The sequence below is a fragment of the Rosettibacter primus genome, assembly GCF_036860675.1.
Lineage (GTDB): Bacteria > Bacteroidota > Ignavibacteria > Ignavibacteriales > Melioribacteraceae > Rosettibacter > Rosettibacter primus.
Genome location: NZ_JAYKGK010000016.1, coordinates 1 through 43570 on the forward strand (window position 1 = coordinate 1; position 43570 = coordinate 43570).

A 43570-nucleotide genomic window follows, 5' to 3' on the forward strand; every position below is an offset into this window, starting at 1 on the left:
CAACTAATAAGAATCCTGCATATCAAGCAGGATTTTTTGTTTCTAAATTTACATTAAAAGCCTTTTAATCATTAGGGTCGGTGTCCCTCCAAAGGCGAGTAAATTCGAGCCCGCCCGCGCTCACTTAATAAAGCCTTGTAAGACTATAACTTACAAGGCTTTTAAGTTTTTAGAATCTATCCTTTTGGAAAAAGCAATTTCACTAAAGTAGAAACTCCTATAGCAATATTAAAAGCATTAACCACAGTGAGTTTGAATTCATCAATGCTTTGTATCAAATATAAATACCAATTTTATCCGTGATGTTGTGAATAATAATGTACCCAAACCGTTATAACCTGATACAAACTATTGATATATTCAAGCAAGAAATACATTTCAAATTTAATGATGAAGATGCACAATTTAATTTAGAGTAACAAATTATGTTTAAGGTGCGAAGAATCCAGTATAGAACAGTATACGATTTTTAAAAACAACAAGTTAGTAAACAAACTGCATAAATTTTACTTACCAATGATGGGAATTCATCTAAGAGGTAATAACTTAGCAGCGAAAAATTATTGGCATTCCATTTTTAGACTGTTGATAAAGTTGCGATTTCGTTAACGGTGCAAAAAATGAAACAATCGAAAATTTGAATTTTTTATTAAATTCTTTATTACTTTTCATAAAATCGATCATAAATATTAATTATATTATGTTTTGTTGAAGCTTTCTAATTAATTTTGAAATCAAATTTTCGCATTTATCACATAAAATTTTAAAATAAGAAAAAGAAAAATGTTGTTCTTATACTAATCGAATTAGGAACCCTTAGAATAAATTAAATTACAGGTGAAACAACAGAAATAATTATAGAAAAATTTATAATATAAAGTAAATGAAAATGATAAAATTTTTGACTAGAGGTGATGAGATTACAATTCAAATTAGTTTCATTAGCAAGAAGAAATGATAAAGTTTATAAATTAAATTCACAAACTAGAAAGGGGAATCGTGGAAATATTTTTCTTACTGTTCTTTGGACTTTTACTTCTGTTTATTGGTGGTGAACTTCTTGTAAGAGGTTCTTCTTCGTTAGCATTGGGTTTAGGATTAACTCCTTTAGTAGTTGGACTAACTGTAGTTGCATTTGGAACTAGTAGTCCTGAACTTGTTGTAAGTATACAAGCTGCATTAAAAGGCAATAGTGCTATATCTATTGGAAATGTAGTAGGTTCAAATATCGCAAATATTGCATTGATATTAGGACTATCTGCAATCATTAAACCAGTTATTGTTCAATCTTCTGCTGTTAAACGTGAAATACCATTTATGATTTTTGTAAGTTTAATTTTTACAATATTTGTAATTTCAGGACACATTTCCTTTATCTCTGGATTGACATTTATTTTACTTCTTATTCTTTATATAGTTATTTCAATTTATCTTTCTAAAAAGGATAATCAAAATGAATTAGCAGAAGCGGTTAAAATTAAATACTCAGTTTTCATTTCTGTTTTATTTGTAATATTTGGATTATTAGGTTTAGTTTTTGGTTCAGACTTATTTATACTGGGTTCCATCAAATTAGCAAGATTATTAGGTGCAAGTGAATTTATTATTGGATTAACTGTTGTTGCAGTTGGTACAAGTCTACCTGAACTTGTTACTTCAATAGTTGCTGCGATAAAGAATGAATCTGATATTTTGGTTGGTAATATAGTGGGTTCGAATATTTTTAATATCCTCGCTATTATTGGAATATCTGCGGTTATTACTTCAATTAATCTAAATCAGATTAATATTATTGACACCGCAGTTATGTTGTTTTTCAGCATTATAATTTTTCCAATGGGTTTCTTAAAGAAAAATATCTCAAGATTAGAGGGTTTTTTATTGTTTTTAGGATATATCTCTTATATTATTTACTTAGTTAAATTTAGTAATTAAAATCTGTTTAACTTTAGTTTTCAATATAGAACGATAAATATACTAAACAGCTAAACATATCAAAAAAATATGTTTATAAGTTTGTTCATTAAATAAAAAATAAATTTCCTTAAATTATGTTAAGTCCAAAATATCATTGAAAGAGGCATTCCTGAATATCTCCCAATACTTGATAAAATTTTTTACTAAATTTCGATTGAAATAGAAAACAAAAATTTGAACGCTTTAATTATTTGAGATTGATACGTGAATTTTGATGATACAAATAAACAGATTTACTTTTATAATATTGATTGGGAAAGAATCACTTCTCTTTTAGAAAATTCTATTGTTTCATTAAATCATTTTAGATTTATAATTCAGTTATTATGTGACTATTTAAGGGGTTGTCTTATGCATAATTTTATTTTGTTTGATAAGTATTTTTTTTCGACAACCCCCTCAATATTAAATCATTATTTCAATAAGTTCATCTTTCTTGTAAATTGATATTGACCTGCTGTCATTCGAGCAAAGTAAATTCCACTTGAAACTCTATTACCAGAATTATCCGTTCCGTTCCATTCTACTGTATATTTCCCCGGATTTAATATATCATAATCAATTAATCTTTTTACTTCTCTTCCCATCAAGTCATAAACTATAATTGAAACTTTTTCAGTTCTTGGAACAGAAAACTGAATTTTAGTAGATGGATTGAATGGATTAGGATAATTTTGCTCAAGATGAAAATCACTTGGAATTTCTCCGCTTACTTCAATTAATCCTGATACATTGTGAGGATCACCGTGACATGGTTCACAGTTCATTTGAGTCATTACATTATTAAATGCAGCTGTTCCATGACATCCCTGACATTGTGTAACATAAGGATGAGTAACATAAGTTGATTTAAATGTTTGAGCAAAGAAGGCATTCAATATTTCTGCTGTTTTAGCTGCAATATCACCAGAAAGTCGAGCACATCTTTCTTTTCTTTCTGTATCACTTACTTTCTTTTTTGCTATATTACACCACTGAGAAACAGAGGCATGGCAGAGAACACTACCACTTACACTTTGAGGCAACACATCGTTATATTTTTTGTCAATATATTTTCCATCAATAGCAGCTTGATTTGCTGCATTGGTAGGTAAAGCTTCTGAACATGCCCAGCCCCAAATTTCATTAATTAATTTTCCAGAATCAGCTTTAGATGTAACAAGACTAATTACAGCAGCAGCTCCATTTACAGCTCCACATAATGTTCCCCAACCATTTCCACCGCCTCTACCAAATAACATTACCTCGATTGGCATTGAATTCCATGGGTCACCTATTTTTTCTCTTAATGCTTCTACAAATGCACCAAAAACTCCAGATGCACAATCCTTATCACTCCAATATAAATGATGAGCTCTAATTCTAACATCTTCAGGATCTAAAGCTTGATAAGGCCAGGGCCAAGTGAAATCCTTAGGGCTTGCCAATATTTTGCCTCCAGCAAGAGCATTCAATCCAATTACTCCTGCCATTGCTCCAACTGCATACTTTGAAGTATTCGTTAAAAATTCTTTTCTTGTAATTTCTTTCGACATATTATTTTCTCCTATTTAGTTCTACTTTAGTCTTGATTTAATTTTACTTATAACGGAAGGAATTCTTTTATCTTCAGCATTTAAGTTGTAGGCTTTTTCAAAATATTGGACTGACTTTTCTCCATTACAGTATAGCCATAAAATTCCAAGTTCTAAAGACAAATCATATTCGCTTAAATATTCTGGTTTTTCATTCTCTATTTTTTTTACTAAATCAGGGCAGGGACAGTCTTCGGTTTCTGGATTTGTATTAATTATGAAATCAATGTCTTCTTTCACAAGTGAATAAAATAAATCCATGGCTTTTTCAAGTTCATTAACCTGAGTGTAACATATTATTAATTTCTTTTTAACACGCTTGTTATCTGGATATAATAATAAATAATTTTCCAGCTCTTCTTTTGCAGAAGGATAATCTCTTGTAAGAAAATGATAATTTCCTAACATAATGTTCATGCTATTTCAATAGCAAAATTATTGCCAGAGAATTAAAAATTTTGTCAGTTTACTATTTGAAATTTTTCTTTTTTTGCAGGAAAATTTTACATAAATATGGTGGGCAAATAAATCGTTGCATAAATTTGCAACAGTATTTTACAATTTATTTAATCACAAATAATTATCAGCATAAAATAATCTGTTGCAAATGCAACATTAATTTTGTCTAATTTTTTTCAGCCATCGCCATAATGTAGAACGGTTAACCCCTAAGATTTCTGCTACTTTTGATTTATTCCATTTATAGGTTTCAAGCAATCGGATTAATTCAGAAGTGCTAATTTTTTTGGTCTTTAATAATTTTTCCATGCAGATTTCATTTGAAGAAAAATTTCTTATTTGCTCAGGAAGACAGCACGGAGTCAGCAAATGTTCTTTTTTAGATCTTATTACAGCATATTCAATAGCATTTTCGAGTTCTCTTATATTCCCGGGCCAATTGTAACTCATTAAAATATCAAGAGCGGTTTTATCGATATCAAGAATATCTTTTTGATAAATCAAATTAAATTTTTTGATAAAATATTTTATGAGATAAGGAATATCTTCTTTCCGTTCTCTAAGTGGGGGCAGTTCAATTGGAATAACATTTAATCTGTAATAAAGGTCCTCACGAAATTTTCCTTCTGCAATTGCATCTTTAATTTTAACATTAGTAGCTGCAATAATTCGAACATCTACATGCCGTGTGATTGATTCTCCTAATCTTTCAAAGGTTCCATTTTGAATTACCCTTAATAATTGTGATTGGGTTTGAAGAGGCATTTCAGCAATTTCATCAAGAAAGATTGTACCTTTGTCTGCTAGTTCGAATCTACCAACACGGTCTTTGACTGCATCTGTAAATGCACCTTTTGTATGACCAAATAGTTCGCTTGCAAGTAATGTAGGAGGCAAAACTGCACAGTTAACTTTAATATATTTTTCATTTTTCCTTTTGCTTGTCATTTGAATTGCATCGGCAATCATCTCTTTGCCTGTTCCTGTCTCGCCCTGAATCAAAACATTTGCATCTGTATAAGCAATTTCATGAATTAAATTAAAGATATTTATCATTGAACGAGTGTTGCCAACGATACCATAAAAATGTTCATCACTTCTTGCGCTTTCTCTTTCATTTATATAAGTCGAAATATCTCTAAAAGAAATTACTCCACCCGATGGTTCTCCTTTTTCATTTTTTATTACTGAAGCACTTAACCTGACAAATTTAATTGTATTATCTTTTATTCTTAACTTTGTTCTTAAGTCAAATATATTTTCACCAAACTTTAAAGCTCTTGCAATAGGACAATTCCCATAACATAAATCTGATTGAAAAATATTTTTGCAGAATTTCCCAATTACTTCTTCACTCTTAAAACCCGTTATCTTTTCAGCAGATTTATTAAAAAAATTTATCTTAAAATTTTCATCTACTGTAAAAATTCCATCAGCTATCGAATTTAGTATATTGTTTTTTAAGTCTTCACTACTCATATCAATAATTCTTTTTGATTTTCACATATAAAAATAATAAAAAGATATTGATAGCCGAAATACGGGATAAAAAATTCTAAACGTTAAAGAATTACAAAGTCTATTTTAAGTCTGCTTTAGTTAAAAGAAAAATTTCAGAAAATATTCATAACGAAAAGGATGTGAGACTTAAAATCCCTCTCTTTTTAAGAGATTTAGGGAGATTTTTTACAATAAATGATATCATAGACAAGAAAGAAAAATTTAGAAATGTAAATTTTTTAAGCTTCTTCGTCACTCGCCATTGACGAGTTCCTCAGAATGACAGAATAAAAGTCATTCTGAATGAAGCGAAGCTGAATGAAGAATCTCTTTTGAAAAGTAAATTTATTTTTTAGTTTCTTCGTCGACAACCGTTGGTTGTTTTCTAAGAATGACAGAAAAGTAGAATTTTCATTCTTGCTGTTATTGCATTACAATGGAGGAATTAGACAATATTAATAATCAATGAATTCATGCCTGCCCATTAAGGCAGGTTTATACTGGAATCATTCATTGAATTTTTCTTAAGTTTCCATATATCAAAAGGTTTGAAGCTCCCCAAAAAATACTACCTAATTCTTAATTGTCTAAATAAATAAATCCTGATTTATAAAAACATATTCTTGCAATTTATCTTTTTTCTTTTCTTATTGTATTAATAATTCATGTGGAATTATTAATATGATAAAAGAATATTTCCAGTTCGAAAAATACAATACTGATTTCAAGACAGAAGTAATAGCAGGCTTAACAACATTTTTAGCATCAATGTATATTATTGTTGTTAATCCTTCTATACTATCATCCGCAGGAATGCCCTTTGAAGGGGTTCTTACAGCTACAATTTTAGTTAGTGCATTTAGCAGCATCATGATGGGGATTTATGCAAAGAATCCAATTTTAATTGCTCCAGGAATGGGAATAAACGCTTTCTTTGCTTACTCAATAGTTTTAGGAATGGGTATCAGGTGGGAAGTTGCACTTGGAACTGTATTTTGGTCAGGCATAATTTTTTTAGTTCTATCCATTTTGAATATAAGAACATTAATTCTAAAATCAATTCCAAAACAAATTAGATTTGGTATTTCAGCTGGCATAGGATTATTTATTACTTTTATTGGTTTTGTTAATGCTAAGTTTATTGTAAGTAATCCTGCTACAATTATTGGAATCGGTAAGTTAGATGCTGCAGTAATTACTTTTCTTATTGGTTTAATTATAACTTCTATTTTAGTGATAAAAAAAGTTAAAGGAGCTTTAATATTAGGAATTGTCATTACAACTTTTTTATCTATTCCGATAGGTAGAATTTATGGTGATGCTTTTGCAAGTTTTGGCACATCAACATTAATTTCTTGGAAAGGTTTATTTGCGAATCCTGATTTCAGTCTTATTTTCAAACTCGATTTGATTGAATCAATAAAATTTTCCTTGTTCCCTGTAATTTTTGCTTTTCTTTTTACAGATATGTTTGATTCAATTGCCACTTTCATTGGAGTAGCAGAAGCTGGAAATTTACTTGATGAAAATGGTGAACCACTAAGAATAAAAGAATCTCTAATTGTTGATGCATTCTCAACAACAATTTCTGGATTATTTGGAACAAGTTCAGGAACCAGTTACATTGAATCAGCCGCAGGCGTTGAAGAGGGAGGAAAAACTGGTTTGACGGCTGTGATAGCTGGTCTTTTGTTTTTACCTTTTATGTTTTTCTCACCGCTAATTTCAATAGTTCCACCAATTGCAACTGCACCTGCATTAATTCTTGTCGGTGTCTTTATGATGAAACCAATTACTAAAATTAACTGGAATAACTTTGATGATTCTATTCCTGCTTTTCTTGGAATGATATTAATTCCATTAACTAACTCAATAACTCAAGGAATTATATGGAGTTTTCTTTCTTGGACCTTAATAAAAATTTTTATCGGGAAAAAAGTAGAAGTGAGTTTAATGTTAATTATAATTGATTTGTTCGCAATCTTAGCATTGGTAGTATGAATTTAACAATAACTGAAAAAATTATACAGTTAAACTAATTAACACTCAGAAGCAAAAACCCTTTATCAATTTTAACAAATTTAAAATTTGTTTTTAATTTTTCTTCGCCGCTAATAAATGTTACTTCTGCAGTGTATATATCAATATTATTTTCTTTAGAAACTGTAACTTTTCCGGTTTCGTAATTTGAACTGATGTCTAAAAGTGCAGAAATTCTTTTACAAATTCTTTTCACCTGATTCAACTCCTCTTTATTAGAAGCATCGAAAGAGGTTTTATATTCTCTACTTTTATCTTCACCAGTGTATGCAATTATACTGGCAGCTTTTTCAAAAGATTTTTCTTTACTATAATTTAAAAGTTTTGTTAGTGTTTCTTTAATTATTTTCTCATCTGAGTTTTGTGCATAAACAGAAGAATAACTCAGAAGAATGGCCAAACCAAAAATTATAAATAAAAATTTTTTCATAGATTTCCTCTCAATAAATTAATGCATTGATTGAACATTATAAAATAATTAATGTTTCATTCAGAAAGTAAAATGTTTAATTTGTTCACCCTTCGCACCAATTTCTGTCATTGCTTCAATTCCGATATCAAGATGGACATCAGTATAAAGTTGTGTAATAAGTTTATCAGATTCTTCTGTTTTAATTCCTTCAGGAAACATTGGTAAATCAGAAACAAGCAATAAAGCTCCGCGAGCAATTTGATTTGCATAACCAACAATAAATAAGGTTGCGGTTTCCATATCAATGCCAATAACCCCAATTCTTTTTAGATATTGCTTAAAATTTTCATCCCATTCCCATAATCTTCTATTTGTTGTATAAACAACACCAGTGCGATATTCCATATTGCGTGCAACAATTTTATCGGAAACAAACTTATGAAGTTTGAATGATGGCAGTGCAGGAACTTCTGGAGGCAGGTAATCATTACTTGTTCCTTCTCCTCTTATTGCAGCAATTGGAAGAATAAAATTTCCAATTTCTGTAGATTGTTTCAAACCTCCGCATTTCCCTAAGAACAAAACACCCTTTGGATTTCTTGCAACAAGTAAGTCCATAATTGTTGCTGCATTTGCAGAACCAATTCCAAAATTCACTATTGTAAGACCATTATTGTTGGTAGCAGTTTGCATTGGTCTTCCTATTCCTTTAATATCACAATTGAATCTTTCAGCAAATTTAATTATGTAATTATAAAAATTTGTCAACAGCAGATAATCACCAAATTCATCTATTTTAGTTCCAGTATATCTTGGCAACCAGTTTTTTGCAATTTGAAGTTTAGTTTTCATAGTTGCTTTTACCCTTTTTAATTTTCTCGTCATAAAATTTTTCTATCAACATTACAAAATAAGAAAAAAGAATTCCAAGCAACGAACCAATTACTGCTCCACCCAAAATATCCGAAGGATAATGAACTCCAACATAAGGTCTTGAAAAAGCAATTAGAGAAGCCACACTTATTAAAATCCATTTAAATTTTGGAAATAGTTTACCGAAATAAATTGCAACTGCAAAATTATTAACTGCATGAGATGATGGAAATGAAAATGAACCGGTGCATCCAACAAGCAGATTAACGTCATTAAGCACATTGCAAGGTCTAATTCTTGCAAATAAATTTTTTATAAATACACTGCTTAACTGGTCTGAAACCACAATCAAGAATATTAGAATTAGAGCAGATATTTTTCCTCTTTTCCCGCCCTTTATTATGAGAATTAAATACAATATTAAATAAGTTATATACCAATTTTTTACATCAGTTATGAAAACAAAAAATTTATCGAACACTGGATTTGAAAGTGAATGATTAATAAAATAAAATATGCTAAGGTCTATTTGATAAAATAAATCGCTCATAAACTAAAATCACAACTTAAGATTTAGCTTTTCAATTTTTTGGTTGAATTTCATTTATTTATTAAATTGTTTGGAGAATAAAATATTTTATATCTGAAAGTTCAAAATAATTAAAAAAATTAAACAACATTGTAGTTAAACTTACTTAAAAAATTAAGAAAAAGTTCATTTTGAAATAAAATAAGTGGGTAAATCGATTACAACACGACCATCATCAAAAACTCTTGAGTTAAAAGTTCAGGAGTTTATAAAACAGGAAAACAAAAAACAATTACTGCCTCCTTTCAGGTCGTTAGCCACATTTACTGCTGCAGCGGGAATTGTTGCTCTAATATTTGAAGTCATCTACTTTGCAGAGCATAGCATTCAACATTACATTTCTCGCTTAACATCAGTTTTAATTGCTTTTATTCTGCTGGCATTATCAAACACAAAATTTGGGAAAAATCATCCTGCTGTCCTGGTTCACATTTTATTGCTTTCAATTGTTATTTCATTCGGAGTATTGATTTATCTCGAACCTCATACTCTTGTTTTCAATTCTCATATAATCAGCTTAATAATTTTTACTGCAGCATTATTCTTAAGCTGGGAAGTAAAAGATCAGATAATTGTAGCAATTTATTACAACTTAGTTTTTGTTACTTCAATATTGTTCAGCAATCCATCAATTACTTCGCTCCCAAACATGTTCGAATCAATTATTCTGGTCTTGATTATAAGTGTAATGGCAATTGTAGCAAGTTATATCAATTATAGATTAAGACACGAAGCACTTCTAAAAAGTTACGAGGTTGCATTATCAGAAAGAAAGTTCAGAAATATTTTTGAAAATTCAACGGAGGGAGTTTTTCAAATTCTTCCTACAGGCAAATTTACTGCTGTTAATCCAGCATTTGTAAAAATTCTCGGTTATTCTAGCGATGATGATGTTTACAAATTAAATTTCATTGATAATTTATTTAAAAGAAAAGCTGATTGGGACCTGCTCCATAAATTATTGGAAAAACAAGGAAGAGTTAGAAACTACAGAGTACAATTCCTAAAAAAAGATGGTTCTGAAATTACAGCTCGAATTAATATAAGAATTAGTTACGATGAAGAAGAAAATATTACTTACTACGAAGGAAGTCTACAGGACATAACTCAACAGGTTCAAGCAGAAAATGAAAGACAAAAAGCACTTGAAGCATTAAGACAGGAGAAACTCAAATCCGATTTAGCTGCTCAAAAAGCTCAGCAAGAAAGCAGTTATAAAACAAAATTTCTTGCAAATATGAGTCACGAAGTTAGAACACCAATGAATTCTGTTATGGGATTTTTAACTTTGATTGAAAATGATTTGTTCGAAAGTAAAGAAGAATTAAAAGCATTTGCCCGAGATGCAAGACTTGCCGCTGAATCACTCCTTGACATTATAAACAATATTCTTGATATATCCAAGATAGAAGCCGGGAAAATGGAACTTGATATTGAAGAATTTGATATTAGAGATGAAATTCATAAAGTCTATTCAATTATGGGGCAAACTGCCCGTCAGAAAGGAATTGAACTTGAAGAGGAAGTTGATTCAGAAATACCAGAAAAAATTTATGGAGACCCAACAAGATATAGACAAATTGTTTTGAATCTTGTAGGAAATGCAATAAAATTTACAGACGAAGGAAAAGTAAAAATTACTGTAAAACAAAAATCGAGGACAATCAATACAGTAGAAATTATAACTTCGGTGGAAGATACAGGGCATGGCATTCCTGCCGAAAAAATTCCAATGTTATTTGAACCTTATGTTCAGGTAAAAAGCAAAAAAGATAAAAAAGAAGGCTCAGGTTTAGGTCTGGTAATCGCAAAAGAATTTGTTAAGCTTATGGGTGGAGATATCAAAGTAGAAAGCAAAATTGGCATTGGAAGCAAATTTTATTTTAATGCATTTTTTAAACTCCAGCCAGTTGAAAAAACCGAAGGAAACATTCTGGAAATCCCTCAAAAATCTGAAAACGAGAAACAAGAAGTTGAAACAGTTGAAAAATTACAGGAAGAAAAGCAATTAAGAAAAAAATTACTGCTTGTTGAAGATAATCCAATAAGTCAAAATTTAGAATGTAAAATTTTACGGGAAGTTGGTTATGATGTAGAAGCTGTTTCAAATGGAAATGATGCTATCGATGCTGTAAAAACAGGCCAATTCGATTTAGTATTAATGGATATTGAAATGACTGATATGGATGGAATTACTGCTACAAAAAAAATCAGAGAAATTCCGGGAAGTATTGGTAAAATTCCAATTATTGCTGTTACCGCTCATTCAAGTATGAAAGACAGAGAAAAATGTCTTGCAGCTGGAATGAACGATTATATTGCCAAACCAATAAATATTCATTTTTTAAAACTTACAATTGACCAATGGCTTAACAGGCCATACAGGGACTAATTACATTTCATTTTTTATGACTAAGGTTTTCTCACTAATGTTAATTTGGTGGTATGAATTATCTCGTCATCTTTTTTTATATTTAAGAGCACAAAATGAAAGGAATCACAATGGATTTCTATCCGACTTTATTAACCTTACATATAATTTTTGCTGGAGGATGGATTATCAGTTTTATTTCTGATTTGTATTTGAAATCTAACATAACTAAGAATAAAGGCTTGGCATGCGAAAAAAATTTAATTAGACTTTATCTCAAACTATCAAACCTAACAGGAATGATAAGTGCTGCTGGAATTTTAATAACCGGTATTTTTCTTGTTTTAATAAATCCTGCTTATTCATTTTTTCAAATAACTTCAAATCATTGGCTAACAACCAAACAAATACTGATGCTAATTTTGCTTCTCATAATCTTTCTTTACATAATTCCTTCAGCAAAAAAATTAAAAACTGCATTAGGAGAAAATCTGAATAGCAATAATCCGATAAATGAAGAAGGATATAATTACCTTAAAAAAATTTTTAGATTAAACCATATTATAAATTTAATTGTGATAATAAATTTCTTACTTGCAATAACTCATAGATTTATGAATTAAATTATGAAGAAAATTTTAATCTTAGGTTCAACAGGCTCTATTGGTAAGAATGCTCTTGAAATTATAAGAAACTTCAAAAATGAATTTTTAGTTGCGGGTTTAACAGTTAATGATAACATCGATTTACTTGAAGAACAAATTAATGAATTTAATCCATCTTCTGTTGTTGTTAAAAACAAAGAAAAAGCAAGAGAACTCAAAAAACGCACTGGTAATAAATGCAGAATTATTGAAGGTGAAGAAGGTCTTCTACAAATAACAAAAGAGGAAGATTATGATATTCTTCTTTCGGCAATAGTTGGCATTGCAGGACTTAAACCAACAATTGAAGCAATTAAAAAGAACAAAAGAATCGCTCTTGCCAATAAAGAAACTCTTGTGGTTGCAGGAGAAATTATCATACAACTTTTGAATGAATATAATTCTGAAATAATTCCTGTAGATTCTGAACATAGTGCAATATTTCAATGTTTGAAGGGAGAAGAAAAGAAAGATATAAATAAAATTATTCTAACAGCTTCAGGTGGACCGTTTTTAAATAAAAGCAAGGAAGAATTTTGTAATGTTACAATCAAGGAAGCATTGAGTCATCCTAACTGGAAAATGGGGAATAAAATTACAATTGATTCAGCAACAATGATGAACAAAGGACTCGAAGTAATCGAAGCTTTCTGGTTATTTGGGCTTTCCAAAGATCAAATTGATGTTGCCATACATCCTCAGTCAATAATTCATTCAATGGTAGAATTTAAGGATGGTTCAATAAAAGCGCAGCTAAGTCTTCCCGATATGAAACTTCCTATCCTTTATGCCCTTTCTTATCCAAAAAGATTTAATTATTCTGATGTATTAACCGATATAAAAAAAATTGGTCAACTTATATTTTTTGAACCTGATTTTGATAAATTTGTATGCCTGAAGTTAGCATATGATGTAATTGAAGAAGGTGGAACGGCTCCCTGTATTCTGAATGCAGCAAATGAAGTAGCAGTTGAAAAATTTTTAACAGGAAAAATTAAATTTTCTCAGATTCCGGATTTAATAAAAGAAGCACTCGATGCAATAAATAATCACAGTCGAGCAACATTAGAAAATATTTTTGAAGTAGACATAAAAACAAGAGAGTTTTTAAATAAAAAATATAATTAAGAGAAAATCATAATGGATTATATAATTTACTTTATCATAACAATTGCAATACTTGTATTCATTCATGAATTTGGACATTTTGCTGCTGCAAAATTATCCAAAATGCGTGTTGATATTTTTGCTATAGGTTTTGGCAAGCGACTTTTAGGCTGGAATAAATTAAATGGATTTACTTTTGGTGATTTACCAGCTGATTGGGATGGACAGGGAAATACTGATTACAGAATCTGTCTATTTCCACTTGGTGGTTATGTTAAAATTGCCGGCATGATTGATGAAAGTCTTGATACTAAATTCATTCAAAGTGAACCGCAGCCATATGAATTCAGGTCAAAATCAACATTACAAAAGCTTTTTGTTATCAGTGCCGGCGTCATAATGAATTTAATCCTAACTCTTGCAATATTCTGGGGGATTAATTATTTCATTGGCAAACAGGTTTTTAAATCAACAACAATCAGTAAAATTGATAAGGGCAGCATTGCTGAGAAAGTTGGATTTCAATCTTATGACAAAATAATTTCAATAAATAATAAGTCAGTAAAAAACTGGGATGATGTAGTTGAAAATATTTTTACACCCGATAATCAAAATATCTATGTCAAAGTTCTGAGAAATAGTGATACTGTTACTTTCAATTTTTCAAGTAGGGCTGTAACAGAAAATTCACAAAATGGGTTCTTTATTTTTCCTTATCCTACTCAACCTTATATACAAGATGTAATGAAAAATTCTCCAGCAGAAGAAGCAGGAATAAAACCTGGCGATATTTTTATATCAATAGCAGGAATAAAAGTTCAGGACCGTGAGCAAGTTGTTCAAATCATTTCTTCAAACAAAGAAAAAAATTTAGAAATTGTAATCCTCAGAAATAATGATACATTAAAAACAGTTGTTAATCCTGGCATCGAAGGAAAAATTGGGATTGCCGTTAGTGACGCTTATACAGGAGAATTTGAGTATAAAACTTATGATGTACTTTCTGCATTCACACACAGCGTCGCAAATATTGGCAATTATACTGTTTTGACTTTTGGCATGCTTAAAAAAGTAATTACTGGAAAAATTCCATTTAATCAAGCATTTGGCGGACCGGTTAAAATTGCACAGTATGCAGCTAAATCAGCAGATTCAGGAACAATTTCATTTCTATATTTTCTTGCAATGCTCAGTTTAAGTCTTGCAATTATTAACATTCTTCCTTTCCCTGCACTTGATGGTGGACATTTTATTATAATATTTCTTGAAGGAATTTTCAGAAGAGAACTTCCACTAAAAGTTAAAATAGCAATTCAAAATGCGGGATTTATAATTTTACTTATACTGATGGCTTTCATCATTTATAACGATTTAATAAGTCTATGATTTATTTGTTCTTTTAATTCTACATTATTACTTCCACTCTTCTGAAAATTTAAGTCACATCCTTAATCCCAACATGCCAAAAGCATGACCCAGGCGGGATAATAAAAATTTTCAGAAGCAGGCAATAACCAATCTTTATGAACTTATGTTTAATCATTTTTTTATTTATTCATTAATAAAAAGGGAGGATAAATGAAAAGAATAATTCTTCTTTTGTTATTCATTTTTGTTATTAATCAATTTAGAATATACTCACAAGAAAAAGAATATAAATTAGATGATGTTGTTGTAACTGCTTACAGAACTCCTGTTGAATATTTTAATTTATCACGTATCGTTACAATCTTAACTCATGAGGATATAAAAAATCTTCCTGTTAATAATATTCAGGATTTACTTCAGTATATAAATGCGCTTGATTTAAAAGTGCGTGGTACAGAAGGAATTCAAGCAGATGCAGGAATAAGAGGAGGAACTTTTGAACAAACATTAATTATGATTGATGGAATCAAATTAATTGACCCTCAAACGGGTCATCACAATTTGAATTTACCAATTTCACTTGAAAATGTGGAGCGAATTGAAGTTTTAAAAGGACAAGGTTCCCGAACATTTGGGGCAAATGCTTTTGGAGGAGCAATTAATATTATTACTAAAAAATCAAAAGAAAAAACTTTTTCAATTTCAGCTCTCGGTGGTGAACATGGATTATACGACATCAATTTATTCTCTTCTTATCCGATAAGCATAACAGGAAACAATTTTACTTTTTCAAGAAAGAAATCAAATGGTTACAGAGAGAATACAAATTTTGATATTACATCATTTTCGATAGGACAGAACTTTACAATCAAAAAAAATCTGTTTAATCTTTTCTTTGGTTATGTTGATAAAAAATTTGGTGCATATAATTTTTATTCCGATAGATTTCCAAATCAATGGGAACAAACGACAACAAAAATTTTTAGCTCTTCTGCTGAAATTGGAAATGAAAAAATTAATGTTTCTCCCAAAATTTTCTGGCGCAGAAATGATGATGACTATATACTTGACAAAACACGTCCTGATTGGTACCACAATATTCATAAAACTTATTCGTATGGATTTGAAATCCAAGCATCAATTAAATCTTTACTGGGCACAACAAGTGTTGGCAGTGAATTAACAAAAGATGAAATTAAAAGTTCGAATCTTGGTTCTCATCAAAGAAGTAAAGGAGGATTTTTTCTCGAACATTTAATTGATTCTTACAAAAATTTTACAGCTTCAGCTGGAATATTCATTTATAATTATTCAACCATTGGTTGGAAAGTCTGGCACGGGGCAGATGTATCTTATAAAATTTCGAATATATCAAAAGTTTTTGCTTCTTTTGGCAAAGCATTTAGAATACCAACTTTTACAGAACTTTATTACACGAGTCCAGCTAACATGGGCAATCCGGATTTGAAACATGAAGAAACAACAAATTATGAAATTGGATTTTCATCTTTTCAGAAAATCTTTATGATTGATTTAAGCTTTTTTATCAAAGATGGAAAGAATATTATTGATTGGGGCAGAATTTCAAAAGATGAACCGTGGAAAGTAGAAAACATTGCTGAAGTAAAAACTTATGGAACAGAAATTAATTTACAAATTCTGCCTCAAAAAATTGATTACCGAATTCCAATAAAAAAAGCTGAGATTAGTTATACTTACTTAACCATGAATCGAACAACAGGTAAATACGAATCAAAATATTTATTGGATTATTTACAACATCAATTATTACTAAGTATCAATCATGAACTGCCATTTGGATTTGAGCAGAACTGGCATTTCAGATATGAAAAAAGAGTAAACTTTGATGCCTATTTAATTATCGATTCGCAAATCAGTACTCAATTAAGTAAGTTCCACATTTTTATTCGAGCAACAAATTTATTCAACAAAGAATATTCTGATTTTGCAGGTCTTCCGCTGCCTGGCAGATGGATAAGTGCTGGTATTAAATATCAACTTTTATAAAATAGGAACCTATGAAAAATAGATTTCTAATTGTCCGTCATTTTCTATAAAGTGGAAATCTTCTTAATAAATCAATGGATTGCCGTTTACACAGAAATGAAGCATTGAATTTCTCAGAAGTCTTAATAACAAAACGGGGTAAACAAATTTATTGTTTACCCCCTTTAATTCTAAATTTAATGAGTGAAAAAGTAATTTATTCCCGCACCAATACTCAAATTGTTTGAGCTTTTGCTTATGTTATTCATTAAAATAATTGAATAAGAAACAAAAGGTTCGAAGGCAATTTCCTTGCTCAAAAAATAATTTAATCCACCTGTGAAAAAAATTTCCGTGCTGTAATATTCTGTTTGAAAAACTTTAACATAATCAATACCTGCGCCGAGAAACGGAATAAATTTTTCAGCATTAAAATAATAACGGAAAAATGAACCAATTGAAAATTGTCTGCTGTATGATTTGCCAACAAAATCACTCGAAGTATATTTTGACTCAAAATATAAGAAACCCAACTTGCCGGAAATCATAATGTTATCTGTTATAAAATATCCCAATGATGGAGAAGCAGTTAATCTGAATTCTTCATTACTTGATTTTTCGTAATTATAATTCGCATAACTGATATTTAAAGTTCCTCCTAAAGTATATACATCTCTTTTGAGAGGATTCTGACAAAATAATGTTGTGGAAAATATAATTGAGATTATGAAACAAGATAATTTTGAAGTGCTCATGTTTTATTTCCCTCATATTATTGAATGAATGTTTTTATTATTATTGTAATAAAGTTATTTCTCCCTCGAACTCAATTGCAAATTATCAAATTCATAAATTTTTCCAAAGAATATTTTTAAATAACATTTATATAATGATTTATTTGTGGTTTCTGGTTTGGCAGATGTAAAATTGAAATAACATCAATTCTGCATGATTGGTCAAAAATATTCTTTTGATAAATATAAGCTTCTGCAGTTTTTCTAATTTGATTTTTTTTATTCTTCGTAATGGAATCTTCAGGATATCCATACTCAAGAGATTTTCTGTATTTAACTTCGATAAAAACAATCGTATCTCCATCTTTAGCTATTATGTCAATTTCACCATGGCCATATTGATAATTTCTCTCTAGGATTTGATAACCGAGTTCTGAAATAAATTTGCAGGCAAGTTCTTCTCCCTCTTTGCCCGTCTTTCTCTTGTTTTTCATTTTATAATATTCTTCAAAAATGATTTTCTATGAAGTGGTGTAATGCCAAAATTTTTTACAGCTTCAATATGTGACTTTGTTGGATAGCCTTTATTTCTTTCCCAAAAATATTCCGGGTATACAAGAGCCGCTTCTTTCATAATTCTATCTCTTGTAACCTTTGCTAAAATGGAAGCTGCAGCAATCGAAAATGATTTTGAATCTCCTTTTACAATTGTTCTTATCACACTATCATTTAATGAAAAAGATTTGTTGCCATCAATTAACACTAAATGAGGTTTGACTTCAAGTTTTTCTACAGCATACTTCATAGCTTTTAGAGATGCCTGCAATATATTTATTTCATCTATCTCATCATGATTAACACAAGCGACAGCATAACTTACACAATTCTGAATTATCCATTCATAAAGATTCTCTCTGATTTTTTCAGAAAGTTTTTTTGAATCATTTATCTGAGGATGAAAAACACTTTCATCAAAAATTACAGCAGCAGCAACAACAGGACCTGCTATAGGTCCTCTCCCTGCTTCGTCAACTCCAGCAATCAATTTTATTTTTTTTGTTAAAAATGAATTATCAAAAACTTTTAACGAATTATAATGCATTGATATTTGAACAAAATTAATTTCGAAAAGCAATTTAACATTTTTATAAAATGTTATGAAAAAATTCATTGAACGAAAAATCAGAATCCACTAATTAAACCAAAATGAATTTTACCTTGAGAAAAAGAATCCCCTTTTGCCAGAGCAAAACTTACACCTAATATTCCAATTCCTGTTTCTACATTTAATCCAAGTCCATAACCAATTTTAAATTTTTCTGAGAGATTCTCATTCGAATTATCATGTGAAATATAGCCAGTATCGAAAAATAAAAATGCATAAGTTTTATTAGTAAGAAGCAATCTGTATTCAATGTTTGTCCATAAAATTCGTGTTCCTGAAAATTGCTTTTCTTTATAACCTCGTAATGAACTTGTCCCTCCAAGTAAATACAAATCGCTGATTTCGATATCTGAGCCTTTCAATTCTCGTGCATGAACTTTTAATGCTGCAACTTGATTTGAGAGCAATTCTTTAAAAAATTCAAAATCAATTTCCAATCTTTGAAGATTTAGTTCTGACTTTGTTTTCTCTGTAAAAAATTCTTTTGGTCCATAAATTTTCTTAAATGTATACTTGTATGCATTACTAAATAAAATTCCTTTTCTTGTTGAGTAATAATCATCTCTTGTATCAATTTTAAAATTTACTCCTGTAGTTATTGATGAAGAATTAAACACAGTAAAAATTTTGTTTTTTCTTTCTATTGGAATTGTAGATTGAGAGTTAATCAAAATTGAAGCAGAAATTTCAGAAGTTGCTAAATATTCTAATATGCCTTCGTAATTTCTCTGAATGTATGTTGAATCCTGAATTCTTTGAAACATGCTTCCTGATAAATTAAAGGGGAAATTAAAAATCCACGGCTCAGAATATCTTAGTTCAAGTTCCTGTGTATTTCTATTTTCTCTTTGCCATCTTATCAAAGCAGCTCTTCCTGTCCCAAATAAATTTCTAAATCCAAGATTTATAAAACCTGTAAAATAGCCTTTTTCTTTTCCACCGGCAGGTACATAACCAATTATTCCATCAAAATTGTTTGTGACTTTTTCCTTTACAGATATTTTCAGAACTCCCTCATTTCTATTATTGATAAAATAAGCTGGAACTTCTATGTGCTCAAAAAAATTCAGCTTGTTTAATTTTCCAGGAATAGCATCAATTGTTTTTTGATTATATTCATCACCAATACTTAATCCAAGCTCTCTAAGTATTACTCTATCTTTAGTTTTATTATTGCCTGAAATATCGATGCGGTTTATTACTCCTTTAATTCCTTTATCAATATTTAAAAATATGTCAACATAATTTTTTTTTGATGATGAGTCAGAATAAAAATAAATTGAATTTATTTTTACAGATGCAAATGGATAGCCGTTGTTTTCATAATAATCAAGAACATTGCTAATCGCGTTTTCAAAAATTTCTTTTGAAAATATTTCTTGTGATAGTTGTGAAAATATTTTTGATAAATGAGATGAATCCTTAGTATCACTATTATATTTAATGTTTGATATAAAGATGGGGCCATTTTCTTTAATATTGATTAGTAAATTTATCTTTGTAGAATCAACTGGTTGCAATATTGTTTTTACATCAGCAAAAAAATAACCCCGTTCTTGAAGAGCTGATAAAATATTTTTTTTAATTGAATCATCAATGCCCTCATAAATTTTAGTTCCTTTTGAAATGCCTGCCCAGTCAAAGTAATTTTTTTCAGTATATATTTTGTTTCCATGAATTTCTATAGAATTTACAACTTGAGCAAAAATTATTTGACAAAAGAAAAAATAAAGAATAATCTGTGTTCTAATAATTTGGTGTGTCATCGATAATTTTCATTTTCTTGCCTACAGGTTCAACAATAATATCGGACAAATATTTTTCATATTCATGTTTAGCAACATTGCATGTTTCTAATTTAGTAGCATTAGCAATTCCAAGAGCAGTAGCAATTTTAACAAAATCATCAAAAACCTGAGAGTTTTCCAGCCCATAGGCTATTCCAGCTGTAAAAGCATCGCCGCTGCCAGTAGAATCCACAGGTTCTACTGAAGGAAAAGAAATTTTATAAATGAAATCGAATTTGGAGGCAAAAAAATAATTTGCACCATCAGTTAGAAAACTAAGTTTAATTCCTTTTGCATAAAGATTTTTTAAGTAATTAATTTTTTCTTCATCATTATGAAGTTTAATTGAAAGCGATTCTTCTACTTCAGAAATATTGTTATGAACAACAGTTGGTGAAACATTTAAGCAATCATTTAAATGCTTTCCATAAGTATCAAGGATTGAAATTTTATCATATTTATTTGCAAGTTCAATTCCAAAAGGGAATATAGAATTTGTTTCATCACACGGCGAGCTTCCGGAAAACACTACAATCGAACAATTTTGAATCATTCTCTCAAGTTTATTTTTAAATTCACCAGCTTCTTCTTTAGAAATTTTACTGTTAATCCCAAAAAATGTTGTTATTCTTTTTGTATCATTTTCAATAATAACATCAGCAATGCGGGTTTCTGATTTAGTCGACTGAATTGAAAAATTAATTTTTTCTTCTGTTAAAATTGACCTTAAAATCTTTCCATTATTTCCGCCTAAAAAAGTCAAAGCAGAATTTTGAATTCCAAGATAATTTAATTGCCTACTTACATTTATTCCTTTACCACCAGCAGCATATTTTTCATCAATGCATTTATTGTTTTTGCCTAATTCAACCGAATGAAAAACTAATCTTCTTTCAAGCAAAGGATTAAGTGTTACTGTAAGAATCATTTGGGATATAATTTAATTTTAACAAAAATTTTTTCAGGGCCTATAACCTGGCCAACGGCTATAGTCAGGATTTATTAATCTATAATCGCCAAATCCTGTTTGGTCAACAAAAATAAATGAGCGATTCAATTCGTAATAATCCCAGATTTCATATGGTCTTGAATTTGGTTCAAGTGGGTGACGTTCAACATAACTTGGCGGACCAAAGGTTATATAAATCATTCCCATATCCGAACGCCAACCATCGCGTCCCCAACCTTTAAAATTTTTATTTGCATATTCTACTCTTCTATAATACTCAATCAGAATAGGATTTTCATCCATCTTTGGATTTGGTTTTCTTTTATCCCAGAACGCAAGAAAGCGTTCTAATTTTTCTTCATATGTTTTCCCTTCTTTAATAAAACCTAATTCATTGGGACTTGCAATATAAATCATTTGTTCAATGGCTTTATCCAGGTCGTCTATTGATTTAGGTAACCCAGTAATTATTGAATACAATCTTTTTTCTGTAAAAGCGAGGTCGTTATTTTCATTGTCTTTCAAATTAATTGTGAGTTTATAATCACCTAATTTAAAGTTGGTATTTTCAAAAGTATAGAATATTGAATTAGTGCCTTTTCTAATTTTATATGATGCTGATTGTTCAATTGAGGAATTGTTTTTCAAGTCTTCGAGTATGTATTCAAGAATCACATCTCTTTCCTTATCCGAATAAACTTCAAAATAAATTGGTAAACTTTTAGTTCTATTAGTTACTGTTTTAGAAACATTCGGAACAATTTTTTCTCCTGATGTATCTTTAATAACATCAGTAACAAAAATAATATCACTCAAACCAAGAGAATCCGAAATTGGATTTATTTTAATTTTATAATCAAGTGAATAACTTTTACGCGAGTCAATATCTTCGAGTATGCATGTAAGAAAATATTCTCCGGGTACAAAATCGAAGGTTTTATAAGAAAGATTAAAATTGTTTTTTGAAATTGTATTTTCAAAGTCATCAGTGCTTACTTTTTCTTTCCAGATTCTTTCGAACAAAAGATTTTTTTTGTCTTTATCATAAAATACCAATGACAAATTATAGCTTGCATTAAAGTTATTGTTCTGTTTAATAAATTGTATGCTGGAATAAGGAACCTGAATAAATACATCCAGACGGGTTTTAGCTGGTGTTGAATCAATATAATTAGCAAAATCAACAAAGAAAGCTTGTTGTTTAAACTGGCTTACTCCACTTGAAGACTCAACTTGAGCATACAAACAGCCGCCAATTAAAAGCATATATAAAATTATTCTTTTCATTTTATAAATCCTTTCTTTCACTTTAATTTACCAAATAAATCATACTCGTTGCAATCATAAATTTCAGCACTATAAAATTTACCAACTTGAATGTGATTTTTATTTTTTTGTATATAAACTTCACCATCTACTTCAGGGGCATCTCTTTGAGTTCTTGCTATATAAAATTCGTTTTCTTTATCATCAATTATAACTTTTAATGCTCTGCCAATTAGTTCTCTATTTTTGTTTAATGAGATTTCTTTTTGAATTTCCATTAATATAGCCTTACGTTCTTCTTTTATTTCTGATGGAATAGTATCACCAAGTTTATAGCTTGCTGTGTTTTCTTCCATTGAATAAGTAAAAACTCCAAATCTTTCGAATTTTATATCTTGAACAAAATCACAAAGTTCCTCAAAATCTTTTTCTGTTTCCTCTGGGTAACCAACAATAAAAGTAGTTCGAAGAGTTAAATCAGGAATTTTGTTTCGCAGTTTATTAATTAATTCAATAGTTCTCTTCTTTGTTATTCCTCTTCTCATTGATTTTAGAACATTATCCGAAATATGCTGAAGGGGGAGGTCAATGTATTTGCATACTTTTGGATTTGATGAAATTGTTTCAATTAAATCTTCCGGGAAATGTGATGGATACGCATACATGATTCTAATCCATTCAATACCATCAATCAATGAAAGTTTATTAACTAATTCAGCAATATTTCTTTTACCGTATAAATCTTTTCCATAATCTGTGGTATCCTGCCCAATTAAAATTAATTCCTTCACGCCTTTCGAGGAAAGAAATTGAGCTTCTTTAACTAAATCTTCCATCTGTCTCGATTTGTGTTTGCCACGCATCAGCGGAATTGCACAAAAAGAACATGGATGATCGCAGCCTTCTGATATTTTTAAGTAAGCATAATGTTTTGGAGTTGTTAATAATCTTTCTCCAATTAATTCATATTTAAGATTTCCTCCAAATTCTCTCAATACACTTTCATAAGCTTCTGTTCCAAAGAATGAATCAACTTCTGGTATTTCATTTCTTAATTCCTTAGCATATCTTTCTGAAAGACAACCAATCACAACTACTTTTTTAATTTTACCTTCTTTTTTTAATTCTGCTGCTTCGAGTATTGTGTTTATTGATTCTTCTTTTGCTGCTTCAATAAAACCACAGGTATTTATTATTAATGCATCAGCTTCTTCTAAATTTTTTGTGAGTTCTATATGATTCAGTTTTAACTGATTCATCAATCTTTCAGAATCTACTGTATTTTTTGAACAGCCAAGTGTTATAACTGAAATTTTATTTCTCTTCTTCATAACCTTGATTCTTTGTTGCACAAAGATAAATAATTAATCTTGCTCGTAGAAACGAAAGGATAACAAAATAATAAAATTCATATACATTATTTCTTTCTCTATTTATTTAACATCTTCATTACTATATTTATGACAAGAAAATTTTATAATTGAGTTTATGAACTATCCAGAAATTAGTATAGGCATATTAAGCAATAAAGAAATTCGGTTTGATTTATATGGAGAATTTTTTGAGAATACCACAAATAAAGGATTAAGCGGAAATTTTTTAGCAACTCTAAATAACAATAAAATCATTTTAACTCAGAATTCGAGAGAAATTTTTTCTTCGGAAGAAATTATTCTTACTCCTAAAGATATAGAAGAAGAATCCTTTGTTCTCTACGATGTTATAATAGGCAAACAATTTCACTGGGAAAGAAAAGAAAAACAAAGATTTCGCGGAACTCTAAAAATAATAATAGATGAAAATAATTTAACTGCCATAAATATTATTCCTCTTGATGAATATCTTGTTAGTGTAATTTCTTCCGAAATGAGTGCAAATTGTTCTATTGAATTACTGAAAGCTCATGCTATAATTTCAAGAAGCTGGGTATTAGCACAGTTAGAAAAAACAAAAAATTTTTCTTCAATAAATGAAGTTATTACTGAAAATGAAATAATTCGATGGTATCACCGAAACGACCACACAAAATATGACTTCTGTGCCGATGACCACTGCCAGCGGTATCAAGGAATAACAAAAATACTAAACGAAAAAGCCTATGAAGCCGTAGATATGACACGGGGTTTAGTTTTAATGTATGACAACAAAATATGTGACACACGTTACTCAAAATGTTGTGGAGGAATTACTGAATCCTACGAAAATGTCTGGGAACCTGTAAGATATCATTATCTTGTTCCAGTTCTCGATTACAAATTTGAAGTCGAGGGACTCGATTACGATTTAACTAAAGAAGAAAATTTTGAACATTGGATAAAATCTTCTCCTCATGCTTTTTGCAATACTACAAACAAAAAAATTCTTTCTCAGATTCTAAATCAATTTGATATTCAAGAAAATATTTCTTCCGAACAAAATTATTACAGATGGAAAATTGAATATTCACAGGATGAAATTTCTGATATAATATTATCAAAAAGTGGAATAGATTTTGGCAATATTGTTGATTTAATTCCAATCGAAAGAGGTTATTCAGGAAGAATTATTAGATTAAAAATTATTGGAACAAAAAAAACTTTAACCATCGGGAAAGAACTCGAAATAAGAAAGACATTATCAAAAACTCATCTCTACAGTTCTGCATTCATTACTAAAAAAGAAAATATAATTGGCAATATTCCATCGAAATTTATTTTATATGGCTGTGGCTGGGGCCATGGCGTTGGATTATGTCAGATTGGTGCTGCTGTTATGGGAGAAATGGGTTATTTATTTGATGAAATTCTATCTCATTACTACAAAGGTGCTAAAATTCATAAGATTTATTAATGAAAATACTTAAGACATGTTTATCAAAAAGTTGGGGTGGTCTGGAAATGTTTGCTCTCCAGACAGTCAAAGAACTCTTAAAGAAACAAATTAATGCTGAACTGTTATGTTATCCAGATTCAAAAATTCATAAGGAAGCAGCTGCAGAAGGAATTATTACTCATACATCAAAATTCACAGGTTATTTTCATCCATATGTAACCATTAAAATTGCTTCTTTTCTAAAAAATAATAATTACAATATAATTCATTGTGGTGCTTCAAAAGATTTATGGTTAATTGTTCCTGCTTTGAAATTAGCAAATATCAATACTCCATTAATTCTTTCCAAACAGATGGGTTCATACATTATCAAAAAAGATATCTTTCATAAATTTATATACAGCAGGGTTACTTATGCTCTCGCAATAAGTAATGTTATTGCAAAAAATTTAGTTGATACTACTCCTCTCCCGGAAGAAAAGATTTTGCTACTTCATAATGCAATTGACACAAACAAATTTAATCCAGAAAAAGTCAACAGAATGAATGTAAGAAATGAATTTAAAATTAAAGATGATGAAATTTTGATAGGAATGATAGCAAGATTTAGTCCGGGCAAAGGTCACGAAGAATTTTTATTTGCAGCTAATGAACTGACTAAAAAATATGATAATATAAAATTTATGATTGTAGGCGAAGCAAGCAAAGGTGAAGAAGAGTACGAAAAAGAAATTAAAAGACTTTCCCACAATCTCGGTTTAACAGATAAGATTATTTTTACAGGTTTCAGAAAAGATACTCCAGAAGTTTTAGCAGCAATGGATATATTTGTTTTTCCTTCTCATGCAGAAGCATTTGGCATTGCTCTCGCAGAAGCATTGAGTATGGGGAAACCATCTATCTGTTCAAATTCAGATGGAGTTTTAGACATTGCCGTTGATGGAATTACTTCGCTACTTTTTGAAAAACAAAACTGGAAAAATCTATCAGAAAAAATTGAGAAATTAATTCTTAATCCAGATCTAAGAGATAAACTTGGAACCGCTGCAAGAAAAAGAGCAGTTGAGTTTTTTGATTTAAATGTATTCTCCGATAAACTCATAAGTATTTATGAAAAGGTTATTAAAGAAAGGAGATAAAAATTTAGAGCATGACATTTCTTAATCCAGCAATACTATTTGGACTGATTGCAACTTCAGTTCCAATTATACTTCACTTTTTGAACCTAAGAAAATTAAAAAAAGTAGAATTCAGCACATTATTTTTTTTAAAGCAGCTTCAAAAATCGAAAATAAGAAGAATCAAAATTAAGCAGTGGCTGTTGCTTTTACTTAGAGTTATGATTATCACTTTTATTGTTTTTGCCTTTGCCCGGCCAACAATTAAAAATACTTCATTCACCAATAAGTCTTCCAACACAACTGCAGTAATTTTAATTGATAATACATTTAGCATGTCTGTTGTTACTGGTTCGGGTTCATATTTTAATAAATGTAAACAAATAGCCAAAAATTTAATTAACTATTTCAATTCAAAAGATGAGATTGCTGTTCTTTCTCTTGTTAATAATAATGAAGAAATTAAACCTTATTCTAATTTTGATTTTGTAAGAAAAATAATTGACAATCTTCAAATATCATATCAAACAAACACACTAAATGATGGAATAATTAAGGCTGCAAAAATTTTATATGAATCAAAAAATCTTAATAAAGAACTTTACATCATAACAGATTTGCAAAAAGGAAGAATTTATAATTCAAAAAAAGAATTGTTAAACTTATCTGAACTGTTAAAGAATGTTAATATTTATTTAATAGATGTTCATGAAAAAGAAGTAAAAAATCTTGGGATAGAAGAATTCAAAGTAAACAATCAAATATTTGAAAAGAACAAAACAATTAGCTTTTCTGCAACTGTAAAAAATTATTCAAATACAAATGTTAATAATTACATTATATCATTATTTATAAATGGGAAAAGAAGTGCACAGCAAAGTTTATCATTATCTCCTCATGAATCACAATTAATAAACTTCGAGACTAACTTAAATGATTCAGGATTAATTGAAGCGACAGCTGAACTTGAAGACGACGATATTAACTATGACAACAAATTTTATACAAGCTTTTTTGTTCCAGACAAAATCAACATTCTCATACTTACAGATAATAATTCAGACAGCAGATTTATCAAGCTTGCTCTATCTAATCAAAATGAAAATAATTTCCAAATTACAGAAAAAGATTTATCACTAATTTCTTCAATCAGGCTTGAGGATTTTGATGCAGTTTTTATTATTGGTTCAGATAAAATTAACGACAAAGACAAATTAAAAAATTTCATTGAAAATGGTGGAAGTGCAGTTTTAATGCCTGGTTCGGTAAGTTCAACAAGTTCATTCCAGAATTTACTAAAGCATCTTGATATTGGCATTTTAGCTTCATTCAAAGGGAAAATTAATTCACCTGATCTTTCAACTCAATTCGAAAAAGTTGATTTGCAACATCCTTTATTTGAAGATTTATTTGAAGACAAATCAAAAACCAAAATTGAATCTCCTGAGATTTATTATTACGCCCAGATATTAGCAGATATTAAAGGGAAAGCAATAATAAGTCTATATGATAAATCTGCTTTCTTAAGCGAATACAAAATAGGTTCTGGTAAAGTATTACTTTTTAATGTATCGCCCGTTTTAAGTTGGAGCAATTTTCCTGTTAAATCTTTATTTGCACCATTAATTAATAAAATTGTTTTTTATATATCTTCAAAAACAAAAAGTCAACAATATTTTTATGCAGGAGATGAATTAGCTGTCAATCTACAAAACACCAGAAATAATTTTGTGAAAGTTGTTCGACCTGATAAATCAGATGAAATAATTAATACAGATTCACTCATTAATAAAAATTTTCTTAATTATAGAAATACTGATTTAACAGGAATTTACAAATTTTACTCTGATGACAAATTAATTGATTATTTTTCAGTAAATCATAATCCAAAGGAATCTTCTTCCGATTATGAAACCTCTAATAATTTTGAAAACTACCTCAAAGAAATTTCTTTTGCTGGAAATTTTATTAATCTACAACCAAAAGAAGATTATATGAGAAAAATCTATCAATCAAGATTTGGAATGGAACTTTGGAAACATTTTTTAATCATAGCATTTATTTTGTCAATCATAGAAATGTATATATCAAAAAGCACAAAAAAAGATATGGCAAAAAACTGAATTGATTTAGATAGTAAATGATTTATAATTTAATATGGTAAAAAAATAAAAAAATGATAGAAGTAAAAAGAAAAGAAAGAGAAAGAGCAATATTAATAGCATTATCAACAGGAGAATATTCAGAAGAACAAATAGAAGAACATCTTGATGAATTAGAATTGCTTGCCGATACAGCTGGGGCAGATACAGTATTTAAAATAATGCAGGAAAGACCCAAACCCGACCCTGCGTTTTTCATTGGAAGAGGCAAAGCCGAAGAGATTGCTCAATTAATTGAACCCAACGACATTCAATTAATCATTTTTGATGATGATTTAACTCCTTCACAGGTTAGAAATCTCGAAAAACTATTCAGCAGAAAAATTCTTGACCGCAGTGGATTAATTCTTGATATTTTCGCATCACACGCAAAAACTCGAGAAGCTAAAACTCAAGTTGAACTTGCTCAACTTCAATACATGCTTCCTCGATTAACAAGAGCATGGACACACCTCTCAAAACAATACGGTGGAATTGGAACTAAAGGTCCTGGAGAAAAACAAATAGAAACAGACAGGAGATTAATCAGGACAAGAATCAGCAAGTTAAAAGAATACCTCGAAAAAATTGAATACCAGCAGGAAATTAAAAGTTCTTCTCACAAAAAATTTATTACCGCTGTAATTGTTGGATACACAAACGCAGGAAAATCCACTCTTTTAAATAGACTTACACATGCAAATGTACTTGCAGAAGATAAATTATTTGCTACTCTTGATTCAACAACGCGGGCATGTGTTTTTGATAAAAACAAAAAAATTCTTTTGAGTGACACTGTAGGATTCATTCGAAAACTTCCTCATCATCTTATTGCTTCTTTCAAAAGCACTCTAAATGTTGTAAAAGATGCAGATATTATTATTCATTTAATTGATATAACAAATCCATACTTTGAAGAACACATAAAAGTTGTAGAAAACACATTAGAACAAATGAACTGCGGGAATAAAATTCAGATAAAAGTTTTCAACAAAATTGATATTCTCAGTAAAAGAGAAATGCTTGATTCAATAAATCACAGATACCCAAATAGTTTATTCATTTCTGCAGAAAGAGGAATTGGCATAAACAATCTCAAAGAACTTTTGCTTAATTATTATGAAAAGAACTTTGAAGAATATCAACTAAAATTAAAACATCATCAATCAAAAAAAATTTCACTTATCTATGAACTTGCAGAGGTTTTGGATACAATTTACAAAGATGATTATGTATTACTTAAATACCGTGCAAGTAAACCTGTTCAAAGCAGAATAATAAAACTGGTTCATCAAAACTGAATAATTTTTTATTACACAATAAAATAATTTTAGAATTTATGCATTTCTCTTCTGAAGAAAATTACTTTTCTATTTCTTTCATATCCTTTAATAAAATCACTCTCCCAAACAAAAATAAATATGAGAATTAATATGAAATTAATAATTGACGGAAATTCATTAACTCTTAAAAGCATAGAAAATTTTTTATCAACCAGCACATCAGTTGAACTATCTAATGAAGCAAAGAAGAAAATTTCAAAGGTAAGTTCACTTGTTGACAAATGGGTTAATGAAAGAAAAATAATTTATGGAGTAACAACAGGTTTTGGTGATTTCTCAAATATACGAATTGATAAAAAGGATATCGAGAAACTGCAGGAAAATTTAATAATTAGTCACACAGCAGGTGTTGGAGAAAATTTACCTCCTCACATTGTTAAATTAATGATGTTACTGAGAGCAAATGCACTTGCAGGTGGTTACTCAGGAATTAAGCTTAATACACTTCAGCTTTTAATTGATTTTATAAACAACAATATTTTGCCTGTAATTCCTTCACAGGGTTCTGTAGGTTCAAGTGGAGATTTAGCTCCTTTAGCTCATCTGGTTCTATCAATGATTGGAAAAGGAAAAGTTCAGATTATTAAAAATATATTCGATGAGACATCAATTACAAAAACAAAAATAATTTCTTCTAAATCTGCATTAAAAAAATTTCGTTTGAAACCTGCTCGTCTAACAGCCAAAGAAGGTTTAGCTTTGATTAACGGCACACAAATGATGGCAGCTTTTGGTTCATATATTTGTATTGAAGCATTGAAATTAATTAAACTGGCAGATATTGCTGCTGCTTTATCCCACGAAGCTTTACGAGCAACGGATGATGCATTTGACTTAAGACTTCATAAATTAAGACCTTATAAAGGACAATTGATAGTAGCGGAAAATCTTCTTCAACTCTTAAAAAATAGCGAGATTCGAAAGTCACACAAAGTAAACGACCCGAGAGTGCAGGATGCTTATTCATTAAGATGTATACCACAAATTCATGGTGCTGTAAGAGATACAATTGATTTTGTCTGTTCTCAAATCGAAATAGAAATTAATTCAGTTACTGATAATCCAGTTATTTTTTATGAAGATAAAGATTACATAAGCGGAGGAAATTTTCACGGTGAACCTTTAGCTCTTACTCTTGATTATATGGCAATTGCACTTTCTGAACTTGCAAATATTTCAGAAAGAAGAATTGATAGATTGTTAAATGGCTCATCTGAAAAGCTGCCAAAATTTCTTACAAATAATGGAGGCTTAAATTCCGGTTATATGATGCTTCAATATACTGCTGCTTCTCTGGTATCAGAAAACAAAGTCCTTTCGCATCCTGCAAGTGTTGATTCTATTCCAACTTCTGCGAACAAAGAAGATATAAATTCAATGGGTTCAATAGCGGCAAGGAAATGTTATCAGATATTAAAAAACACGCAAACTGTTATTGCACTTGAACTATTAGCCGCCGCACAGGCATTAGAATTTTTAAAACCACTTAAATGTGGTGAAGGGACAAATATTGCTTATCAAACAATTCGTAAATTTATCCCTCCATTAAAAGATGATAGAATCATCAAGAAAGACATTGATAAAATAATCGAGCTAATTAAAACCAACACAATTTTATCTGAGGTTGAAAAAGTTATAAATATAAAATAACTCTATGTTTATAGTGAATAATTTATATTGTTCAAAATAGCTAATGATAATCCGGGTAGACTCCTATTTTATTTAATAACTACACCAAGAATTAAAATAATGATACTTTCTAAAGTAAAACTTTGATGAATGATTTAATTATTCCATCAAATATTTTTTAACAGCTAATTTCATATTAAAATTTATTGTTAAAAATTATCAAATATGTCAACCACACACCCATAAAAGGAATTGTAATAGAACATATTTTAATAACAATTGATAAGATTAATCAATTATCAGCCCTCATTAGTTTAAAATATGAGCCGCAAAGTATAGATTCTTTGCGGCTTAGAGTTTAATTATTCTTTCTAAATTCTTCCATGAATGTAACTAATGTTTCAACACCTTTTTTGGGGAAAGCATTATAAATTGATGCTCGTATTCCACCTACGCTTCTGTGGCCTTTCAAACCATCTAAATCTCTTTTCTTTGCCTCTTCGATAAATTTCTTCTCTAATTCTTCATTTGGTAATCTAAATGTTACATTCATTAGAGAACGGTCTTCAGGAACTTTTACTGTGCCGCTGTAAAATCCGTCGCTTGAATCAATAGCTTCATAAAGAATTTTAGCTTTTTCAATATTTCGTTTATACATTTCATCCAGTCCGCCCATATTTAATAACCACTTAAATACTAATCCTGCAATATAAATTCCAAATGTTGTAGGAGTATTATATAATGAATTATTTTCAACATGAACTTTGTAATTCAAATAAGTATGAAGACTGTCCGATGACCTTTCAAGCAAATCTTTTCTGATAATTACAAGAGTAACACCTGCAGGACCGATATTCTTTTGAGCACCAGCATAAATTAAGCCGTATTTATTTACATCAATTTTTTTATGAAGTATATCTGAAGATGCATCACATACTAACGGAACATTTCCAACTTCTGGCTCGGTTTTCCATTGAGTTCCATAAATTGTGTTGTTCGATGTAAAATGAACATAAGAAGCATCAGGGTAAAGTTTTAATTCAGATTGTTTTGGGAGGCGAGTAAAATTTTCTTCTTCAGTAGATGCAGCAATATTAACTGTTCCAACTCTTTTAGCTTCTTTCATTGCTTTTTTTGCCCATGAACCTGTCACAATATAATCAGCTTTGTTATTTGGTGGCATTAAGTTTAATGGGACCATTGAGAATTGCAGTGTAGCTCCCCCCTGAAGAAATAGAATTGCATAATTATCATTGATATCAAGAAGTTTTCTTAAATCAGCTTCTGCTTCTTTAATTATCTGGTCAAAAATTTTTCCTCGATGACTCATTTCCATTACACTCATTCCACAGCCTTTATAAGAAAATAAATCTTTCTGTGCTTCGAGCAACACTTCTTCTGGCAATACTGCTGGTCCTGCACTAAAGTTATAAATACGCTTTTCCATAAATAGATTCCTTTTTTAGTTTGTAATTAATTTTATCTGTAATTTCATTAAATCAAATGAACTAATAGACCATCTCTTAACTTTGGTTCAAACCATGTTGATTTTGGCGGCATAATTTCACCAGCATCAGATATATTCATCAAATCATCTAAGGTTACAGGATACATAGAAAATGCAACCTCGGCTTTACCGCTGTCTACAAGTTTTACTAATTCATCTGTACCTCTTATTCCACCAATAAAATCAATGTTTGTATCAGTACGAGGGTCTTCAATTCCAAGCACAGGCTGTAATAGAAAATTTTGTAATATGCTTACATCAAGATTATCTGATACAGTTTTACCCGCTTTAACATTCTCATTCGGTTTTAATGTATACCAGTTTTTATCTAAATACATACAAAAAGTTTGGGGTCTATCGGGAACAGATGTATTCGATTTTTCAATTAAGAAATTTTCTTCTATCCTTTTCAGAAATTCTTCTTTCTTCATGTTTAATTTATGTACAACCCTGTTATATGGTAATATTTTAAGTTGATTTGAAGGAAATAGAACAGCGAGGAAATAATTATATTCTTCATCCCCATTATGATTTGGATTTTGTTCTTTTTTTATTTTTTGAACTCTGCTTGCACTTGCTGCTCGATGATGACCATCGGCGATATAGAGATAATCAACTTTAGCAATCTCATTAATAATATCATTTAAATAATCATCAGGAAGAATCCATATTGTATGCTTAATTCCATCTATAGCAGTGAAATCATAAATTGGATTTAATTTAGTTATAACATTATTAATTATTTTATCAACTGACTCAATTGCACGATATGTTAAAAAAACCGGCCCTGTTTGTGCTTCTGTAATTAAAATATGATTTGTTCTATCATCTTCCTTTACCTTGCGAGTTTTCTCATGCTTTTTAATTATGTCTTTATCATAATCTTCCACAGAAAAAGTTGCTGCAAGACCAACCTGTGAATGATTTCCCATTACAAGTTTATAAATATAAATATGTGGATTATCATCAATGATTAACGGTGCTTCCATTTTCAATCTTTCAAGATTTTCCTTTGCTTTTTGATACACCTCATTTGAATAAACATCTTCTATATGAGGCATTTCTATTTCCGAACGAGTTACTCTAAGAAAACTTAATGGATTTCCTTTTGCCAGTTCTGCAGCTTCTTCTCTGCTTACTACGTCATAAGGGACACTTGCAACAAGATGAGCAACTTTTTCATTTGGTCTTAATGCTCTAAATGGACGAATAATTGCCATAATTACTCCAATAATGAAAAATTTATTATGTAAAATAGCATATAAAGGTATTATTGTAAAATAGAAATGAAGTTTAATAATTATAAATAATTATGCATAATTATGTATAAGGAATTAACAGTTTTTAAGCCTGTATTAAGAAATTTATAATTCTGAATTATCTTCTGCTACTGCTTTACCAAGTTTTTTAAGAAGTTCCCCCAAAGTTTTTTGTTCTTGTGTGGTTAAAACAGACATAAGTTGGGTAATATATTCTGCATGGGAATAAAATATTCTATCAAAAAGTTCTTGGCCATCTTTTGTCAATCGTACAAGAATAGCTCTTCTATCCTCTTTGCTATGCACTCTTTCTATTAAACCCAATTTCTCAACATTATCAAGAACAAGAGTCATATTACCACCAGTAACGAGCATCTTTTTACAAATTTCGCCAACTTTAAGCGGGCCTAAATGCCCGAGTATTTCAATTACTGCAAATTGAGGTTGAGTTAAACCATAGTTGCGAATATTTTCAGTAGTTCTTTTGTTAAAAGAAGAAAAAGCTCTTGCCAATTTAACCCACGTATTTAATGCTAAATCAATCTTTTTTCCGTATCTCTTCTTCATTTTATTTTACTCTAATTAAAATATTACTAATCCAAATTAATATTTTAATAGATATTGTTCAATTTTTGATAATATCCAAAAATAATATTAGTTCCTATTAAATTTTTTGTGAAGAATTTTTGTTCAATGGTAAAATATCATGTTAGTTGGAGTTAGAATTTAATTTTGAGATTAACATTTTTTATTGATAAATTATAATTAAAGAAAAGAGGATAGTATTTTGGAAACACAGGTTAAATACTTTACACCACAGGAAGCAAGAAAAGCACTTCCGTTAGTTAAAAGAATTGTCAGAGATATTCTAAATACAGCTTACGAAATTCGAATGATTACAGAATTTAATGGCGGTAAATTTGAAGGAAATAGTCAAATCTATCTGCTTAAAGAACAAATTAATAAATATATAAAAGAATTAGAAGAAATTGGCTGTTCGTTTAAAGACTGGAATTTTGAAGTTGGAATTGTTGACTTCCCCTCAATAATTAATGATGAAGAAGTTTTTCTCTGCTGGCGAAGTGATGAAGAGGATATTAAATTTTATCATGGAATTACAGAAGGTTATATAGGAAGAAAACCTATACCTGAAGAATATTTATAATTTTTGAAACCTTATAATTTTTTTATCAGATATTGACAAATTGCTAATATTTATAACCTCTATTTATCTCATAATTATTATTTCCACACCAAAGTTTTAAAGATAATCTTCCCTTTAATTTTCAATTAAGATTTAACTTCTTCAATTCGATATGAATGAGTTATCTCAACAGCTTTTTGAAGCATTGCTGTTACACTGCAATAAGTTTTCTGAGATAATTCAATTGCGCGTTCTACTGCATCTACCGGTATATCTTTTCCATAAAAGACATATTCAAGGTGAATTTTAGTAAATACCTGTGGATGAGTTTCCTGAACTTCCGCAGAAATATTCATTTCGAATCCATCAAGTTTTATTTTCTTTTTTTGCAAAATCACAGCCACATCACTGCCTGTGCAGCCTCCCAGAGCAATTAATAGTAATTCTTTCGGTCTTATTGCAGCATCACTTCCACCAAATTGTTCTGGTCCATCCATCACAACCCAATGATTTGAATCAGTTTTACCAAGAAAAGTAACCCCCTGTATATGTTTTACAATTGCTTTTTTTGTAGCCATAATTTCTCCCAAATAAAAATTTTTGTATGTATGAGATGTAGTTATTTATAATTAGATTCAATTGAAATTTCAGGATGAGAGAATCAAGTAAATACAGTACACTTGTTTCACTTTCTTAAAAGATATAAAATAAGAGATATAATTATGCTTAGAATTATTGAAGTAACAATGGGGAAATAAAATGTAAAATTTTTCCCTTTGATTAAAATATCCCCCGGCATTTTACCAATGAATGGAATTTTATCCCATAGTGTAATTAACAAGCCAAGTACTAAAAAAATAATTCCCCCAAGAATCAAAAATTTTCCAATTGTTTGGAACTCGTTCATAGGACCATCTAATTTTTGTTAATAAAATCAATTATAAAGTTAAATTAAACTATCAGCCATTTTCTTTAGCAAGTCTTGCAATTTGCAGTAGATAAAATCTCAATAGTTCCTGATTTTTAGGGCTCAACGGCTGGTCTTCAATTTTTATTATTGATTCAACTTCTTTTAGTGCACGAATAATATTTATTGGCACTTCTGTCATTCCCTGAGAAATAATAGATAGATATTCAAATGCTGCAGTTAAAAATTGCTGCATATTATCATCGAAAGAAGCTGTGGTCAATAATCGTGGTGATACTTTTAATTTTTTCGGGGTAAATAAATATTCTTTTACAGGAACATTTGAAGATAATGAATTAAGTGCAATTGCAAGTTCAACAAAACTTGCAACTCGTTGATAGATTGGTTCTTCTAATAATTCCCATATTTTTGCTCTCCATTTCGATATTTCAACAGGAATCAAAAGTAACTTTTCAATTTCCTTAATCCATTCCTTATCGATGTTTCCATTAATCAGACTCAACAAATCATCAATATTTGTATTAAAAAAGTTTGGTTGAAGCAATACCGCAACATCAGGTCTAAGAGTTGGAAGCAAATCAGGAATAAATTTGTCTTTAGTAAAAAATTCTGTTACATCGAGACCGTGTCTTCTCAATAATTCTTTCTGGAACAATGGTAAATATTTATAAAATGAATCAATATCTTCTCGTAATGCAATTAATGCAGAATTACCTGCTGGGAATGCTTTTTCAATTTTGCTAAGGTAAGTTAAATTAACATCTTGATAAATTCTTAGAGTATGAAGAATTTCATAAACTGACAGATTAGGGAGAATTCTACTCAGAATTAAATTTTCAGATTCTCCTTCTGGAAATTCTTTTTGTGAAAAATTGTTCAGAGCTCTAAACAAACCAGTAGTCAACTGGTTAATCCCAAGAATCATTGTTTGAGATTGATTATGAGCAATAGCTCTTAATAAACTTCCATAACGTGCAAATGGAATAGTGCCAGCAATTCTTTCAAGTATTTTTTGGCCTATTAATTCACTCGAACCTTGTCCTGGTCGAACTGTAGGTCTATCTCTTAGTGCCGGAATTGTTCTTCCAATAAAGTAGGAAATGATGTGAATTCCTACAACATCTTCTTCTCTTCCATAAAGTATCTGACGAAAGTTTTCTGTATAAATTTTCAAAAATTCATCGTAAATAGAATCTCTTTTGCCAATAGTTAGTCTTTCTAATTCCTGCAATCCTCTTGTTTTATATTGAAGTCTTGTTTCGGAAAGAGGTTCACCTGCTCTTAAAATTTCTTCTCTATAAAATTTTTGAGTTTCTTTAACATGGTATAAAAGTTCAGCAAAATCTTTTACAGATAAATATCTAACTCTTTCAGAAATATTGCTTTGAAAAGTAAGTAAGTCTTTGCAAGAAAAAGCACCTACCAATGGAGTAGAAGCATAATCAGTACTTCTTTTTGTTGAAGCTTCAAGATACTTTGAAAATCTTTTTGAGGTATCATCAGATTTTATAAATACCGGCTGACCTGCAACATTCGAGTAATATCCGCCCTGTCGCTGCATTGGTTCACCGCTTCCCATTTTTATTCTTATTTTTCCAATCAAATTATGAGAAGCAATCCACTTCATTAATTCAAATTTTGCTTCTTTGAAAAGATTCATTCCTGCAGTTTGACCTACTTGTTGACTTAAATCGGAACCGGCAACAAAAACTTCTGTAATTATTTCTGCAAATCGTTCATGTGTTTCTTGATTCATTCTTCTACTTTGATTTGAATATTCCCATATTTTATTCAAATAATCTTCGAGATTTTTAACCGAGTCAATATCTTCAAATAAAGGTACTATCCATATATTAGGAATTTCAATATTGCTGTTATCTCTTAAAATTTGTTCACGCTTGGAGTATAATTTTCTATCAAGTGAAATTAATGGTTCCGGTTTTGTAGTCATGCTAACTTGTATTGCTAAAACCATTCCGGGATTTCCATACTTGCCTGAAATTTCATTTATTTCATTTATATTATGAACAGTAGTATCAATTGCAAATTGGTCTTGAGCAGTTATTAATTTTTGATGAATACGAGGTGTTATAACAATTCTCTTTAAAAGGTCACGATACATTCCGGCTTCTATAAAAAATTCCAGATTAGTAATATTTTTTTGAATTACTGGAATAAGTGAATGAAGAGTTTTTCTTAATTTTTTATTCAAAGCAAAATAATATTCAAGAGTATCTCTGCGTTTGCGGCGAAGTTCAAGCATTTTTCTTTCTAGCCTGTCGTTATGCCGCCACATTTTAGTAAGCGGGTCCTCAGCAATATGAAGTTTAATTCCGAGCTTTCTTAATCTGCTCATCTCTACATTGAAAGGAAGAGTTCCTTTGTATCTTTTCTCCAGTTGATGTGTAAGTAAAGTTATTTCATTCAATAAATCAGTAAATCGTTTGTTGTTCACTGGTAATTTTTCTATTTCCTGAATTAGTAGAGGTTCTATGGAAACAGAACTATCATACTTCATAACCATTTCAATAATTTTTGCCTGTTGAGCAACATTTTCAATAATAACGGCAGCTAAAAGACTATGTCCCTGTCCAGATGGGCGATTGCTTCCATCCCAATCACCCCAGAATGAAAGAAAAGCATTAAATGGATAATCAGTATTTATGCGGAAGTAATCCTCTACCGTGATAATAGATTTTAAATCAATAAGTAATTCATGAGGTTCTTCACTTGATATTATCGGTACATTTTTGCCAAAATATTCTTTTATAATTTCTTCTTTTAATCTTTCAATCAAGCTAAATGAAACATCTTTATTCCTGATTAAATTATCAATTAACTTCTCAAATAAAATTTCTGCTTTAATTGAGTACATTTGAGTTGGATGTACAGTCCTGTCATATAATCGATTTTGAAATGCTTCTTTTCTTCTTTGCAAATCATCTTTATAAAATTCTTTTTCCAAAATTTCTGTTGTTGTTTTTCCATTATTAGAAAAATTAATATTTGCCAGCTCATTAATAATTGCAATTCTATCTTCTAATCTCTTTCTAAATAATTGTAAGCGTTCGGGCAGATATTCATTAATCAATCTTTTATAATTTTTTTGTACGTCAACTTCGTTATTTAACATTTTTGCCTGTTCATCGTATCGCAGTTTGAAATTCTCTTTTAATTTTTCTTCAACATAATTCCAACCATTAATTCTATCAGTTAAATCAAATACCTTTTTAATTCCTATTGACTTTACATTAAGTTTTCTTCTGTTATAATTGGAGGCTTCTTCATCTATCAATCTATTTAAATCAATTAATACGCGGCGAGTTTTTTTCAAAAGTGCTTCTGCATTATCTGTTCCTCCAAGTGTTAAACGAAATGTTTTTCTACCAGCATCAAATCCCTGTTCAGTTCGTGCAAAAGTCGAAAGAGACACCATGCCTATTCCCTGCCTTGCAAGTCCAGTTGCTAGCCAATCAAGTGACAATCCTGCAGGAAGATTTCCCACAATCAATTGAGGATACATACTTCCTGCTGGTGGCTTTATAGTTATATTGTATTTATTTCTATCACCAGGAAGATTACGTACGGCTTCAAGCAAAGCATTACTTCTTTCAAAAAAGATTTTGTTTCTTAATCGATAATATGCATTTATACTCTCTGACCTATTTCGATAAAATAAATAGGAAAGAAAAATTGCAGCTATATTTGGTTTTATAGTAGAATTAATTTCATTAAATCTGTTAAATATTTTTTTATTTCTGATTTCTACCACAGACAATCTCGCCCCAGCAAATGAATCTGTTTTTGACATCGAATGAATTGTAATAACATTATCTGCCTGCTCACTTGTGATATATCCCTCTTTTTCAAGTTCATCACTCAACTGGCGAGCAGTTTTTATAATCTTAAATTCATTTGAAGGAATCACATTTTGATATGAAAGATCATCAATTACAATTATGTTTTTTTCAAGCAGCCATTTCAGAAGATTTTTTATGTCGTTTTCATTAAATATTTGCCCTGTAGCATTGTGAGGATTATTAAGAACAATTGCGCCATAATTTTTCCAATTACGATCCTGATTTAATTTTTCTTGAACTGCTTTTTTGATTTCTTCAATATTTAATTGAAAATCTTCTGTAAGAGGAACAACCTTTACCCTTGGGAAACAATGTTCATATGTCCAGCTTAAATCTGGAATTATTACTTCTTCAATGCCGCAATGAAATCCAAGAAGACTTAATGCTGTTCTCGAAGAACCGCTTACTACAATACAGTTATCAGGCTTATATTCAGAATGATAATTAAGAAAAGCACTCAGATAACTATTAATAATCCCATCTAAATATTCTTTCGAGTCAATATTCTCGATTAAATTATCAAGAAGTTCTTTTGCATTTGTTTCAAAAAATTTGTCATATTGAAATCGTCCCAAGAATTTTTTAATGCTGGTATCAATAATTCTTCCTTTTTTCAAATATACTTCTATTACTTCGTTGATAGCTGTACTTCTTTTATCAATTATTTCTTCAGTTCTTTTCTCTATCTGTTTAATTTGTCTGTCAAGAATTTCAAAGCCTGATTTTTGCGAAAATGATTTTTCAAACTCCGGTTCAACTAAAATTTCATACTTGCTTTCTTCTTTATTATATAATTCAGAATAATTCTTCAATAGAAATGCTAATAATTCGATTTCAGTTGAAGATGGTGTTCCTTTTAGTTGAAAGTGAATTGTTTCAATTATCTTAATAAAATCTGAATTGCCAAGAACAAAAGTTAATGAGAGATTTTCAAAATGCTTTGATAGTACTTTTGGAGTAATAATTCTAATTACTCTGTTCATCATCTTTGCTTCTCTTGCAAGCGAAAGATGATTTGGGGCATCATTTACTTCTACAAAAAAAAGTGGATATTGCAAACTTAATTCTCTTAAAGAACGTCGTGTTTGCTCTTTTGTTAATTTGCCAATTAATAAAAAGTTTGGTTGCTCAGAATATTTTTCAAGATAAGATTTTAAATTACTCGTAAATTCTGTTTCATCTCCGCTTAATGAATAGAAATTTAGAGTTGAAAAATTTTTCAGATGTTCGGGTAAATTAACCCCAAACAAAAATATATTTGCAGGAAGATAAATTAGAAAATTAGACAACGAATGAAAAAGAACTCTCAAAGTTTCGCTAATACCGCCAGAAGCAAGTATAATTTCTCTTTTACCTGTTTTGTCTCCTAAATCATAAGAAAGTGGTTCCTGCTGATACTTTACAAGCCAATCAATAAAAAAATTTATCAGGATATGTGGGTTAGTACGAACAAATCCTCCTCGCGGCGAGTATGGAGCACTTTTTTTAATAAGTTCTGCCAGAAATTTTAATTTATTTTCTTCTTCCTTTTTCCAGCCTAATTCATTTAGAATCTCTTCAAGATTATTTATGCCTAATTTTTTTTTCTCGATATCAATTCCCAAAATCATTCGAAGATAAGCAGAGTAAAGACTTTCATCCTGAACAGGATTGCCAATATGAAAATTTACTCTTTCTTCAGGGGGCACCTGTGAAGTTATCGTTGTCTCACTAATTTCAGAAACTTTTGCTGCTTTAACCTGCTTAAGTTGAAAAATATCGAGAAGATTTTTTTGGTTATTCATAAATACTATTCTTTCTTATTCTTATCTTTTGGTTGAACTGAATTCAAATAATTTTGAAGAAATTTTTGAAACATTCCGATTAGTTCTGTTCCCTGTGCTAAGTCATTATGAGACAAAGTAACTACGGTTCTTGCATTTTTTAATGATTGACTTGCTTCTGCTAATCTTGCTGCTTGTGGTGTTAATATCAACAGTTCTGGATTATTCTTTAACAATTCTAATTCTTGTTTTTCATATTCAAGCTGCATTTTTTTTCTTTTGAGCTCTTCTGATACTCTTTTATCTGCAAGTTCAGATTCTTTTTCCAGTTCTACTTTTTTCAAATCATATTTTTTTAATTCAAGTTCATTTTCTAATAGTGCAATTTTTTCATCAGCTTCTATTTTAGCTTTAGCAGCAGATATTCTTACTTTTTGATTTAAAAGCTCAGTTTGTTCAAATATTCTTGCAGATTCCTGCTGACGTATTGCCTCTGCAATTTTTGAATCCATTATTTCAAATGACTGGATTGCAATAGAAATAACTTCCAGCCCAAACTTTTCTTTACTAATATTAATCCTTTCAATCAAAAAATTATAAATCTTTTCTGACGATAATTCTTCTATCTCAAATTTTTCCGTAAATTCTCTTACAAGACTATGAATAACTGTTTCAAGTTCTTTTGTTGCTTTTTGGACTGCCGATTTGTTCCATCCTCCCGTCTTGATTAAAGAATTAATATTTTCCAGCGAAAGAGCTACTGCAACTGATAATTTAACTTTGACATCAAGACTACCTCTGGCAGAAGCATCTATACTTAATTGTGATGAATAAATTGTCTTTGGTAAAACAAGACTGAAATGCCGAGGGTAAAATCTTCCCTTTCTTAATATAATCTTACCATTTCTTTCAGTAAGAACTAATTCATCAGGCTTACGAATTCTTAATTCATACAGCAACAACAAAAGTATTATTATTGCTACTACAATTATTGCTATCAACATTTTATTTCTCCTATTTTATATTTTATACTTATCATTTTATCATTGATTGATGAATTAATTAATCACCTTGATTGCAAAGGGTTTGCAATGCTTTGAAGGAAAAAAGCAATCAAAATTGTAATCCAATGTAATAAATTTTCTAAAATAATGTAATAAATTGAGTAAATTTAATTAGGATATATATTAAAATTCTTAATTCCGACATAGAAAAATAAAAGGGACTGTTTAAAGAGCTAAAAAA

At 29.8% G+C, this 43570-nt stretch carries 33 protein-coding genes; 13 read left to right on the forward strand and 20 right to left on the reverse strand.

Annotation, left to right across the window (positions count from 1 at the left end; all coding sequences use genetic code 11):
- The first annotated feature begins 999 nt into the window (after positions 1–999).
- The gene (locus VJY32_RS13770; RefSeq protein WP_353678512.1) at positions 1000–1935 is read left to right on the forward strand and encodes a calcium/sodium antiporter; all 936 of its coding nucleotides are present in this window, start codon (positions 1000–1002) and stop codon (positions 1933–1935) included.
- A 455-nt stretch (positions 1936–2390) separates the two neighbouring features.
- On the opposite strand, the gene VJY32_RS13775 is transcribed toward VJY32_RS13770, so the two are convergent.
- From VJY32_RS13775 to VJY32_RS13785, 3 genes are all read right to left on the reverse strand, one after another.
- Positions 2391–3512 (reverse strand): C-GCAxxG-C-C family (seleno)protein, encoded by a 1122-nt coding sequence (locus tag VJY32_RS13775; protein ID WP_353678513.1) that lies wholly within the window; start codon positions 3510–3512, stop codon positions 2391–2393.
- A gap of 21 nt (positions 3513–3533) precedes the next feature.
- Complete coding sequence (locus VJY32_RS13780) at positions 3534–3959, reverse strand: tetratricopeptide repeat protein (protein WP_353678514.1); 426 nt, start codon at positions 3957–3959, stop codon at positions 3534–3536.
- A gap of 207 nt (positions 3960–4166) precedes the next feature.
- Positions 4167–5489: a sigma-54 interaction domain-containing protein gene (locus tag VJY32_RS13785; RefSeq protein WP_353678515.1), complete on the reverse strand. Its 1323-nt coding sequence runs from the start codon at positions 5487–5489 to the stop codon at positions 4167–4169.
- A 702-nt stretch (positions 5490–6191) separates the two neighbouring features.
- On the opposite strand from VJY32_RS13785, the gene VJY32_RS13790 reads away from it, so the two are divergent.
- A complete protein-coding gene (locus VJY32_RS13790; protein ID WP_353678516.1) occupies positions 6192–7511 on the forward strand; it encodes an NCS2 family permease in 1320 nt (439 codons plus the stop codon).
- Positions 7512–7545: 34 nt separating this feature from the next.
- Here the strand turns inward: VJY32_RS13790 and VJY32_RS13795 are convergent, their stop codons facing one another.
- From VJY32_RS13795 to VJY32_RS13805, 3 genes are read right to left on the reverse strand one after another with little or no spacing between them, the layout of a single operon-like run.
- Positions 7546–7980 carry a hypothetical protein gene (locus tag VJY32_RS13795; RefSeq protein ID WP_353678517.1) on the reverse strand — a complete coding sequence of 145 codons (435 nt, stop codon included), beginning with the start codon at positions 7978–7980 and terminating at the stop codon, positions 7546–7548.
- A gap of 60 nt (positions 7981–8040) precedes the next feature.
- Positions 8041–8814, reverse strand: a complete 774-nt coding sequence (locus tag VJY32_RS13800; RefSeq protein ID WP_353678518.1) for an AMP nucleosidase — start codon at positions 8812–8814, stop codon at positions 8041–8043.
- Positions 8804–9385, reverse strand: a complete 582-nt coding sequence (locus VJY32_RS13805) for a phosphatase PAP2 family protein (RefSeq protein ID WP_353678519.1) — start codon at positions 9383–9385, stop codon at positions 8804–8806. Before VJY32_RS13805 ends, VJY32_RS13800 begins: the two co-directional genes overlap by 11 nt.
- A 184-nt stretch (positions 9386–9569) precedes the next feature.
- Between VJY32_RS13805 and VJY32_RS13810 the strand changes: the two genes are divergently transcribed.
- From VJY32_RS13810 to VJY32_RS13830, 5 genes are all read left to right on the forward strand, one after another.
- The gene (locus tag VJY32_RS13810) at positions 9570–11816 is read left to right on the forward strand and encodes a PAS domain-containing hybrid sensor histidine kinase/response regulator (RefSeq protein ID WP_353678520.1); all 2247 of its coding nucleotides are present in this window, start codon (positions 9570–9572) and stop codon (positions 11814–11816) included.
- Between the two features lie 95 nt (positions 11817–11911).
- Positions 11912–12418: a hypothetical protein gene (locus VJY32_RS13815; protein ID WP_353678521.1), complete on the forward strand. Its 507-nt coding sequence runs from the start codon at positions 11912–11914 to the stop codon at positions 12416–12418.
- A 3-nt stretch (positions 12419–12421) separates the two neighbouring features.
- Entirely contained in the window at positions 12422–13567 is a 1146-nt protein-coding gene (locus VJY32_RS13820; protein WP_353678522.1) for a 1-deoxy-D-xylulose-5-phosphate reductoisomerase, read from the forward strand.
- A gap of 12 nt (positions 13568–13579) precedes the next feature.
- A complete protein-coding gene (gene rseP, locus VJY32_RS13825) occupies positions 13580–14932 on the forward strand; it encodes an RIP metalloprotease RseP (protein ID WP_353678523.1) in 1353 nt (450 codons plus the stop codon).
- 192 nt (positions 14933–15124) lie between these two features.
- Positions 15125–16942 (forward strand): TonB-dependent receptor plug domain-containing protein, encoded by a 1818-nt coding sequence (locus VJY32_RS13830; protein ID WP_353678524.1) that lies wholly within the window; start codon positions 15125–15127, stop codon positions 16940–16942.
- 176 nt (positions 16943–17118) lie between these two features.
- On the opposite strand, the gene VJY32_RS13835 is transcribed toward VJY32_RS13830, so the two are convergent.
- From VJY32_RS13835 to rimO, 7 genes are all read right to left on the reverse strand, one after another.
- Positions 17119–17676 (reverse strand): hypothetical protein, encoded by a 558-nt coding sequence (locus tag VJY32_RS13835; RefSeq protein ID WP_353678525.1) that lies wholly within the window; start codon positions 17674–17676, stop codon positions 17119–17121.
- A 116-nt stretch (positions 17677–17792) separates the two neighbouring features.
- Entirely contained in the window at positions 17793–18149 is a 357-nt protein-coding gene (locus tag VJY32_RS13840; RefSeq protein ID WP_353678526.1) for a YraN family protein, read from the reverse strand.
- A complete protein-coding gene (gene rnhB, locus VJY32_RS13845) occupies positions 18146–18826 on the reverse strand; it encodes a ribonuclease HII (protein ID WP_353678527.1) in 681 nt (226 codons plus the stop codon). Before rnhB ends, VJY32_RS13840 begins: the two co-directional genes overlap by 4 nt.
- Before the next feature lie 11 nt (positions 18827–18837).
- Positions 18838–20586 (reverse strand): BamA/OMP85 family outer membrane protein, encoded by a 1749-nt coding sequence (locus VJY32_RS13850; RefSeq protein ID WP_353678528.1) that lies wholly within the window; start codon positions 20584–20586, stop codon positions 18838–18840.
- Positions 20567–21535, reverse strand: a complete 969-nt coding sequence (locus tag VJY32_RS13855) for a 1-phosphofructokinase family hexose kinase (RefSeq protein WP_353678529.1) — start codon at positions 21533–21535, stop codon at positions 20567–20569. Before VJY32_RS13855 ends, VJY32_RS13850 begins: the two co-directional genes overlap by 20 nt.
- A gap of 33 nt (positions 21536–21568) precedes the next feature.
- The gene (locus tag VJY32_RS13860; RefSeq protein ID WP_353678530.1) at positions 21569–22843 is read right to left on the reverse strand and encodes a GWxTD domain-containing protein; all 1275 of its coding nucleotides are present in this window, start codon (positions 22841–22843) and stop codon (positions 21569–21571) included.
- A gap of 17 nt (positions 22844–22860) precedes the next feature.
- A complete protein-coding gene (gene rimO, locus VJY32_RS13865; RefSeq protein WP_353678531.1) occupies positions 22861–24153 on the reverse strand; it encodes a 30S ribosomal protein S12 methylthiotransferase RimO in 1293 nt (430 codons plus the stop codon).
- A 157-nt stretch (positions 24154–24310) separates the two neighbouring features.
- Between rimO and VJY32_RS13870 the strand changes: the two genes are divergently transcribed.
- The 5 genes from VJY32_RS13870 (at position 24311) to hutH (ending at position 31885) form a co-directional block, all read left to right on the forward strand.
- Positions 24311–25651: a SpoIID/LytB domain-containing protein gene (locus VJY32_RS13870; RefSeq protein ID WP_353678532.1), complete on the forward strand. Its 1341-nt coding sequence runs from the start codon at positions 24311–24313 to the stop codon at positions 25649–25651.
- Positions 25651–26772: a glycosyltransferase family 4 protein gene (locus VJY32_RS13875; protein ID WP_353678533.1), complete on the forward strand. Its 1122-nt coding sequence runs from the start codon at positions 25651–25653 to the stop codon at positions 26770–26772. The genes VJY32_RS13870 and VJY32_RS13875 overlap by 1 nt, the downstream gene beginning before the upstream one ends.
- An 11-nt stretch (positions 26773–26783) precedes the next feature.
- Positions 26784–28874 carry a BatA domain-containing protein gene (locus VJY32_RS13880; protein WP_353678534.1) on the forward strand — a complete coding sequence of 697 codons (2091 nt, stop codon included), beginning with the start codon at positions 26784–26786 and terminating at the stop codon, positions 28872–28874.
- A 53-nt stretch (positions 28875–28927) separates the two neighbouring features.
- Complete coding sequence (hflX, locus tag VJY32_RS13885) at positions 28928–30193, forward strand: GTPase HflX (protein ID WP_353678535.1); 1266 nt, start codon at positions 28928–28930, stop codon at positions 30191–30193.
- A gap of 132 nt (positions 30194–30325) precedes the next feature.
- Complete coding sequence (gene hutH / locus VJY32_RS13890; RefSeq protein WP_353678536.1) at positions 30326–31885, forward strand: histidine ammonia-lyase; 1560 nt, start codon at positions 30326–30328, stop codon at positions 31883–31885.
- Between the two features lie 337 nt (positions 31886–32222).
- Here the strand turns inward: hutH and serC are convergent, their stop codons facing one another.
- The 3 genes from serC to VJY32_RS13905 form a co-directional block, all read right to left on the reverse strand.
- Positions 32223–33311, reverse strand: a complete 1089-nt coding sequence (gene serC / locus VJY32_RS13895) for a 3-phosphoserine/phosphohydroxythreonine transaminase (protein ID WP_353678537.1) — start codon at positions 33309–33311, stop codon at positions 32223–32225.
- Between the two features lie 47 nt (positions 33312–33358).
- The gene (locus tag VJY32_RS13900; RefSeq protein WP_353678538.1) at positions 33359–34591 is read right to left on the reverse strand and encodes a DUF1015 domain-containing protein; all 1233 of its coding nucleotides are present in this window, start codon (positions 34589–34591) and stop codon (positions 33359–33361) included.
- A 144-nt stretch (positions 34592–34735) separates the two neighbouring features.
- Positions 34736–35197: a MarR family winged helix-turn-helix transcriptional regulator gene (locus tag VJY32_RS13905; protein ID WP_353678539.1), complete on the reverse strand. Its 462-nt coding sequence runs from the start codon at positions 35195–35197 to the stop codon at positions 34736–34738.
- A 220-nt stretch (positions 35198–35417) separates the two neighbouring features.
- Here VJY32_RS13905 and VJY32_RS13910 point away from each other — a divergent pair, with 220 nt between their 5' ends.
- Positions 35418–35795 (forward strand): DUF2203 domain-containing protein, encoded by a 378-nt coding sequence (locus VJY32_RS13910; protein WP_353678540.1) that lies wholly within the window; start codon positions 35418–35420, stop codon positions 35793–35795.
- Between the two features lie 125 nt (positions 35796–35920).
- Here the strand turns inward: VJY32_RS13910 and VJY32_RS13915 are convergent, their stop codons facing one another.
- From VJY32_RS13915 to VJY32_RS13930, 4 genes are all read right to left on the reverse strand, one after another.
- Positions 35921–36352, reverse strand: coding sequence for an OsmC family protein (locus VJY32_RS13915; protein WP_353678541.1), 432 nt, complete (start codon positions 36350–36352; stop codon positions 35921–35923).
- Positions 36353–36459: 107 nt separating this feature from the next.
- Complete coding sequence (locus VJY32_RS13920; RefSeq protein WP_353678542.1) at positions 36460–36681, reverse strand: DUF2905 domain-containing protein; 222 nt, start codon at positions 36679–36681, stop codon at positions 36460–36462.
- Positions 36682–36733: 52 nt separating this feature from the next.
- Positions 36734–42346: a pyridoxal phosphate-dependent aminotransferase gene (locus VJY32_RS13925; protein ID WP_353678543.1), complete on the reverse strand. Its 5613-nt coding sequence runs from the start codon at positions 42344–42346 to the stop codon at positions 36734–36736.
- Positions 42347–42351: 5 nt separating this feature from the next.
- A complete protein-coding gene (locus tag VJY32_RS13930; RefSeq protein ID WP_353678544.1) occupies positions 42352–43329 on the reverse strand; it encodes a hypothetical protein in 978 nt (325 codons plus the stop codon).
- Positions 43330–43570: the final 241 nt, after the last annotated feature.

Excerpts from the sequence above, each read along its gene's own strand:
- VJY32_RS13775 (WP_353678513.1), bottom strand. The coding sequence starts at position 3,512 with ATGTCGAAAGAAATTACAAGAAAAGAATTTTTAACGAATACTTCAAAG.
- VJY32_RS13780 (WP_353678514.1), bottom strand. The coding sequence starts at position 3,959 with ATGTTAGGAAATTATCATTTTCTTACAAGAGATTATCCTTCTGCAAAA.
- VJY32_RS13785 (WP_353678515.1), bottom strand. The coding sequence starts at position 5,489 with ATGAGTAGTGAAGACTTAAAAAACAATATACTAAATTCGATAGCTGAT.
- VJY32_RS13790 (WP_353678516.1), top strand. The coding sequence starts at position 6,192 with ATGATAAAAGAATATTTCCAGTTCGAAAAATACAATACTGATTTCAAG.
- VJY32_RS13795 (WP_353678517.1), bottom strand. The coding sequence starts at position 7,980 with ATGAAAAAATTTTTATTTATAATTTTTGGTTTGGCCATTCTTCTGAGT.
- VJY32_RS13800 (WP_353678518.1), bottom strand. The coding sequence starts at position 8,814 with ATGAAAACTAAACTTCAAATTGCAAAAAACTGGTTGCCAAGATATACT.
- VJY32_RS13805 (WP_353678519.1), bottom strand. The coding sequence starts at position 9,385 with ATGAGCGATTTATTTTATCAAATAGACCTTAGCATATTTTATTTTATT.
- VJY32_RS13815 (WP_353678521.1), top strand. The coding sequence starts at position 11,912 with ATGAAAGGAATCACAATGGATTTCTATCCGACTTTATTAACCTTACAT.
- VJY32_RS13820 (WP_353678522.1), top strand. The coding sequence starts at position 12,422 with ATGAAGAAAATTTTAATCTTAGGTTCAACAGGCTCTATTGGTAAGAAT.
- rseP (WP_353678523.1), top strand. The coding sequence starts at position 13,580 with ATGGATTATATAATTTACTTTATCATAACAATTGCAATACTTGTATTC.
- VJY32_RS13830 (WP_353678524.1), top strand. The coding sequence starts at position 15,125 with ATGAAAAGAATAATTCTTCTTTTGTTATTCATTTTTGTTATTAATCAA.
- VJY32_RS13835 (WP_353678525.1), bottom strand. The coding sequence starts at position 17,676 with ATGAGCACTTCAAAATTATCTTGTTTCATAATCTCAATTATATTTTCC.
- VJY32_RS13840 (WP_353678526.1), bottom strand. The coding sequence starts at position 18,149 with ATGAAAAACAAGAGAAAGACGGGCAAAGAGGGAGAAGAACTTGCCTGC.
- rnhB (WP_353678527.1), bottom strand. The coding sequence starts at position 18,826 with ATGAATTTTTTCATAACATTTTATAAAAATGTTAAATTGCTTTTCGAA.
- VJY32_RS13850 (WP_353678528.1), bottom strand. The coding sequence starts at position 20,586 with ATGACACACCAAATTATTAGAACACAGATTATTCTTTATTTTTTCTTT.
- VJY32_RS13855 (WP_353678529.1), bottom strand. The coding sequence starts at position 21,535 with ATGATTCTTACAGTAACACTTAATCCTTTGCTTGAAAGAAGATTAGTT.
- VJY32_RS13860 (WP_353678530.1), bottom strand. The coding sequence starts at position 22,843 with ATGAAAAGAATAATTTTATATATGCTTTTAATTGGCGGCTGTTTGTAT.
- rimO (WP_353678531.1), bottom strand. The coding sequence starts at position 24,153 with ATGAAGAAGAGAAATAAAATTTCAGTTATAACACTTGGCTGTTCAAAA.
- VJY32_RS13870 (WP_353678532.1), top strand. The coding sequence starts at position 24,311 with ATGAACTATCCAGAAATTAGTATAGGCATATTAAGCAATAAAGAAATT.
- VJY32_RS13875 (WP_353678533.1), top strand. The coding sequence starts at position 25,651 with ATGAAAATACTTAAGACATGTTTATCAAAAAGTTGGGGTGGTCTGGAA.
- VJY32_RS13880 (WP_353678534.1), top strand. The coding sequence starts at position 26,784 with ATGACATTTCTTAATCCAGCAATACTATTTGGACTGATTGCAACTTCA.
- hflX (WP_353678535.1), top strand. The coding sequence starts at position 28,928 with ATGATAGAAGTAAAAAGAAAAGAAAGAGAAAGAGCAATATTAATAGCA.
- hutH (WP_353678536.1), top strand. The coding sequence starts at position 30,326 with ATGAAATTAATAATTGACGGAAATTCATTAACTCTTAAAAGCATAGAA.
- serC (WP_353678537.1), bottom strand. The coding sequence starts at position 33,311 with ATGGAAAAGCGTATTTATAACTTTAGTGCAGGACCAGCAGTATTGCCA.
- VJY32_RS13900 (WP_353678538.1), bottom strand. The coding sequence starts at position 34,591 with ATGGCAATTATTCGTCCATTTAGAGCATTAAGACCAAATGAAAAAGTT.
- VJY32_RS13905 (WP_353678539.1), bottom strand. The coding sequence starts at position 35,197 with ATGAAGAAGAGATACGGAAAAAAGATTGATTTAGCATTAAATACGTGG.
- VJY32_RS13915 (WP_353678541.1), bottom strand. The coding sequence starts at position 36,352 with ATGGCTACAAAAAAAGCAATTGTAAAACATATACAGGGGGTTACTTTT.
- VJY32_RS13920 (WP_353678542.1), bottom strand. The coding sequence starts at position 36,681 with ATGAACGAGTTCCAAACAATTGGAAAATTTTTGATTCTTGGGGGAATT.
- VJY32_RS13925 (WP_353678543.1), bottom strand. The coding sequence starts at position 42,346 with ATGAATAACCAAAAAAATCTTCTCGATATTTTTCAACTTAAGCAGGTT.
- VJY32_RS13930 (WP_353678544.1), bottom strand. The coding sequence starts at position 43,329 with ATGTTGATAGCAATAATTGTAGTAGCAATAATAATACTTTTGTTGTTG.